The following is a 52304-nucleotide window of genomic DNA, read 5'->3' on the forward strand; positions in this document are numbered from 1 at the left end:
TGCTTTCCACGCTCTGACGAGCAGTACTTGCAGCCTCCGACCCGGAAACCAGGCCGAGTAGTCAACGTTCCACCCATGAGCAACCAGCATCAGACGTTCGCTGATGAACTGGCCCCTGGACTGCCGAAGCAGCCTAGAAGTGCTCCTTAGAAAGGAGGTGATCCAGCCGCACCTTCCGGTACGGCTACCTTGTTACGACTTCGTCCCAATCGCCAGTCCCACCTTCGACAGCTCCCTCCCACAAGGGGTTGGGCCACCGGCTTCGGGTGTTACCGACTTTCGTGACGTGACGGGCGGTGTGTACAAGGCCCGGGAACGTATTCACCGCAGCAATGCTGATCTGCGATTACTAGCGACTCCGACTTCATGGGGTCGAGTTGCAGACCCCAATCCGAACTGAGACCGGCTTTTTGAGATTCGCTCCACCTCGCGGTATCGCAGCTCATTGTACCGGCCATTGTAGCACGTGTGCAGCCCAAGACATAAGGGGCATGATGACTTGACGTCGTCCCCACCTTCCTCCGAGTTGACCCCGGCGGTCTCCCGTGAGTCCCCAACACCCCCGAAGGGGCTTGCTGGCAACACGGGACAAGGGTTGCGCTCGTTGCGGGACTTAACCCAACATCTCACGACACGAGCTGACGACAGCCATGCACCACCTGTACACCGACCACAAGGGGGGCACCATCTCTGATGCTTTCCGGTGTATGTCAAGCCTTGGTAAGGTTCTTCGCGTTGCGTCGAATTAAGCCACATGCTCCGCCGCTTGTGCGGGCCCCCGTCAATTCCTTTGAGTTTTAGCCTTGCGGCCGTACTCCCCAGGCGGGGAACTTAATGCGTTAGCTGCGGCACGGACGACGTGGAATGTCGCCCACACCTAGTTCCCACCGTTTACGGCGTGGACTACCAGGGTATCTAATCCTGTTCGCTCCCCACGCTTTCGCTCCTCAGCGTCAGTATCGGCCCAGAGATCCGCCTTCGCCACCGGTGTTCCTCCTGATATCTGCGCATTTCACCGCTACACCAGGAATTCCGATCTCCCCTACCGAACTCTAGCCTGCCCGTATCGACTGCAGACCCGGGGTTAAGCCCCGGGCTTTCACAACCGACGTGACAAGCCGCCTACGAGCTCTTTACGCCCAATAATTCCGGACAACGCTTGCGCCCTACGTATTACCGCGGCTGCTGGCACGTAGTTAGCCGGCGCTTCTTCTGCAGGTACCGTCACTTTCGCTTCTTCCCTGCTGAAAGAGGTTTACAACCCGAAGGCCGTCATCCCTCACGCGGCGTCGCTGCATCAGGCTTTCGCCCATTGTGCAATATTCCCCACTGCTGCCTCCCGTAGGAGTCTGGGCCGTGTCTCAGTCCCAGTGTGGCCGGTCGCCCTCTCAGGCCGGCTACCCGTCGTCGCCTTGGTGAGCTTCTACCTCACCAACTAGCTGATAGGCCGCGGGCTCATCCTTCACCGCCGGAGCTTTCAACCCTCTCCCATGCGAGAGAGAGTGTTATCCGGTATTAGACCCCGTTTCCAGGGCTTGTCCCAGAGTGAAGGGCAGATTGCCCACGTGTTACTCACCCGTTCGCCACTAATCCACCCCGAAGGGCTTCATCGTTCGACTTGCATGTGTTAAGCACGCCGCCAGCGTTCGTCCTGAGCCAGGATCAAACTCTCCGTGAATGTTTTCCCGTTACCGGGATGAACACCACGAGAGCGGAACCAGGGAGAGGAATAATCCCCCCGGTTCACAGCGTCCTCGCTGTGCTGCCTGCACGGTCATGCCGTACAGGACTTTTTCAAAGGAACCTCAACTCACCGAAGTGAGTCGGGGTATCAACATATCTGGCGTTGACTTTTGGCACGCTGTTGAGTTCTCAAGGAACGGACGCTTCCTTTGTACTCACCCTTGCGGGCTTTCCTCCGGGCGCTTCCCTTCGGTGTTTCTTTTGTTCTTGCTTTTCCGACTCTATCAGACTCTTTCGTGTCCGATTTCCTCGGTGCCTTTCCGGTTCCCGCTCGGCCTTTCGGCTCTCACGTTTCCCTTTCCGGCGGTTCAGACTTTATCAGAAGTTTCTGAGTCCGAATTCCCACCCCGTTCGGATCGGCCCCGGCACGTCTGTGCGCGGCGCTTCCCGGTTGGGCGGAGCCGTAAACTTAACGGAGCGGGGCGCCTCGATGCAAATCGAGGCGCCCCGCTCCGGAGCTACTGCGGTCGGGAGGGTCAGACCTCGACGACCACGGGCAGGATCATCGGGCGCCGGCGGTAGTTGTCCGACACCCACTTGCCCAGCGTGCGGCGGATGAGCTGCTGCAGCTGGTGGGGTTCGACGACGCCGTCCTGGGCCGACTTCTCCAGGACCTCCTGGATCTTCGGGATGACCGTGCCGAACACCCCGTCGTCGATGCCGGAGCCACGGGCCTGGATGTGGGGGCCACCGGTGATCTTGCCGGTGGTGGAGTCCACCACCAGGAAGACCGAGATGATGCCCTCGTCCCCGAGGATCTTCCGGTCCTTCAGCGCGGGCTCGCCCACATCGCCGACCGAGAGGCCGTCGACGTACACGTAACCGGCCTGGACCTTGCCGACGATCTTGGCCTTGCCCTCGACCAGGTCGACGACCACGCCGTCCTCGGCGATCACGATGCGGTCGTGCGGGACGCCGGTGAGGGCGCCGAGCTCGGCGTTGGCGCGCAGGTGGCGCCATTCGCCGTGCACCGGCATCAGGTTCTTGGGCTTGCAGATGTTGTAGAAGTACAGGAGCTCGCCGGCCGACGCGTGGCCGGAGACGTGCACCTTGGCGTTGCCCTTGTGGACGACGTTGGCTCCCCAGCGGGTCAGACCGTTGATCACGCGGTAGACCGCGTTCTCGTTGCCGGGGATGAGCGATGACGCCAGGATCACCGTGTCGCCCTGGACGATGCGGATCTGGTGGTCGCGGTTGGCCATGCGGGACAGCGCGGCCATCGGCTCGCCCTGGGAACCCGTGCAGACCAGGACGACCTCGCTGTCGGGCAGGTCGTCGAGCGTCTTGACGTCGACGACGAGGCCCGGCGGCACCCGGAGATAGCCGAGGTCGCGGGCGATGCCCATGTTCCTGACCATCGAGCGGCCGACGAAGGCGACCCGGCGGCCGTACTCGTGGGCGGCGTCCAGGATCTGCTGGATGCGGTGCACATGGCTGGCGAAGCTCGCGACGATGATGCGCTTCTGGGCGCCGGCGAAGACGCCGCGGATCACGCCCGAGATGTCGCGCTCGGGCGGGACGAAGCCCGGGACCTCGGCGTTCGTGGAGTCCGAGAGCAGGAGGTCGATGCCCTCCTCGCTCAGCCGCGCGAACGCGTGCAGGTCCGTGAGGCGGCCGTCCATCGGGAGCTGGTCCATCTTGAAGTCGCCGGTGGCGACGACCATGCCCGCGGGAGTGCGGATGGCGACGGCCAGGGCGTCCGGGATGGAGTGGTTGACCGCGACGAACTCGCAGTCGAACGGGCCGAGGTGCTCGCGGTCGCCCTCGACGACCTCGAGCGTGTACGGGCGGATGCGATGCTCCTGGAGCTTCGCCTCGATCAGGGCGAGGGTCAGCTTGGAGCCGATCAGCGGAATGTCCGGCTTCTCGCGCAGGAGGTAGGGGACACCGCCGATGTGGTCCTCGTGGCCGTGCGTGAGCACGATGCCCTCGATGTCGTCGAGGCGGTCCCTGATGGACGAGAAGTCCGGCAGGATCAGGTCGATTCCGGGCTGCTCCTCCTCGGGGAAGAGCACTCCGCAGTCGACGATCAGCAGGCGACCGTTGTACTCGAAGACGGTCATGTTGCGGCCGATCTCACCGAGGCCGCCGAGCGGGGTGACCCGCAGGCCGCCCTTCGGGAGCTTCGGCGGGGCACCGAGTTCAGGATGCGGATGACTCAAAAGACTCTCCTCACCACACACGCCACGTGCCTCCGGGGCACGTGGCGCGCGTGACGTTCGTGCGTGAGCAGTTGTTGGATGACCGCGGACTCGGGGCCCGCGGGTGTCGCGTATTCAGTTGTGAAGTCTGTGGTCAGAGCTGTACCCCGCCGGCGGCAAGATCGATCTTGAGCTGTGCCGTCTCCTCGGGCGTCAGCTCCACCATCGGCAGGCGGAGCGGCCCCGCGGGCCGGCCCTGGAGGGCGAGCGCCGCCTTGGTCGTGATCACACCCTGCGTGCGGAACATGCCGGTGAAGACGGGGAGCAGCTTCTGGTGGATCTCCGTGGCCTTCTGCACGTCGCCCGAGAGGTGCGCTTCGAGCATCGCGCGCAGTTCGGGGGTGACGACGTGGCCGACGACCGAGACGAAACCGCACGCGCCGACGGACAGCAGCGGCAGGTTCAGCATGTCGTCGCCGGAGTACCAGGCCAGGTCCGAGCGGGCGATGGCCCAGCTCGCGCGGCCGAGGTCGCCCTTGGCGTCCTTGTTGGCGACGATCCTGGGGTGCTCGGCGAGGCGGACGATCGTCTCGGTGTTGATCGGCACGCCGCTGCGGCCCGGGATGTCGTACAGCATGACCGGCAGCTCGGTGCTGTCGGCGATCGCGGTGAAGTGCCGGAGCAGTCCCTCTTGCGGGGGCTTGTTGTAGTACGGCGTGACGGTCAGGAGACCGTGGGCGCCGGCCCGCTCGGCGGCGCGGGCGAGCTCGATGCTGTGGCGGGTGTCGTTGGTGCCGACGCCCGCGACGATGTGGGCGCGGTCTCCGACCGCCTCCAGCACGGCTCGTACCAGGTCGTCTTTCTCCGCGTCACTGACGGTCGGGGACTCACCGGTGGTGCCGTTGATGACGAGGCCGTCATTGCCTGCGTCCACCAGGTGGGCGGCGAGCTGCTGCGCGCCGTCGAGGTCGAGTGCGCCGTCCGCCTTGAAGGGCGTGACCATGGCGGTGAGGACCCTCCCGAAGGGGGTCTGCGGAGTGGAGGTCGGAGCCATGGGTAACACGCTACTCGCTGCTCAGCGCGGGGTCCCCCCTCGGGGGACGTGAGCGGGCCTGACGGGTGCGGAGCCCGGCACTGCCTGCTCGGGGGTTCAGGCAGTGCCGGGTCCGTTCGATCAGGCTAGGCGAACTTCACGAAGGGCCGCAATCCGGACACTTCGCTCTCGCCGTCCGCACATCAGTGCCTTACGGGGCCACACGGCCGTTCTTGTTGAAGGCCGCATGGGTGAGCGGCATCAGTTCGGCCCAGTGCTGCTCCATCTTCTCGCCGACCATCTCGATCTCCCGCTGCGGGAAGGACGGGACCTTGGCCAGCTCGTGCTGGGTGCGCAGACCGAGGAAATGCATCAGCGAACGGGCGTTGCACGTCGCGTACATCGAGGAGAAGAGGCCGACGGGGAGCACCGCGCGGGCGACCTCGCGGGCCACGCCGGCGGCGAGCATCTCCTGGTACGCCTCGTACGCCTGGCGGTAGGAGTCCTCCATGACGCGGCCGGTGAGCTCCTGCTGGGCCTGGGTGCCCTCGACGAAGACGTACTTGCCGGGGCGTCCCTCCTGGACGAGCTTGCGGGAGGCGTCGGGGACGTAGAAGACCGGCTCCAGCTCCCTGTAGCGACCCGATTCCTCGTTGTACGACCAGCCGACACGGTGGCGCATGAACTCGCGGAAGACGAAGATGGGGGCGCTGATGAAGAACGTCATCGAGTTGTGCTCGAAGGGGCTGCCGTGGCGGTCCCGCATCAGGTAGTTGATCAGGCCCTTCGAGCGCTCCGGGTCCTTCTGGAGCTCGTCGAGGGACTGCTCGCCCGCCGTCGAGACGCGGGCGGCCCACAGGACGTCGGAGTCGGCGGCGGCGTGCTTCACCAGCTCGACGGTGACCTCGCTGCGGAAGCTGGGCTTGAGGTCTTCGGTGGGGGTCTCGCTCACTGGCGGGGGTCCTTCCATGTGCATCACTCGGGCGGCGCCCACTCTATGACCCGGCACCGACAATCGGCCGTTCGGTGACCCGCCACGACATTCTTCGCCTAATTTGCTGAAACAGGGCACCTTTGGGGCGGTTCGAGCGTCTGTCTATGTAAGAGAGAACACTCGAGACCCGTGAGGAGAAGCGCGTCCCATGTTCCGTCGGCGAGAGCCCGTCCCGTTCGCCTTCATCGCCGAAGCCGACAAGTTCCGCAGCAACGTCACTCCCCCGCCCCGTGAGCGTGCCACGGCAAGTCAGATCGTGGGCCGCACGCTCATCGGGCTGACCGTCGTCGCCGGTCTCGTGGGATCCCTGCTCTTCGGGATGCCCGCGATGTCGGCCGACCAGTCACCCGCGCACACCCAGCAGTCCGAGGCCTCGGACGGGCGCTGACCGGGCAAAACGCACCAATCCGGGCGTTGACTCGTCCGGACCCCCAAGGGTGGTGGCAGGGGGCACGGCTCGATAGCCTCACCGGGCACAGCTCATGCGTGGATCAAGTGAGGACCAGCCCGTGCCCCTGCCTTTCCTGACCGCGGACCGCGCGTTCGACGACGCGGCGCACGACACTGCGCTGCCCTTCGACGACCGCGACCAGTGGCGCCGGCCCTACCGTCCCGGTCCGTGGCGCGTGGGCGCCGCCGCACTTCTGCTGCTGCTCGCCTCGTTCGTGCTCTTCGCCGCGGTGATCATCGCGCTCGCGGACTCGTTCGGGGGCGCGGCGGTCTGTGCGGCGCTCGCCGCCATCCTCATCGCGACCTCGCTGCGGCTGCTGCGCATGGGCACCTGGGTGAGCGCGCACGGGGTGCGCCGGGTCGGCTTCCTGTCGACGCGGACCGTGCCGTGGACGCAGATCGCGGCCGTGCGGACCGCGCAGCAGCCGGTGCGCTGGCTGGGCCTGCCCCGCACGGTGCAGGGGCAGGCACTCGTCCTCGTACGACGAGGTGGGGCGGCCGATGGGCAGTCGTTGCTGCTCACCGACAAGAACGCCGACTTCGTCGCCCGGCACGAGGCGTTCAACCGGGCGGCCGACTCCATCGAGGCGTGGGCCGACGAGTACCGCGCCACCGCCTGAGACACCTGACGCCGGGGCCAGGGCCCCCGGCCCCGAGCCCCGAGCCCCGGCCGGACGTGGACCGATCAGACGTTGACCGCTCTGCCCTCGCGCAGGGCGATGGCCCGCTGCATCGCCTTGCGCGCCCGAGGCGTGTCCCGGGCGTCGTGGTAGGCGACGGCGAGGCGGAACCAGCAGCGCCAGTCGTCCGGGGCGTCCTCGGTCTCGGCCTTGCGGCGGGCGAAGACCTCGTCGGCGGAGTCGCGGTCGATGCGGCCCCCCGGAGTGCGCTTCAACTCGTCGACGGGCAGGCCGCCTTCGGCGTCGAGTTCGGCGGCGAGCCGGTTGGCGCGCTGCACGAACCGGGTGTTCTGCCAGAGGAACCAGACGCCGATGACCGGCAGGATCAGCACCGCGACACCGAAGGTGACGGTGAGCAGGGTGCCGTGCCGGATGAGCAGCACGCCGCGGCTGCCGACCAGGACGAAGTAGACGACCAGGACGGCGGCCGTGACGGCGTAGGTGATCTTCGCTCGCATGGAGGCTCGCATGGGTTCCGCTTCCCGGCTCAGCCGATGTCCAGGAAGTGTTCGAGGCCGAAGGTCAGGCCCGGAGTGCTCACCACGCGGCGGGCGCCGAGCAGGATGCCCGGCATGAAGCTGCTGTGGTGCAGCGAGTCGTGCCGGACGGTCAGGGTCTCCCCCTCGCCGCCGAGCAGCACCTCCTGGTGGGCCAGCAGACCGCGAAGGCGCACGGAGTGGACCCGTACGCCGTCGACGTCCGCGCCGCGCGCGCCGTCCAGGGCCGTCGTCGTGGCGTCGGGCTGCGCGGCGCTGCCGGCCTCCCGCCGGGCCTCGGCGATGAGCTGGGCGGTGCGCGCGGCGGTGCCGCTGGGGGCGTCGGCCTTGTTCGGGTGGTGCAGCTCGACGACCTCGACGGACTCGAACCAGGGCGCGGCGATCTGCGCGAACTTCATCGTCAGGACCGCGCCGATGGAGAAGTTCGGGGCGATCAGCACGCCCGTCTCCGGCGACGCGGCGAGGGACGTGCGCAGCCGCGCGAGGCGCTCGTCGGTCCAGCCCGTGGTGCCGACGACGGCGTGGATGCCGTTGCCCACGCAGAAGTCGAGGTTGGCCATCACCGAGTCGGGGGTGGTCAGCTCGACCGCGACCTGGGCGCCGTTGTCCACCAGCGACCGCAGCTCGTCGCCGCGGCCGAGGGCGGCGACCAGTTCCATGTCGTCGGCGGCCTCGACGGCCTTCACGGCCTCGGAGCCGATGCGCCCCTTGGCGCCGATGACCGCAACGCGCAGCTTGCTCATGTCCTTCGTTCCTTAAGTCGAGCCGGTCGGGCCCTAGGGGCCCGGTGGCTTAAGCGACCGCGTCGTGGAGGCGCGCCGCCTGCTTGTCCTTGAGGGGGCCGATGGCCGAGAGGGACGGGCGGTGTCCCAGTACGTCACGGGCCACCTCGCGCACCTCGTCGGGGGTGACCGCCGAGATCCTGGCCAGCATGTCGTCGACCGACATGTGCTCGCCCCAGCAGAGCTCGCTCTTGCCGATACGGTTCATCAGCGCGCCGGTGTCCTCCAGTCCGAGGACGGTGGAGCCCGCGAGCTGGCCGATGGCGCGCGTGATCTCGTCGTCCGTCAGACCGTGCTCCGCGACCTGGTCCAGCTCGTCGCGGCAGATCTTCAGGACGTCGTGCACCTGGCTGGGCCGACAGCCCGCGTAGACCCCGAAGAGACCGGTGTCGGCGAAGCCCGAGGTGTACGAGTACACGCTGTAGGCGAGGCCGCGCTTCTCCCGCACCTCCTGGAAGAGGCGGGACGACATGCCGCCGCCGAGCGCGGTGTTCAGCACGCCGAGGGCCCAGCGGCGCTCGTCGGTGCGGGCCAGGCCCGGCATGCCGAGGATGACGTGGGCCTGCTCGGTCTTGCGGTTGACGACCTCGACGCGACCCGCGGTGCGCAGCGTCCGGGAGCCCTGGCGCGGGATCATCGGGACGGCTTCGGTGTCCCGCAGCGCGCCGGACCGCTCGAAGGCGGCGCGGACCTGGCGTACGACCTTGGCGTGGTCCACGTTGCCCGCGGCGGCGACGACCAGGTGGGTGGGGTCGTAGTGCTTCTTGTAGAAGCGGCGGATGCGGTCGGCGGTGAGGGCGTTGATCGTGTCCTCGGTGCCGAGGACCGGGCGGCCGAGGGGGGTGTCGCCGAGCATCGTGTGCGCGAACAGGTCGTGCACGCAGTCGCCCGGGTCGTCCTCGGTCATCGCGATCTCCTCGAGGATGACGCCGCGCTCGGCGTCGACGTCCTCCTGGCGGATCAGCGAGCCCGTCAGCATGTCGCAGACGACGTCGATGGCGAGCGGCAGGTCGGTGTCGAGCACGCGCGCGTAGTAGCACGTGTACTCCTTCGCCGTGAAGGCGTTCATCTCACCGCCGACCGCGTCGAGCGCGGACGAGATGTCGAGGGCGCTGCGCTTCTTGGTGCCCTTGAAGAGGAGGTGCTCCAGGTAGTGCGTGGCGCCGTTCAGCGACGGGGTCTCGTCGCGCGATCCGACGTTGGCCCAGATGCCGAAGGTCGCCGAGCGCACGGAGGGCAGGGTCTCCGTGACGACGCGCAGGCCGCCGGGGAGGGTCGTCCTGCGGACCGTGCCGATGCCGTGCTCGCCCTTGATGAGGGTTTGGGTACGGGCGACGGCCCGCGCCTCCGAGGAGGTGCGGGCCGTCGTCGTGGTGCTACGCGACGTCACTTGTCGGTGTCGTCCTTCTTGTCGGCGGCCTGCTCGTCGCCCTCTTCGCCCTCGACTACGGGGATGAGGGAGAGCTTGCCGCGGGAGTCGATCTCGGCGATCTCGACCTGGACCTTCTGGCCCACGCCGAGGACGTCCTCGACGTTCTCCACACGCTTGCCGCCGGCGAGCTTGCGGATCTGGGAGATGTGCAGGAGGCCGTCCTTGCCCGGGAGCAGGGAGACGAACGCGCCGAAGGTCGTCGTCTTCACGACGGTGCCCAGGTAGCGCTCGCCGACCTCCGGCATGGTCGGGTTGGCGATGCCGTTGATCGTGGCGCGGGCGGCCTCGGCGGCCGGGCCGTCGGCGGCGCCGATGTAGATGGTGCCGTCGTCCTCGATCGTGATGTCGGCGCCGGTGTCCTCCTGGATCTGGTTGATCATCTTGCCCTTGGGGCCGATGACCTCACCGATCTTGTCCACCGGGATCTTGACGGTGATGATGCGCGGCGCGTTCGGGGACATCTCGTCCGGAACGTCGATCGCCTCGTTCATCACGTCGAGGATGTGCAGACGCGCGTCACGGGCCTGCTTCAGCGCGGCGGCCAGGACCGAGGCGGGGATGCCGTCGAGCTTGGTGTCGAGCTGGAGCGCGGTCACGAACTGCTTCGTGCCGGCGACCTTGAAGTCCATGTCGCCGAAGGCGTCCTCCGCACCGAGGATGTCGGTGAGGGTGACGTAGTGCGTCTCGCCGTCGATCTCCTGGGAGATCAGACCCATGGCGATACCGGCGACGGCGGCCTTCAGCGGCACACCGGCGTTCAGCAGCGACATGGTGGAGGCGCAGACGGAGCCCATGGACGTCGAGCCGTTGGAACCGAGGGCCTCGGACACCTGGCGGATCGCGTAGGGGAACTCCTCACGCGTCGGCAGCACCGGCACGAGGGCGCGCTCGGCGAGGGCGCCGTGGCCGATCTCGCGGCGCTTCGGGGAGCCGACGCGGCCGGTCTCGCCGGTGGAGTACGGCGGGAAGTTGTAGTTGTGCATGTAGCGCTTGCGCGTCACCGGGGACAGCGTGTCGAGCTGCTGCTCCATGCGGAGCATGTTCAGCGTCGTGACGCCCAGGATCTGGGTCTCGCCGCGCTCGAACAGCGCCGAGCCGTGCACGCGCGGGATGGCCTCGACCTCGGCGGCGAGCGTACGGATGTCCGTGACGCCGCGGCCGTCGATGCGCTTCTTCTCCTTGATGACGCGCTCACGGACCAGGGTCTTGGTCAGCGAGCGGTACGCGGCGGAGATCTCCTTCTCGCGGCCCTCGAACTGCGGGAGCAGCTTCTCGCCGGCCAGCGCCTTGACGCGGTCCAGCTCGGACTCGCGCTCCTGCTTGCCGGCGATGGTGAGCGCCTGGGCCAGCTCGGTCTTGACCGCGGCGGTCAGGGCCTCCAGGACGTCGTCCTCGTAGTCCAGGAAGATCGGGAACTCGCCGGTGGGCTTGGCGGCCTTGGCCGCCAGGTCCGACTGGGCCTTGCACAGGGCCTTGATGAAGGGCTTCGCGGCCTCGAGGCCGGCGGCCACGACCTCCTCGGTCGGCGCCTCGGCGCCGCCCTTGACGAGCTCGATGGTCTTCTCGGTGGCCTCGGCCTCGACCATCATGATCGCGACGTCGCCGTCATCGAGGACGCGACCGGCGACGACCATGTCGAAGACGGCGTCCTCGAGCTCGGTGTGCGTCGGGAAGGCGACCCACTGGCCCTTGATGAGCGCCACGCGCGTGCCGCCGATCGGGCCCGAGAAGGGCAGGCCGGCGAGCTGCGTGGAGCAGGAGGCGGCGTTGATCGCGACCACGTCGTACAGGTGGTCGGGGTTGAGAGCCATGATCGTCTCGACGACCTGGATCTCGTTGCGCAGGCCCTTCTTGAAGGAAGGACGCAGCGGGCGGTCGATCAGGCGGCAGGTGAGGATCGCGTCCTCGGAGGGCCGGCCCTCGCGACGGAAGAAGGAACCGGGGATCTTGCCCGCGGCGTACTGCCGCTCCTCGACGTCCACCGTGAGGGGGAAGAAGTCGAGCTGGTCCTTGGGCTTCTTGGACGCGGTGGTGGCCGAGAGGACCATCGTGTCGTCGTCCAGGTAGGCCACCGCGGAGCCGGCGGCCTGACGGGCCAGACGGCCCGTCTCGAAGCGGATGGTGCGGGTACCGAACGTGCCGTTGTCGATGACGGCCTCGGCGTAGTGGGTCTCGTTCTCCACTGTTCTCCTACGTGTCTACGTTTCGTCTTCTCGCCCCTGGTCCCGTGTGGCCCGGGGGCGGCGTCCCATGCGTCCTTCCGTGGACGGGGACTGTGTGGAGAAACGCGCCGTGTGTGCGGGCCGGTCTTCGATCGAAGCTCCCGGGGGTTTCGCCCGGGGGCCACTACCGAGGACCGGCGGCGGCTGGGTGCGCCTCTCCCTCGTGGGGTCGTGCTGGGTGTCCCGGGGGAGCTGGACCGTGATCGGGTCCCTACCCACGGGGACGTGCTTTCGTCACCAGACTACAAAGCCACGGTGACACCGCGCACGTACAGCAAAGGGAGCGGCCCCCTTCGAGTGCTTCGAGTGGGAACCGCTCCCTTCACGGCGTCTTACTTGGCGCCCGCCGCACCGCGACGGATGCCCAGGCGCTCGACCAGCGCGCGGAAGCGCTGGATGTCCTTCTTGGCCAGGTACTGCAGCAGGCGGCGACGCTGGCCGACCAGGATCAGCAGACCACGACGGGAGTGGTGGTCGTGCTTGTGCGTCTTGAGGTGCTCGGTCAGGTCCGAGATACGGCGCGAGAGCAGCGCGACCTGCACCTCGGGGGAGCCGGTGTCGCCCTCCTTCTGGCCGAACTCGGTCATGATCTGCTTCTTCGTAGCGGCGTCGAGCGACACGCGTACTCCTCGTGGTGTTCTGTGTGCCTCCGAGTGCCCCTGGTCTACGTCTCAGGGGGGCTTACGGGACTCGGGGGGCGGGATGAGCCGTCGGGCGGGCCCTCACGGGCCCGGATCCCTGCGTTTCCCGTCCTGATCCTCGCGGGATCCGGGGGTATGCAGACTGACGGTCGTCACACAGGTTACCAGCCGGCGCGCCGGCCCCGGAGCGGAGGTCGACCGCTGGCCTCGAACCCTCTCATCATCACCTGGTGCGGCTCGTCGCCCTTCATCCGTTGGACACGGCGATCCTGACGCCCTGGACCCCTGGGGTGACCTCGTATGTCCACACGGGCTCGCCCGAGCGGGGAGCGATGCGCTGGATCCGGTACTCGGCATCGGCGCCGTTTCCGCACTGCACCAGGGCGAGCAGGTCGCGGCCCCCGGCGAACCCGACCGCATCGCAGGTCGAGGGTTTCGTATCGGCCCAGAACCGCTTGCCGCTGGTCATGTCGTACGCCACAGAGGCGTCGCCCGCGGCTGCGACCACGGCACCCCGCGTCATCGTCACGTTGACGCTCATGACGGAGGCGCCCTCGCCGGGCAGCTTCTTGTCCCAGAGCTTCCTGCCCGTGTCCACGTCGAAGGCCGCTGTCCGGTCGCAGGAAGCCGCCGCGCCCTCGCTCCCGTCAGCCTTCGACGGGCGCGTCAGCTCGTCATGGCCCTGGCCTCGGCGTACACGTCGAAGACCGCGAGCGTCAGCGGCACCAGGGTGAGCAGGACGAAGGACTCGGAGAGCTCCAGGAAGCGCCCCCAGAACGGGGTCACCCCGGCGCGTGAGGCGATCAGGCCGACACTGGTGACCAGGGCCGCCGCCGCCGCGATCCCCGCGACGAGCCAGATGGTCCGCAGGCCGAGTGCCGCGCCGTCACCGGTCGAGCCGGCCGCCAGGTCGAGGCAGAGGCCGATGCCGAGCAGGACGAGGGTCACCAGACCCGCGACCAGGGCGGCGGCGACCTGAGCGGTGTAGCGGAAGAGGTGCGCCCGCATCAGCATCGCGATCCCCGTGGCCAGGGCCAGGACCTGTCCCCACGTATCGGCGGCGAGGGCGAGCACCACCGCGGACCCGATCGCGACGAGCGCGCAACCGCCGACAAGGCCGACGAGCAGTTCCTGACCACGGCGGGCCCGGGCCGCGATGCGCTCGGCGTCGACGGGCTCCTGCGGGACGGGGTCCGCTCCATAACCGCCCCGCGTGCCGTGCGGCGGTTCGTAGCCGATGGGCAGCCGGGCGAAGCGCATGGAGAGGCCGGGCAGAAAGGCCAGGGCCCCCACCGCCGACGGGGCGCACAGGGCAGCGGTCTCGACCGGCTCCAGCTGCCACAGTGCCGCGAGGAACGTGGCGAACAGCCCCACCGCGGAGGCGAAGACGAACGCGACGAACGGTCCGTCGCCCGTTGGTGAGAGCAGCCCGAGGATCACGGATGCCGTCACAACGGCGGCACAGGCCAGCAGGAACTGGAGCCTGCCCACGCCCTGCCCTTCGGTCACCGGGAGCAGCCCGGAGCCCGCCACCGCCACGTTCGGCAGCGCGCCGAGGCCGAAGGCGAGGGCAGCGGCCCTGTCGTCGTACACCCGCGCGCGAACCCCCGCGAGGGTGATCAGCAGGACGCCCGCGACGCCGGCGAGGATGCCCGGCAGCCCATGCACGTCGTGGCGCGGGGCCGCGGTCCAGGCGACGTAGGCGAGGAGGGACGCCAGCACGGTCCCGCCGACGAGTCCGGCGGTGCGGGTCAGGTCGCCGGTCCACAGCACGCGGTCCCGGGTCACCGCGGACGCGACGACCTCGGAAACGTCGTCGAAGACGGCGGGTGGCAGCGATGCGGAGAACGGGCGCAGTGTGAGCAGTTCACCGTCGAGAATGCGCTGGGCCGCGAACGTGCGGGCTCCGTCGAGAACAGTGCCGTCGCGGCGTACGAGGTGGTAGCCGACCGGTGCGCCCTCGGCCGGGGCCTGCCGGGAGAGCCGCAGGACCTCGGGGTAGATGTCGGCGACCGGGACGTCGTCGGGCAGTGCCACGTCGATGCGGCTGTCGGGCGCGACGATGGTGACCCGGCAGAAGCCGTAGGACGTGCCGGTGCCGACGCCGGCCCCACGTCCGGATGAGTTCCCAGGGGGGTTTCCACCGCCGGGCCGTCCGAATCCAGTGGCCGTCATGGAAGCCGTCGTACTCACCTGCTGTTTCCCCTCGATGCTGAGGCCCGTGCCGGTGCCGGTCACGGCCAACTCCGGTGCCCCCCTCTTGCTGATGTTGCGCGCCGCGTTCACGACTGTCTCGTACGGCGCGGCGCGGCCGTGGAAGAACCGGCCCTCCTGGCTGATTCCCGAGCCGCACCCCGGCACGTATCCGGAAAACCCCGCGTCCTTCCGGCAGTTGGCCTCCCCGCCGACTGGTTCGGATCGACCACCGCACGTGTGCGCATCGGGCACCCTATCCGTGTGTGGTGACTATCGGTGTCAGTATGATCACACAGTGATCGCATCGCCCGGACGCCGGGCGGCGAGCGGAAAGCCCGCGTTTACCAGGGAATTGGTGCTCAGTGAGCCACATCGTCGTGAAGCGCCCGCCCCGGAGGCTGCCTTCCCCGGTTCCCACCGACGAGGTCGTGCTGCAGCCCCCGCCCGAGCTGCCGCGCGGGCAGCAGGAGGGCGCGATGATGCAGTTGCTGCCCATGCTCGGCATGGGCGGCTCCGTGGTGTTCTTCTTCATGCCGAGCGCTCACCCGTTCATGAAGGTCATGGGAATGGTCATGGTGGCGTCGACGGTGGCCATGTCCGTGGCGATGCTGATCCGCCACCGCCGTGGCAACCAAGGGCAGTTGGCGGACCTGCGGCGCGACTACCTCGGGTATCTGAAGCAGACCCGGCGTACCGCCGTCGAGACGGCGCGTGCACAGCGCGACGCTCAGTACTACCTCCACCCCTGTCCCGAGCAGTTGTGAGCCCTGGTCGCCGAGGGCAGTCGGGTCTGGGAGCGCCGCACGGGCGACGCGGACTTCGGGCAGGTGCGCATCGGCCTGGGGTCCCAGTCGCTCGCCACGCCGCTCGTACCGCCGCAGACGGCGCCGGTGGACGAGCTCGAGCCGCTCACCGCGGGCGCGATGCAGCGCTTCCTGACCGCGCACAGCACGTGGGAAGACCTGCCCATGGCCATCTCCCTGCGTGCCTTCTACCACGTCACGGTCAGCGGGGACCCCGAGACGGCACGGGGCACGGTGCGGGCGCTCGCCGCCTCCCTCGCCGCGCTGCACTCCCCCCAGGACCTGGTCATCGCCGTCGGGGCGGGCAAGACTGCCGCCCACGCCTGGGAGTGGACCAAATGGTTGCCGCACAGCCAGACGCCCGAGGCCTCGGACGGTGCGGGCAGCCGCCGGCTCATCACCGGCGACGCCATCGAACTGGAGGCCATGCTGACCGCCCGCCTCCACGGACGGCCGCGCTTCCACTCGGAGGGGGCGCCCCTGCCGGACGGACCGCACGTCGTCGTCCTCGACGGCCTGTCACTGCCTCCGACGGTCACGCTCGCGTCACCCGAAGGACTGCAGGGCGTGACGGTCGTGGAGGTCGTACCGGGTGAACTGACGCAGGGACGCGGCGGTCTGTCCCTCGCGGTACACCCGGGAACGCTGCGGATCGAGTCGGACCACGGCCTGGTGTACGAGGGCACGCCGGATGTCCTCTCGTACGAGGGAGCCGAGGCGCTGGCCCGGCAGCTCGCCCCGCTCCGCGTTCCCTCCGGGGGCGACGACGAGCCCTTGCTGGCCAACCTGGAGTTCACCGAGCTGCTCAACCTCGGTGACGCCGACTCGGTCGACACGCGGCGGACGTGGCGTACGCGCTCACTCACGGAAAGGCTGCGGGTTCCCATCGGGGTCGGCGAGGACGGCCGGCCCGTGATGCTGGATCTGAAGGAGGCGGCGCAGGAAGGCATGGGACCGCACGGGCTGTGCGTGGGAGCCACCGGTTCCGGCAAGTCGGAGCTGTTGCGCACGCTGGTGCTCGGCCTCGCGGTGACGCACTCCTCGGAGAGCCTGAACTTCGTCCTCGCGGACTTCAAGGGTGGCGCGACCTTCGCGGGCATGGCGCAGATGCCGCACGTCGCCGCTGTCATCACCAACCTGGCGGACGACCTCACCCTCGTCGACCGCATGGGCGACTCCCTCCGGGGCGAGGTCAACCGCCGTCAGGAACTGCTGCGGGACGCCGGCAACTACGCGAACATCCACGACTACGAGAAGGCCCGGTCGGCGGGCGCCGCGCTCCAGCCGGTCCCGTCCCTGGTCCTGGTCATCGACGAGTTCAGCGAGCTGCTCACCGCGAAGCCGGATTTCATCGACATGTTCGTGCAGATCGGCCGCATCGGCCGGTCGCTCGGCGTCCATCTGCTCCTGGCATCACAGCGCCTGGAGGAGGGCCGGCTGCGAGGCCTGGAGACGTACCTCTCGTACCGCGTCGGCCTTCGCACGTTCTCCGCCGCCGAGTCACGCGCCGCTCTGGGAGTGCCTGACGCGTACCAGCTTCCGAACATGCCCGGTTCCGGCTATCTGAAGTTCGGCACGGACGAGATGGTGCGCTTCAAGGCGGCCTACGTCTCCGGTGTGTACCGGCCCGGATCGGGGCAGGCCGCCGCGCCGGGCGGCCCGCGTCCCGTGGATCGCCGTCCCACGCTGTTCACCGCCGCCGAGGTTCCCGTGCGCTACGCGTCCGAGCGGCGGGCGGCCGCGAGACCGGACCCGGGCAGCGCGGACGGCACTCTCGTCGACACCGTCCTCGACGTGATCGTGCGCCGCCTGGAGGCGCAGGGCCCGGCCGCCCATCAGGTGTGGCTCCCGCCGCTGGACAGCCCGCCGCCCCTGGACGCACTGCTCACCGGGCTCACGGCGGTGGAGGGCCGCGGCCTGACCCAGCCCGGTTACGAAGGCGCGGGACGGCTCGTCATACCACTGGGCCTGGTCGACAAGCCGTACGAACAGCGCCGCGATCCCCTCTGGTGCGACTTCTCCGGGGCGGCCGGACACATGCAGATCGTCGGCGGCCCTCAGTCCGGGAAGTCGACCCTGTTGCGCTCGCTGATGGCGGCGTTCTGCCTCACGCACACTCCCCACGAGGTCCAGCTGTACGGCCTCGACTTCGGCGGCGGCGGGATGGCGTCCGTCGGCGGCCTCCCGCACGTCGGCGGTGTCGCCTCGCGCCTCGACCCCGAGCGGGTACGGCGCACGGTCGCCGAGGTGTACGGCGTTCTGGCCCGGCGCGAGGAGTACTTCCGCACGATGGGGATCGCGTCCATCGTCGACTTCCGTGCGCGCAGGGCCCGTGGCGAGATCTCGGTGACCGACCAACCCTGGGGGGACGTCTTCCTCGTCATCGACGGGTGGGGCAACTTCCGTTCCGAGTACGAGGGGCTGGAACCGGCCGTCCTCGACATCGCGGCGCGAGGCCTCGGTTACGGCATCCATCTGATCCTCACCGCGTCTCGGTCCATGGAGGTTCGCGCGAACCTCAAGGACCACCTCATGAACCGTCTCGAACTGCGGCTCGGTGACACCATGGACTCCGAGATCGACCGGAAGGTCGCCGCCGGCGTCCCCGCCGGAGTGCCCGGTCGCGGACAGACTCCGCAGAAGCAGCACTTCATGGCTGCCGTCCCCCCTATCGACGGGTTGTCCTCGGACACCGACCTCGCCGAGGCCACGGCTGCCCTGGCCGCCGAGGTCTCCCGCCACTGGCCGGCGCCGGGCGCGCCCGCGGTCCGTCTGCTGCCGCGAGAGCTGCCGGCGGACGAGCTGCCCCCGGGGCATGCCTTCCCGGACCGGGGCCTGTCCTTCGCCCTCGACGAGACCAACCTCGAGCCGGTCTTCGTGGACTTCGAGCAGGACCCCTTCTTCCTCGTCTTCGGGGAGAGCGAGTCCGGCAAGTCCAACCTGCTGAGGCTGCTCATCAAACGGCTGACGGAGCGCTACAGCGGCGATGTCTGCAAGCTCTTCGTGGTCGACAACCGCCGCTCGCTCCTCGACGCCGTCCCGGCCACCCACCTGGCCGAGTACATCCCCATGTCCAACGCCATGGGCCACCACATGGCGGCCCTGGCCGACCTGATCCAGCGGCGCACCCCACCCGCGGACGTCACCGCGCGGCAGCTCCGTGAGCTCAGCTGGTGGCAGGGCCCGCCGGTGTACGTGATCGTCGACTACTACGACCTGGTCTCCACTTCCAGTGGCAACCCGCTCGGAAATCTCACCGAGCTCCTCCCGTTCGCCCGCGACGTGGGGGTGCGCTTCATCATCGCCCGGTCGACGGCGGGCGCGGGGCGGGCGTCGTACGAGCCGTTCATGCAGCGAGTGAAAGAGCTCGGAGCCCAGGGCGTGGTCCTGGCGGGCGACCCCGACGAGGGTGACATCCTGGGCGGGGTGCGGCCACGGCCCATGCCGGTGGGCCGGGGGATCTTCGTGTCGCGGAAGCGGGGGAAACCGATGGTGCAGACGGGGCTGGCGGCCGACGAGATCTGAGAGCCGCCGTTCTCCCCAACCTCTGAACAGGGACGGAGCCCACAAGTAGGCTGGCCCCACAGCTCTTTCGTACGTTGTGAAAGGACCCTCCGCCATGACCGATGCACCCGACAAAGAGGCGCAGGAAAAGGCTCGCAAGGAACGCGAGAAGGAGGAGCTCTACGCCCTCGACATCTCCGGCGTCGAGTGGCACAGCGCGCCGGGCACCGAGGAGCACGAGGAGCGGGTCGAGATCGCGTACCTGCCCGAGGGCGCCGTGGCCATGCGGTCGTCACTGGATCCGGAGACCGTGCTGCGGTACACGGCGGCGGAATGGCGGGCGTTCGTCCTGGGCGCGCGGGACGGGGAATTCGACCTGGAGCCTTCTGTGCGCAATGGCGGGGTCGCGGCGGCCGAGTGACGTGACGCCGCGTGCTGGTCACAGCCGCGTACTGGTCACATGAGACGGGGGTGGGCGCCTCCCGCGCGCGTCCACCCCGTTTCGTCTACGCCATGCGCCGGTCCGGGCTCACAGGAAGTAGCTGGCGCCTTTCAGGTCCCCGCCGCGGTAGTCACCGCCGGCCTCTCCGACCTTCTGCCCGATGGTGACGAGTGCGCGATGGATGACCTCGGCGTGCTGGTCCCACTCTTTCTGCTTAGCGACGTAGGACTTGTGCGCCTCGCCCTCCCAGCCTTCGGCCACCTTGGCCACGGCCCGCTTGATGTCCGCGAGGTCGGCCTCCAACTGCCTGGCCTGGATGCCGAGTTCCGTGGCGATCGCGTCGAGGCCGCCGTACTTGACCGCGAGTTCGTTCAAGTGGACGTTTGCCATGCCCTGCCCCATTTCTCGGTGGATGTGTGCGAGCGGATGTGTGTGAGCGGGTGTGTGTCAGCAGATGTGTGTGAGCGGGTGTATGTGAGCGGTTCGCCGGTCAGTAACTGCTGATGGCCGATTGCTTGCCGCCGTACTCCACGTCGATGCCGCTCATCGTCGCCCTGATCTGGTCCTCGAGCCCGTCGGTGAGCTTCTCGTTGCCACTGATTCCGTCGAGGAAGTCCACCAGGATGCTGCCGATCGCCCTCATGCGCTCATTGATCTCCGTCTGCTTCCCGTCGAAGGGTGCGCCCCGATCCCCCTCCAATTGGCCTCCATCATGTCCAGCGTTCCCTGGAGACGCTTGAGCTGCTTCTGGACCGAGTCGTACTTGCCCACGATCTCCTTCTTCAGAAGCGCCACTTGCTCGTTGTTCAACTTCCGGCCGTCCGTCACGGATGGCTCCCTTCGTGAACTGTCGCTGGGATGGATCGGATGGATGAGGCGAGTAGCCGTGCCGCACAGAACTCAGGCGCGACGGCGAGCGCGCATCGCGGCGAAGACACCGCCGCCGATCACCACGACTGCGGTGAGGCCGCCCAGGACGGACCACAGCAGGTTGCTGCCGCCATCGTTCGAGGCCTCCGCGGCAGTGGTCTCCTTGCCGCCCGAGGTGGCTCCCTCGTCAGGTCGTGAAGGCGTCGAAGTGGGAGAGGTCGAGTCACCACTGCCAGAACCACCGCCTCCACCTGCGGTCTTCTCGTTGGTGATGGGATCGGTGTCGGCGGGCCCGGGCTCCCCCTCACCCTTCACGACATTGCGGGCCGGCCGGATCAACCCGTAGCCGAGGTAGTCGCTGGGCTCGCCCTTCGGCCAGTCGCGACCCGCGGTGTCGATGAGGACGCGGAGGACCTGGTTGGCGGTCCAGTAGGGGTGCTTGGACCAGACGAGGGCGGCAGAGGCGGAAGCGATGGCGGTGGCGGCGCTGGTACCGCCGCCTTCGTCGCAGTAGGAGCGGAAGGTCTCGTCGCACCAGCGGGGGATGTCTAGGCCGGGGGCGGCGAGGTCGACGTATTCTCCGTACTCGGAGAACTTGGCTACCTTGCCGGATCGGTCGGCTGCGGAGACCCCCACAACCTCCGGGTAGGCGGCGGGATATCCCACGAAGTTCTTTGTCTGCGCATCGTTGCCGACGCCGGCAAATAGCAGCTTGCCTCTCCCGGCCGCGTACTTCACCGCAGCCCTTTCAGCCTGGGACATGAAGTCGCTACCGAACGACATATTGATGATCCGCGCGTCGCTATCAGCTGCGGCTCGGATGGCAGCGGGGGTGTCGCCCAGTTTCTTGCCCGGCTCCTTTCCCGTTGTGGTGCGAATGGGAACGATCTCGGCGCCCGGAGCCAATCCTTTCAGCCCAGATGTATGCGTTGAGTTCGTCCCGCCGTGATGCCATGCGTGTCCGCTTCTCCCCGTGAGCGACCTGGGTGGCTGCTGCTCCCCCGTTACGGTTGCGAGTCGTACCCTCGCGCTCCGTGATCGGGCCGGGCCCTACTATGCCTGTTGAGTAATCGGACGTGCGGGCTGGGTGACGTTTTCGGGGACCAAACACCTTGCCCTTGACGGTGGTTCGGGGAAACTATGGGGGTTGGCTGATGGCCTCAGCGCCACGCAGGCGGGCGGGGAGACGTACAGGGCCCGCCACTCGGACGCCGCCGGTGAGGGGTGACTCGCCGGGCACGATGGTGCCGCCCGTGGGCGGGGCCGTTCGTCTCCGCGCGGTCTCCCGGCGGTTGGGCTCCTTTCGTTTGCTCCGACTCGTCCTGCTGCAAGCCGCTGCCGCCGTGCTCGTCGCAGGTTGGGTCGTCGGTCCCCTGGCTTTCGCTCCGGCCTCGGTGGCCGCCGCGGTGATGGTCGTGTTCGCCGTGGTACGCCGTCGTGGCCGCCCTTTGCATGAATGGCTGGACACCGCATGGGCGTTGCGATCCCGCCGACGCAGCGCGGCGGGGCAGCCGCTACCTCCGGCTACCAACCCGGCTTTCGCCCCAGCGGTCGAGTGCGACCCGGCTCTGCGCACGTACGCCTACAGCGGCCGGGATCGTCGTCAGGTCGGAATGGTCGGCGACGGGACGTTCATGACGGCGGTGCTGCAGGTCGAATCGGACGTGACGGCGCTGCGGGCGGATCGCGGACGGAAGCCGTTGCCGGTGAAGCTGGTGCGCGACGCACTGGAAGTGGACGGCATCCGGCTCGAGTCCGCTCAGATCGTGCTGCACACCCGGCCCGCGCCCGCACTGCACCTGCCGCAGCAGTCGCTGGCCGCCACCAATTACGCGCCGCTGCAGGCCCTCACGGGCACGCCCGCCGTGCGGATCACCTGGATCGCCCTCAAGCTCGACCCGGAGCTCTCCCCCGAAGCCGTGGCAGCGCGCGGAGGCGGCCTGCTCGGGGCCCAGAAGTGCGTGGTGCGGGCCGCGGACCAACTCGCGAGCCGACTCACAGGGGCGGGTTTCCACGTGACCGTCCTGAATGAGGAGGAGGTGGCCACCGCCATCGCGACCTCCGCCTGCGCGAACCCCCTGGTGACGGCTCAGGCCGACCTGGCCGCGGTCCCGGAGCGCAGAACGGAGGAATCCCCGCGTGCATGGCGGTGCGACAACAGGCGTCACACCACCTACTGGGTGAAGCGCTGGCCACAGCTGGGCGGATCCGGAGGTCCCGCGCTGCCGCAGCTCGTGGCTCTCCTCACCGCTGTTCCAGCGCTGACCACGACCTTCAGCCTCACGCTCGGGCGCGGCGCACAGGGTGGCATCACCGTCCGGGGCCACCTGCGGGTGACCGGGCGCGGTGATGCCGAACTCTCTGCCGCACGGCGGTCCTTGGAGCAGGCGGCACGTCAGGCAGGGACAGGGCTGATGCGGCTGGATCGCGAACAGTTGCCAGGGATGCTGGCCACCATGCCGCTCGGAGGTACTCGCTGATGGCCACCACGATTCCTCCCCTCGCGGGCTTCCCGGGTGAACCCACTAGGGGCGCGTTCGCAACGGCCGCGCGAGGGGGGTTCGGGCTGATCGGCCCCCGACACGGGAGGCATGCCCTCCCCGCCGACCAGGTGGACGCGCTCACCCTGCCGATCGGTGACGACGGGGTCGTGATCGGCGTGGATGCGGAGGGCCGGCCCGCGACGCTCGGCGTCAGTCGTCCCACGCCGTACGACATCCTCTTCATCGGCGGCCTGTGGACGGCTCAGGTCATCGCGTTGCGGGCCGCTGCGACCGGGGCGCGGGTGACTGTGGAGACCGGGCGGGCCCGTGCGTGGGCGCAGTTGGTGCAGGCGCTCGGGGTCGGGCAGAGCGGGATGGCCGTGTACGACGTGGGGCGGGTGCCGCCGCAGGGGGCGTCGGCAGGGAGCCCCGTGCTCGTGGTGCGGGACTGTGGGATGCGGCCGCCGCGGGGGCGGGTCGTGGCGGGGGCCTGGCAGTCGGTGCTGACGGTGTTGCCCTACCTCAGTCCTGTCGCGCCCCGGCTGGTTCGGCAGGCCCGGCTGGTGGGCGTGCAGCGGGTGTCGCCGGATGAGGCGGTGCGGCTCGGGCCGTTGCTGGGGCTGCCGGGTGGGGACGTGGAGTCGCTGCCCACGCTGGCCGATGGCGTGACGTTGTGGTGTGCCGATCACGACCGGCAGTACGTGATGACGCGGGCCACCGATGCCGAGACCGGATTGCTGGGTGCCGCCCGGCGGATGGACTGAGGCGCCCGGCGGATGGACTGGGGCGCGCGGGGGCGGAGTTCAGGAGGTTCATGGGGGCTTCGCAGTACTCCATGCCTCGTTGAGGGGTTTGTCCTTCGCTGTTTGGTGTACGCGGATCGTTCCTGAGCGAGGCGTGACGCAATGGACGGCATTGGTGGGGCGGACTGCCCTGCCGTGCTCCTGGTTTTGGTGATTAGGCTGGGACAAGGCGCGACACAAGAACCCACGTGTGGGTCGTGCGCGTCCTCAACGGGGAGAGCCAGGCGGATCGGACGACATGAACGGTCGCCCCCCACCACGGCACGAGGGTGCTCGACCACATCAGGAGGCATTGTGAACAGCGATCGGGACGAGATCCGCGGGGGCTGGGACTCACCCGTCGATGATCAGTCCGACGCGGAGTCCGCTGCCGAGACGACGGGCGAGTTCACCATCGACTACGCGCCGCCAGCCTGGTACACGCAGAACGCTTCGGGCAGCGCCGGGGAGACGTCTTCGACTCCGCCGGTCTCCACGCCGCCGGTCTCCCAGCCGTCCGCCTCCGCTGAACCGCCCGCCTCCACTCCGTTCGCTCCGCCCTCGGCTGAGCCGGTCGCCGAGCCCGCTCCCGCGCCGGAGCCGGCTCCCCTGCCGTCGTTCGCCATGCCGCCCGCTCCGTTGGCTCCGCCCACCGGGCCGGTTCCGCCGGTCGGCGCGGAGCCCGTCGGAACGGAGGCCGTCGGTGCGGAGGCCGTTGCCTCTGACGCTGCCGCCGATGTGGCGGCGGAGCCGGAGCCCTCCGTCGCGCCTGCTTCGGAGGGGCTTGTCGGCGCTGTGCCGAAGCTTCCCGTGGGGAGCGGGTTCCAGCCTGCGGCCCAGGATGTTGCCGGTGAGGAGGACGATGCGGCTGCGGCTTCTGGTGGCGGCGCCACTGACTGGAGTTCGGCCGTGGCCGGGCCCGCCGCCTCCGTGCACGTGACCGGTGTCGTGCCGAAGGACGACATTGACGCCCTCGCCAATGCTTCTTCCACTTCCACTTCCACTTCCACTGCCACTGCCGCTTCGACTGCCGGGGCTGAGACCGGGGCCGGCGAGGCGGGGAGTGGAGGGGCCGAGCTTTCTGGTGGCGATGAAGGGGCTGCCTCCCTTGTCCCTGAGCCCGCTTCCGAAGCTGAGCCCGCGGCCGGAGCCGAGCCCGCGGCCGGAGCTGGTCCCGGAACCGGGCCGCGCTCCGAGCCCGCGCCTGCTGCCGCTTCTGAGCCGCAGTCGGAGTCCGAGACTGTTGCCACGCCCGTCGCGGAGGGCCCGGGAAGTGGTGACCTTGAGAGTGGCGCCACGATGCGGTTCTCCGCGCGTGCGCTGAAGCGGGAGATCGAGGAGCGTTCCGCCGCCGAAGCGAAGGCCGCTGCCGCGCCCGCCCAGACCGTCGAGCCCGCCCAGCCTGCCGAGCCCGACCAGAACACCGGGTCCGCACAGACCGCCGGGTCCGCCCAGTCCGTTCAGCCTGCCGAGTCCGGCGAGACTCAGGCTGCCGGAGCCGTTGCTTCTGGGCTTGCCGTGCCTGCCACGGCCGGTGACTCCCATGACAGCGGTCGTGACGGTGACAGCGACAGCGGCGTCCAGGACTCCGCGCCTGCCTCTTGGACTCCGCCGCCCCTCGCCCCGCAAGGCGGGCTTCCGCCTCTGCCTCCCACCTATCAGCCCGCCGCTCCGACCGCCGCGCCGCAGTGGCCCGCGCCGCCGGTTCAGGCCGCGCCGCCGGTTCAGGCCGCTCCCCCGGTCGCCCCCCAGCCCGTGCAGGCACAGACGCCTCCCGCGCCTACGCCGGAACAGGCTCCCCAGGCCCCGGCCCCCGCCCCTGCCCCGGCTGCACCCCCGCAGGCCCAGCCCTTGCCGCAGCCGCCCGTGCAGCCCCAGGCCCCGCAGCCCCAGGCCCCGCAGCCCCAGGCCCCGCAGCCGCCGGCGCCCGGCGGGTGGCACACGCCCCAGGACCAGGTACCGCAGGGTTACGGGTTTCCGCAGGCCGGGACCGCCGCGCCTGCCCCCGCGCCTTCGCCGCAGGCCGGTTACGGGTTCCCGCAGCAGCCGGGCGCCGGCGACGCCCCCGTACAGGCCGGCGGTTACGGGTTCCCCCAGCAGCCCCCGGCCCCGCAGGCACAGCAGCAGCCCCACACCCAGCAGCCCCAAACCCCCCAGGCCCCCCAGGCCCAGGCCCAGCCACCCGTCCAAGGCCAGCCGCAGCCCCCCGCTCAGGGACAGCCGCAAGGCCAGCCCCAGCCTCCCGCCCAGGCCCAGGCCCAGCCGCAGAGCCAGCCACAACCCCCCGCCCAAGGACACCCCCCCATCGACCCCCGCACCGGCGCCGCCTGGCCGCAGGCCGTGCAGCACGATCAGCGGGAGCGGACCAACCCGGGGGCTCCGCTCGGGTACACCGCGGCCGTCGAGCTGTCCTCCGACCGGCTGCTGCGCAACACCAAGCCGAAGGCGAAGAGCAGCCGCTCGGGGGGCGGTCGTTTCAAGCTCGGCGGCAAGAAGGAAGAGGCCGAGCGGCAGCGGAAGCTGGAGCTGATCCGGACGCCGGTGCTGTCCTGCTACCGCATCGCCGTCATCAGCCTCAAGGGCGGCGTCGGCAAGACGACCACCACCACCGCGCTGGGGTCCACCCTCGCCACCGAGCGGCAGGACAAGATCCTCGCGATCGACGCCAACCCGGACGCCGGCACGCTCGGGCGTCGCGTGCGCCGCGAGACCGGGGCCACCATTCGTGACCTGGTGCAGGCGATCCCGTACCTCAACTCGTACATGGACATCCGGCGCTTCACCTCGCAGGCCTCCTCCGGGCTGGAGATCATCGCCAATGATGTGGACCCCGCCGTGTCGACCACGTTCAACGACGAGGACTACCGGCGCGCCATCGACGTGCTCGGGAAGCAGTACCCGATCATCCTGACCGACTCGGGTACGGGACTGCTGTACAGCGCCATGCGCGGGGTCCTCGACCTCGCCGACCAGTTGATCATCATCTCCACTCCTTCGGTCGACGGGGCGAGCAGTGCCTCCACGACGCTGGACTGGCTGTCCGCGCACGGGTACGCGGATCTCGTCTCGCGGTCCATCACCGTCATCTCCGGGGTGCGCGAGACCGGCAAGATGATCAAGGTCGATGACATCGTGTCGCACTTCGAGACGCGGTGCCGGGGGGTCGTCGTCGTCCCCTTCGACGAGCACCTGGCCGCCGGCGCCGAGGTCGATCTCGACATGATGCGGCCGAAGGTGCGGGAGGCGTACTTCAACCTCTCGGCGATGGTCGCCGAGGACTTCGTGCGGGCCCAGCAGCAGCAGGGACTCTGGACCTCGGACGGCAACCCGCCGCCCCGGGTGGCTCCGCCGCTGCCCGGCCAGGGGCAGCCGCCGCAACACGCCGGCGCGCCCTACCCGGGCCAGCCGCAACCGTATGCCCCGCAGCAGCCCCAGCCCCAGCCTCAGCAGCCCCATCCCCAGCACCCCCAGCCCACCATCCCCCCGCAGGCCTACCCCCAGCAGTCGCAAGGCTGGCAAGCCCCGCCGCCCGCGCAGCAGCCTGCGGCTCCCTACCAGCAGCCGCCGCAGCCCCCGCAGCAGTAGTCGCCGCCTCTCTCCCGTCAGCGGGCCCGTGCCGTTCCCCGGCGCGGGCCCGCCGTGCGTTTCGCCCGTCCGGCCGTACCCCGAGGACGCAGTTCCGCCCGAAGCCGCCCACCTGCTGCTCCCCCAGCCGCCACCCCCTCACCAGCCCTGCGTCAGAGGTCTTGACCAATGCGGGTGAAGTTGCCGTCAAGTCGTTATTTCCGCAGGCCACATGGGGTTCACCTGCCGTTGACGTGTGCTGACCAGCGCTGGTAAACACACAGCAACCAGCTGACGTTCCTTGATCAACCAGCGTTCAACCAGTTCAACCAGATATCCCTGCGCGAGCGATGACGCGAGGTCACCGACCCATGGACACACAAGATCAGCACGGCAGAACAGCAGTGACGGAAGCGACTCCACACGCACCCCGGCCCCGTGGACGGCTGAGGCTCGTGCTCGCCGGGGGCGCCGCCGCGTTCACCCTTACGGCCGGTCTCGCCACGCCCCTCAATCTCGCCCCGCAGCAGGCCGAGGCCAAGGCGGACGACGGCAAGAAGGTCCTCACCGTCGCCGTGGCGCAGAGCGTCGACTCGCTCAGCCCGTTCCTCGCCCAGCGGCTGCTCAGCACCAGCCTGCACCGCCTCACCTACGAGTACCTGACGAACTACGACGCGAAGAACAACCGTGCGATCGATGGTTTCGCCACGGACTGGAAGCCCTCCGCCGACAAGCTGACCTGGACGTACACCATCCGGGACAACTCCACGTGGTCGGACGGCAAGCCCGCCACCGCAAAGGACGCGGCGTGGACGTTCAACAAGGTGATGTCCAAGGAGGGCACCGCCACCGCGAACTCCAACTTCGTCACCAACTTCAGGAAGGTGACCGCGCCCAGCCCCACCAAGCTGGTCATCGAGCTGAAGAAGCCGCAGGCCACCATGGCCGCGCTGGATGTGCCGATCGTTCCCAAGCACGTCTGGGAGAAGGTCGACGACATCTCGAAGTTCAACAACGACAAGGACTTCCCGGTCGTCGGCAACGGGCCGTTCATCCTGACGGACTACAAGGTCGACCAGTACGTGCGGCTGAAGGCCAACAAGGACTTCTGGCGCGGCGCGCCCAAGTTCGACGAGCTGGTCTTCAAGACGTACAAGGACCAGGACGCGGCCGTCTCCGCCCTCCGCAAGGGCGAGGTGTCGTTCGTGGCCGGGCAGCCCGCGCTCACGCCCGCGCAGGCCGACTCGCTCAAGAACGAGGAGAACATCAAGGTCAACGAGGGTCCTGGCCGGCGTTTCTTCGCCCTGGCGACCAACCCGGGGGCAAAGACGCGCGACGGCGAGAAGTTCGGTGACGGGCATCCGGCCCTCCTGGACAAGAAGGTGCGCCAGGCGCTGTTCCTCTCCGTGGACCGCGAGGCCATCGTCGACAAGGTGTTCCAGGGCCACGCCGTCGAGGGCGCCGGATACATCCCGCCGCGCTTCTCCGAGTACGCCTGGCAGCCGAGCGCCGACCAGCGGATGTCGTACGACCCGAAGAAGGCCGCGCGGCTGCTGGACGAGGCGGGCTACAAGAAGAACGGTGACGGCAAGCGCGTCGGCAAGGACGGCAGGCCGCTGGACTTCCGCATCCTCTGCCACGCCACCGACCCCAACGACAAGGCCGTGGGGAAGTACCTGAAGGAGTGGTGGGGCGACCTCGGGATCGGGCTGAAGGTCGAGTGCCTCGACGACGTGTCCGTGCCCTGGTACGCGGGTGAGTACGACCTCGCCTTCGACGGGTGGTCCGTCAACCCCGACCCCGACTTCGTGCTCGGCATCCACACCTGCGCCGCGCTGCCGGTGAAGGCCAAGGAGAGCGCCGCCACGGACAACTTCATCTGCGACAAGAAGTTCGACGACCTGTACGACAAGCAGCTCGCCGAGTACGACCAGGGCAAGCGCGCCGACATCGTCAAGCAGATGCAGTCGTGGCTGTACGACTCCGGGTACATGAACGTCCTCGCGTACCCGAACGCCGTCGAGGCCTACCGCACCGACCAGATCAAGTCCATCACCACCATGCCGACGGCCGCGGGCAACATCTACGGCCAGGACGGATATTGGAGCTGGTGGTCCGCCGTGCCCGCGGATGGGAAGAGTTCCTCCAAGGACGGCGGCTCGACCGGTGTCATCATCGGTATCGCCGCCGCCGCGGTGGTGCTCGTGGGCGGCGGAGCCCTGTTCGCCCTGCGCCGCCGTTCGACCGCAGAGGACCGCGAGTAACGCATGACCGCTGACAGCAATCCCGCACTGCTCGACACCGAGGGCCCTGGCGGCCCCGGGGCCGACGCCGACCCGGCTCGGGCCGGGGCGGCGTCGGCCCGCGGGCCCCGGACCCGCGACACCCGCGCCTACCTCCTCTATGTGGCGGGCAAGATCGGCGGTGCGGCGGTGTCGCTGTTCGCCGTGCTCGTCACCAGCTTCTTCCTGTTCCGGCTGATCCCCGGCGACCCCGTCAAACAGATGACGGGCGGCAAGCGCGTCTCGGCCGAGCAGCTCGCCGCGATGCGCAGGGAATTCGGTCTCGACAAGCCGGTCATGACCCAGTTCTTCGACTACACCGGCAACGTCCTGACCGGCGACTTCGGCACGTCGTACCAGTTCCACGCCCCCGTGATGGACAAGATCACCGAGGCGCTGCCCGCGACGCTGCTGCTCACCGGAACGGCGTACGTCCTCTACACCCTCATCGGCATCTGGCTCGGCACCCGCACCGCCTGGCGCAACGGCAGGCTCGGCGACCGCTTCAACACCGGGCTCGCCCTGACGCTGTACTCGGTGCCCTCCTTCTGGCTCGGGCTGCTGCTGATCATCACCTTCGCGGTGGGGATCGGGCCGATTCCCGGGATGTTCCCGACCGGCGGCCTGGAGTCGGGCGGCGAGACCGGCTTCGCGTACGTCATCGACGTCGCGCACCACATGGTGCTGCCCGTGATCACCCTGGTGGCCGTCGGATACGCGCAGACCCTGCTCGTCATGCGCTCCTCGCTGCTCGACGAGATGGGCAGCGACTATCTGACGACCGCGCGCGCCAAGGGGCTCCGCGACGATCTCGTACGCCGCCGGCACGCCGTGCCGAACGCGATGCTGCCGACCGTCACCCTGATGTTCGTCAACCTCGGCACGGTGGTGGCGGGCGCGATCCTCGTCGAGACCGTCTTCTCCTGGCCGGGCCTCGGCGGGCTGTTCTATTCGGCGTTGAGCGTGCCCGACCTGCCGCTCGTGCAGGGCCTCTTCTTCGTCTTCTCCACCGCGGTCATCCTCATGAACACCCTGGCCGACGTGATCTATCCGCTGCTCGACCCCCGGGTGGGCCGATGACGACCGAATCCGCCGAAACCCCTTCGACCGCCCCGGCGCCCGTCGCGCCCGCCGCCCCGGGCAAGAGCGCTCGCTCCCTGGCGCGGGCCCGCAGGCGGCACTCCGTGACCCGTTTCTGGCGGGAGTACCGCACCCACAAGGCGGGGCTCTTCGGCCTGGCCGCGCTGGTCCTGATCGCCCTGGCCGCCGTCTTCGCGCCGCTGCTCGTCGGCTCGGACGCGCAGAGCGTGACCGACGCCCCCGGCAGGCCGATGGAGTCGCCGAGCGGGGCGTACCCACTGGGCACCGACCAGTTCGGGCGCGATCTGCTCGGCCTGCTCGTGTGGGGCGCCCGCATCTCGCTCGCCGTGGGGCTGCTCGCCGCGGTCCTCTCGGTGGCCATCGGCACCCTGGTGGGGATCACCGCGGGGCACTTCAAGGGCTGGTACGCCACCGTCATCATGCGCGTCACCGACTGGTTCCTCGTGATGCCGACGCTGGTGCTCGCCATCGCTCTCGCCTCGGTGATGTCCCGCTCCCTGTGGACGATCATCCTGGCGATCGGCGTGACGACCTGGCCGACCACGGCACGCCTGGTCAGGGCGCAGACGCTCGCCGTGGAGTCGCGGCCCTACATCGAGCGCGCGCAGGCCCTCGGCGGCGGGCACGGCCACATCATGGCCCGGCACGTGCTGCCCAACGTCATGCCGCTCGTCCTCGCGCAGACCACGCTGGTCATCTCCGGCGCCATCCTCACCGAAGCCACGCTCGCCTTCCTCGGCCTCGGCGATCCGACGAGCGTCTCGTGGGGCGGCCTGCTCCAGGACGCGCGCGAGGCGGGCGCGGTCAGCGCCGGGCACTGGTGGTACCTCGCCCCGCCCGGCCTCGCCATCGCCGTCGTCGCGCTGGCGTTCACGCTGTGCGGCCGTGCCGTGGAATCCGTGCTCAACCCCAGGCTGGGGGCCACCCGTTGAACGACGTACAGAAAACCGATGGGCCCCGGCTCCTCGACGTGCGCGACCTCGAAGTGACGTACGCGAACGGCGCCGCCGCCGTCCGTGGCGTGAACCTCCACGTCGACGCGGGGCAGAAGCTCGGCGTGGCCGGCGAGTCGGGGTGCGGCAAGTCCACGCTCGCCCTCGCCCTGCTGCGGCTGCTCCCCGCGGGCGCCAAGGTGTCCGGGCAGATCCTGCTCGACGGCGAGGACGTCCTCACGATGAAGTGGGGGCGGGTCCGCGCGGTGCGCTGGGCCGGGGCCTCGATCGTCTTCCAGGGCGCGATGCACTCGCTGAACGCCGTGCACCGCATCGGTGACCAGATCGCCGAGCCGATCCTGCTGCACCGGAAGGCGACCCAGGCGGGCGCGGAGAAGAAGGTCGGCGAGCTGCTCGAACACGTGGGGCTGCCCGCCGCGCGCGCGGCGGCGTATCCGCACGAGCTGTCCGGTGGCCAGCGGCAGCGCGTGATGATCGCGATGGCGCTGGCCTGCGACCCCCGGCTGATCATCGCGGACGAGCCGACCACCGCCCTCGACGTGATGATCCAGGCGCAGATCCTGCGGCTGATCGAACAGCTGGTGGCCGAGCAGGACCTCGGCCTGATGATGATCAGTCATGACCTCGCCGTGCTCTCCGACACCTGCGACCGGCTCGCGGTGATGTACGCGGGCCGCGTCGTCGAGGAGGGCCCGGCCACCGAGGTCTACGAGCGCGCCCGGCACCCCTACGGCAAGGCGCTGTCGGCGACCTTCCCTCGGATCGGCGACCCGGCGTCGCGGTTCGCGCCGCGCGGGCTGCCCGGCGATCCGCCCGACCCCTCCGCGCTCCCCACGGGCTGCACCTTCCACCCGCGCTGCCCGGTCGCCCTGGAGTCCTGCTCCACGGAGGACCAGGCATTGCGGGAGGCGGGCCCGCACCACCGCGCGGCCTGCGTGCACGCGGGCGCCCCGCTCCCGGCGCAGCCCACGGCGGCGCCCGCGACGGCGGAGCGCACACCGTGACCGAGGAGAACCGTGAAGAGGACCCGCGCATGACCACCGCTCAGGAGCCGGGCGGCACGCTGCTCTCGGCCGCCGACCTGCACATCGCCTTCCCCGGCCGCCGGGGCGCGCCGACCGCGCGTGCGGTGGACGGCGTCGACCTCGACATCCGGGCCGGCGAGATCGTCGCCCTGGTCGGCGAGTCGGGCTGCGGCAAGACGACGCTGGCGCGCTCGCTGCTGGGCCTCGTGCCGCCGACGTCGGGCAGGGTGACGTTCGCCGGGGAGCCGCTGGACTACGCGGGGCGCGCCCTCAAGGCGTACCGCAAGCGCGTCCAGCTCGTCCTCCAGGACCCCAGCGGCTCGCTCAACCCCCGGCACACCGTGTACGACGCCGTGGCCGAGGGGCTGCGCATCCACGGGTACGCGGGGGACGAGCGGGCCGCGGTCGCGGAGGCGCTCTCCCGGGCGGGGCTCCGGCCCCCGGAGCGGTTCTTCCTGCGCTATCCGCACGAGCTGTCGGGCGGTCAGCGCCAGCGGGTCGTCATCGCGGGCGCGCTGGTCCTGGAGCCCGAACTGATCGTCGCCGATGAGCCCGTGGCCTCGCTCGACGCCTCGGTACGCGGGGAGATCCTCGCCCTGCTGCTGCGTCTGCGCGAGGAGCTGGGACTGTCCGCCCTGGTGGTGACGCACGACCTGGGGCTCGCGTGGAACATCGCGGACCGGGTGGCGGTGATGTACCTGGGCCGCATCGTCGAGACAGGCACGGTGGAGGAGGTCCTGACCTCGCCCCGGCATCCGTACACGCAGGCGCTGCTGTCGGTGCTGCCCGAAGCCCCCGGCGACCCGGTGGTCCTCTCCGGTGAGCCGCCGGACCCGTCCCGCATCCCCGGCGGGTGCCGGTTCCATGTGCGGTGCCAGGTGCTCGCCTCCGGCGAGGCCCAGCGGGCGGGCGTGGCGGATCACTGCCGGAAGGTGGACCTCCCGCTGCTCTCCGGGGGCGGTGAGACGCAGGTGGCCTGTCACTGGGCGGTCGCCGGCGGGACGCCTTGAGGGTGCGTTCTCTGCCTTCCGCCGGTGGGGGCTCGTCGCGCGGTTCTCCGCGCCCCTGACGGGGCTTCGCCGAGCGCCCCAGGAGGGGTCGGCGGGAACCGCGCGAGCGACCACGGCGCGCCCGCGGTCGCGCGCGAACCCGTTGCGCCTACGGCGACTGGACGCGCCCGGCGGCCTCGACGAGCTCCCGGGACCTCTTCACGTCATCCGCCATGGCGACGAGCAACGCTTCCACGGAGTCGAACTTCGCCTGCCCCCGCACGAAGGCCAGGAAGTCCACGGCCACGTGCAACCCGTACAGGTCGAGCCCGACGCGGTCGATCGCGTACGCCTCGACCGTCCGCTCGGTCCCGTCGAACTGCGGGTTCGTCCCGACGGAGATCGCGGCCGGCATCGCCTCGCCCTGGGCGTGCAGCCAGCCGGCGTAGACGCCGTCGGCGGGGATGGCGGTGTGCGGCAGCGTCTCCACGTTGGCGGTGGGGAAGCCGAGCTCCCGGCCGCGCTGGGCGCCGCGCACGACGACGCCCTCGACGCGGTGCGGCCGGCCGAGGATCTCCGCGGCGCCCGTGACGTCGCCCTCGGCGACCAGGCGCCGGGTCAGCGTGGAGGAGAAGGGCCGGCCGCCGCCCGCGGCGCCGCTGACGTACAGGTCGACGAGATCGACCTCGTAGTCGTACGTACGGCCGAGCTCGGCGAGGAAGTCGACATTGCCCGCGGCCTTGTGGCCGAAGCGGAAGTTGGGGCCCTCGACCACCACGCGCGCGTGCAGCTTGTCGACGAGGACCTTCACCACGAAGTCGGCGGGCGCCAGCTTCGAGAACTCGGTGGTGAAGGGGAGGATCAGCAGCGCGTCCACGCCGAGCTCGGCCATCAGCTCCGCGCGCCGGTGGTGCGGGGCGAGCAGCGGCGGGTGGCTGCCGGGGCGCACGACCTCGCTGGGGTGCGGGTCGAAGGTGACGACCACGGCGGGCACGCCCAGCTCCCGGGCGCGCTCCACGGCCCGGCCGATGATGAGCTGGTGCCCGCGGTGCACGCCGTCGTAGGAACCAATGGTGACGACGCTGCGCCCCCAGTCCTGGGGGATGTCCTCCAAGCCACGCCAGCGCTGCACTTCTTTGCTCCTCGCCGAACCTGTGTACGTCCGTGACGTCTGTACGTTCCCATTGCCGATTACGCAGGTCTAAGACTGCCATGCCGCGGGGCCCCGGCTCGCATCGGCGTCTGTTCATCCGGGGTGGCGGGGGTCACTCGCCGCCCCGGACGCGGGGCTTCAGGCGGGTACCCGCACGCCGCCCGCGAGGTTCTCGATCGTCCGGCAGGTGCTCGGGCCGACCAGGGTGGCCCACTCCTCGGGGACGCCGTGGAGCCAGCGGGTCACGAGGGCGGCGAAGCCCGGCTCGGAGCGGGCCAGTTCGACCAGGCAGCGGTCGAAGCGGGACGCACCCTCCGGCGTACGCACGAGCAGCCGCGCCGCCCGGCGCAGGCGCTCGCGGGTCCGCTCCTCACCACACGCGGCGGCGGCACGGGCCACGCCCCGCACGACGCTCTCCAGGACCACGGGGTCCCGCTCCCGCTCCAGCAGCACGCCGAGCAGCTCACCCCGCAGATCACCGGCAGCCGCACCACCCGAGGCGTCGACGCCGGGGGCCCCGGCGCCGGAAGCCCCGGCCCCCGCACCGCCCGGCCCCGCGAGCACGGGCGCGAACGCGGCCCTGACCGACGGCTCCGGACCGTGCAGCACCGCCGCCACCAGGGGGAACAGCACGTCACGTACGCCGGGCCCCTCGTCGAGCCGCCGGCCGACATACGCCGCGGCGGCCTCACCGGCCTCGGGCCTCGCCGCGAGGAGGTCCCGCACCAGGGCGGCGACCTGCTCGGCGAGCGCGGGCGTGGTCACGTCGACGAGGCCGCCCAGCACGTCTGCGGCGACGGGCCCCGGCGCGTGCCACCGCGCCCGGAAGGCGGCGAGCACCGCCTCGGGGTGGGAGGGCAGGGCCGCGGCCACCGCACTCACCGGCATCCGCGCGTCCCCCTCGGAGAAGAGCCGCAGGGCACGCCCGAGATACCGCGCGCGCGTCGCCGGATCGCGGACCAGCAGCGCGAGCGCGGCCCCGTGCAGGGCCTCACCGCCGGGGGCCGCGAGCAGGGAGAGCGCGGTGTAGCGCAGCAGCTCGCGGTCGGCCTCCGCGGTGGTGTGCGCGGCGGCGCGCAGACCGTGGGCGGCGGCCGCGGCGCGCCGTCCGGGCCGCTCGTCCTGCGCCCAGCGGTCGACGGCCCGGCAGACGGCGGCGGGCTCCTCCTCGGCGAGCGCGGCGAGCAGTTCGTCGGCGCGGGCGTGGCCGCTGTCGACGAGGGCGTCGGCGAGGCCGTCGAGGGCGCGGTGCCGGTGGGTGTACAGGAGCGCCTGCGCGGCGGAGGCCACGGTGGCGTCGGGCGCCGCGTCCAGCGGGCGCTCGTCGGTGAACCAGCGGACGAGCCGCGGCTGCGCGCTCGCCGGGTCGGCGGCCAGCAGCTCGGCGACGGCGTCCAGGCAGCGGCCGGGGGCGCCCGGCGGTCCGTCGCGCACGACGAGGCGCCGCAGCAGCCCGAACCGCTCGCCCTCCGCCAGCGGCAGCCGCAGCCAGAAGTCCGTCTCGAACTCCCCGCGGTCGGCGAGGACTTCGAGGACCGGGAGATACGGGGTCGCGTCCGGTACGCGGGACAGGACACCCCGCAGCAGCTGTCTCCCCCACCACACGGCGTCGCTGTCCGCCGCGCCGAGCGCGGCGTCCGCCAGGTCGCGCAGGCGCGGCGCCAATGCGGCAGGGCCGCGCTGGCGGCCGAGCGACAGCAGGGCCTGGAGGACCGGGCCGATCCGGTGGCGGGGCACCGGCAGCGGACGCCCGGATGCCGGGTTCCGCTGCCCGGGGACGGCCGGCTCCTGGGGGCGGCGCCGGTGGACCAGGGCGTCCAGGGCGACGTCCACGTCCAGGTGCGTGCCCTGGAGCCAGTCGGCGAGCTCCTCGTGCGCGAAGCGGTACCCCGCCCCCGCGGGCACGAGCAGCCCCTCGGTGAGGACCGCCGACGCCCACCCCGTGCAGCCGTGGAACCGTGCGCCGGGCGTCGCTCCCCACGGGAACACCGCCTCGAAGGAGGCGCGGTCCAGCTCGCCGTGGCCGGGGCCGAGGCAGCGCCGGGCCGCCGCGTGGACCTGCCCCGACACCTTCGCGGCGAGACGGCGCACGGCGGTTCCCCGCAGTCCGTTCGACGCGGCGAGGCGCACCGCGATCCGCAGGCAGAGCAGGTCCAGATAGGCGGCGAAGATCTCCTCCCTGGCCGGGGTGCCCGGCGGTGGCGCCTCGGGCAGGGCCGCCCGGACCTCACCCAGCAGCCGCAGGGCCAGGGGATGCCGCGCGTCGGCGTCGGCGAGCGCCCCCTCCGGGATGCCGTACCGCTCGCGGGCCCCGCGCGCCTGCGGCTCCGGCAGGCCGCCGAGGTGGACGCGGGCCGGGAGGCCGGTGCCCTCGTCCGTTCCGTACAGCGTCCCGGGGGCGAAGTGCGCCCCCGCCTGCTCCCAGTACTCCGCGCGGCACGCGACCACGAGCCGCGTGCCGGTCCCCCGCAGCCACGCGGCGGTGCCCGCGCTCCACTCGGCCAGGCGGTGCGCCGCCGCGGGCGGCATCTCCTCGGGCCCGTCGAGCAGCAGGAGCAACGGCCGCCCCGCGTCCCGCACGAGCCGTGCCACGCGCCCCGCCGAGATGTCGCCGAGGCCCGGGCCCGCCGGGGTGTCCCGCGCGGCGGCGAGGATGCGCCCGGCCCTGCCGAGCGCGCGCTCCACGGCGTCGGCCACGGAGGCGTCCGTGCCCCGCAGGTCGGCGCCGCGCAGCCAGAGCGTCGGCTGGGGCGCGGCGCCCCTGGCCCGCCGGGCGGCCAGCCCGGCGAGCTCCGTCGTACGGCCCGTGCCGGGGTCCCCGACCAGGGCGAGCACCGCGGCGGGGCCTGCGGTGAAGGCGTCGAACTCCGCCGTCGTCCCCGGCCTCGCGACCGGTTCGAGCAGTTCGGGGCGCGGGCCGTCGGAACCCGCCGACGTCGCCGTCAGGTGCAGGGCGCCCGCGAGGTTGAGGTCGGGCCCGTAGGCGGGGACGGTCGCTGCGTTGCGGGCGAGCACGTCCCCGAGCGGCCCGGCTCCCGGGGGCCGCACGGCTCGCGGCAGCGGCCCCGCTGTCCGCAGTGGCAGGGCGAAGCCCGAGGGCCGGTGCGTCAGGGGCGGCTCTCCGGCCGGGCCCGCTTCGGCGGTACGCGGCAGCAGCGCGGTCCCGAGGACGCCGAGCACCGCGCCGGACGAGGCGTCCACGACCGGTCCGCCGGCCGCCCCGCCGCCGAGCCGCAGGGCGTCGGCGCCCGAGGTGCCGATGGCCAGCTCCAGGGCGGACGCCAGCGGGTGACCGCCGTCCCGCGCGGTGTAGGTCACCGGGGAGGAGCCGAGCAGCCGGGCCTCGCGCCAGCCGCAGGCGGCGATGCGCACATAGGCGCCGGGCGTCACGGAGTCCCGTACGGCGAGCGGCAGCGGGCGCAGGCCGAGGCCCTCGGCGCGCACCAGGGCGAGGCCCATGTCGGGCAGTGCCACCACGGCATCGGCGGGGACCACGCAGACGCGCTCGCCCGGCCCGCGCAGGACGAGGCCCGCCAGGCCGTCCACCACCTCGTGGGCGGTGATCACCGTGCCGATGTCGTCGGCCGCGAAGCCCGTGCCCCTGGGGCGTCCCGCGGGATCGCACACCCGCACCAAGGACATGTCGAGGGCCTCGTGGGCGTCCCGCTCCCCTGTGCCCGGGGTGTCCCCTGCCCCCGGACCTTGTCCCGCCATGCTCGAACCTCCCGGCCGTCGCCCCTGCCCACGACCGTAGGTCGGCGGTGATCAGCGGGACAGGAGGCCGGGCGAACGCGCCCCCTTCCGCTCCCCTGGTTCACTCCGAGCGCCCGCCCGAAGGGGTGAATCGAGGCGCCGTTCCGGACACATTCCAGAGGGGGGCGGTGGAGCGGCGGACCGAGGTCCGCCGCTCCACGACGAGAAGGGCCGTCCGAGGCGGGTGTCAGGCGAAGACGGCGAGGCTCTTGGCCTTGCCGCGCGACTCCTCCGCGAGGACGAGGAAGCGGCCGTCGGGTCCGAAGACGGCGACGGCGCCGACGCCCGCGTACTCCTCGGGCATGTCGATCCGCACGCCGTTGAGCAGCAGCCTGCCGCGCTTGTCGTCCACGTCCCAGCGCGGGAAGGCGCGGCCCGCGGCCTCGGCCACCGGCATCACCGTCAGCTCCTCCTGGAGCTTGTCGAGGGTCTTGGCCGCGTCGAGCTTGTAGGGGCCGACGCGGGTGCGCCGCAGGGCGGTCAGATGGCCGCCGACGCCGAGCCCCGCGCCGAGGTCACGGGCGAGGGCCCGGATGTACGTGCCCGAGGAGCAGACCACCGAGACGACCAGGTCGAGTACGGGGGTGCCGTCCTCGGCGACGGCGTCGCGGACGTCGTACACCGTGAAGGCGGAGACCGTCACCGGACGGGCCGGGATCTCGAAGTCCTCGCCCTTGCGGGCGCGCGCGTAGGACCGCTTGCCGTCGATCTTGATGGCGCTGACCTTCGACGGCACCTGCATGATGTCGCCGGAGAGCTTGGCGATGCCCGCGTCGATCATCGCTCGGGTGATCTTCGAGGCGTCCGCCGACGAGGTGATCTCGCCCTCGGCGTCGTCGGTGACCGTGTCCTGCCCGAGGCGGATGGTCCCCAGATACTCCTTCTCGGTCAGCGCCAGATGGCCGAGGAGCTTGGTGGCGCGCTCCACGCCGAGCACGAGGACGCCGGTGGCCATGGGGTCGAGGGTGCCCGCGTGGCCGACGCGGCGGGTCCTCGCGATCCCGCGCATCTTGGCCACCACGTCGTGCGAAGTGAAGCCGGACGGCTTGTCGACGATGACAAGGCCGTCCGGCGTGGTGCTGCTGTCGCTCATGCGGGGGCGTCGCCGTCCGTTTCTTCGTCGGACTCGTCCTCGGGCTTGCGGTACGGGTCGGCGCCGCCCGCGAACTCGGCGCCCGCCGAGACCTCGCGCACCTTGGCGTCCGAGAGCCGTGCCTTGTCGAGCAGGTCCTCGATGGCCCGCGCGTTGTCCGGCAGGGCGTCCGCCACGAAGGCCAGGGTCGGCGTGAACTTCACGCCCGCCGCCTGGCCGACCGCCGACCTGAGCACGCCCTTGGCGCTCTCCAGGCCCGCCGCAGCGGCGGCACGGTCCTCGTCGTCGCCGTAGACCGTGTAGAAGACGGTCGCCTCTCGCAGGTCACCCGTCACGCGGGTGTCCGTGATCGTCACGTGTGATCCGAGCCGCGGGTCCTTGATCCCGCGCTGCAGCTTCTGGGCAACCACCTCTCGGATGAGGTCCGCCAGCCTTTTCGCCCGCGCGTTGTCGGCCACTGCTCCGTCTCCCTTTTCCCCGGGGTTCGTCTCCTGGGGCTTGTCTTGCCTTGTTCAGTCATCATCCCCGTGCAGCCGCCGCCGGACCGACAGCAGCTCCACTTCGGGCCGGGCGGCGACGAGGCGCTCGCACCGGTCCAGCACGTCCGTGAGATGGCCCCAGTCGCCGGACACCGCCGCCAGGCCGATCTCGGCCCTGCGATGCAGGTTCTGGCCGCCCACCTCCGCCGCGCTCACCTGGTACTTGCGCTGGAGCTCGGCGACGATCGGGCGGACGACGGAGCGTTTCTCCTTGAGCGAATGTACGTCGCCGAGGAGCAGATCGAAGGACAGAGTCCCCACATACATGTGTGTCCGGATGTCCCGCCGGTACGGGTTCGGGGCCCCGCCGGCACTTGGCAGGGACACAAGAACCGTACACGGAACGGCCGGAGCCGATCGACGGGATTTATCCCCGCCGACCGGCCCCGACGCTGACCGCGCAGATCGGACTGCTGTGAGGCAGCCGATCAGCCGCGCGGCTTCTCGCGCATCTCGTACGTCGCGATGACGTCGTCGATCTTGATGTCGTTGAAGTTGCCGAGGTTGATACCGCCCTCGAACCCTTCGCGGATCTCGGTGACGTCGTCCTTGAAGCGGCGCAGACCCTCGATGTTGAGGTTCTCCGCGATGACCTTGCCGTCGCGGAGCAGTCGGGCCTTGGTGTTGCGCTTGACCTCGCCGGAGCGGATGAGCACACCCGCGATGTTGCCGAGCTTGGACGAGCGGAAGACCTCGCGGATCTCCGCGGTGCCGAGCTCGACCTCCTCGTACTCCGGCTTGAGCATGCCCTTGAGGGCCGCCTCGATCTCCTCGATGGCCTGGTAGATCACCGAGTAGTAGCGCACGTCGACGCCCTCGCGCTCCGCCATCTGCGCGGCACGGCCGGCCGCACGGACGTTGAAGCCGATGACGATGGCGTCGGAGCCCATCGCCAGGTCGATGTCCGACTCCGTGACCGCACCCACACCGCGGTGCAGGACGCGGATGTCGACCTCTTCGCCGACGTCGAGCTGGAGCAGCGAGGACTCGAGAGCCTCCACCGAACCGGACGCGTCACCCTTGATGATGATGTTGAGGTCCTGGACCAGACCCGCCTTGAGCACCTGGTCGAGGTCCTCCAGGGACACCCGGCGGGTGCGCTTGGCGAACGCCGCGTTGCGCTCACGGGCGGCACGCTTCTCGGCAATCTGCCGGGCCGTGCGGTCCTCGTCGACGACCAGGAAGTTGTCGCCGGCGCCCGGGACGTTGGTGAGACCGAGCACGAGGACCGGAGTCGACGGGGTCGCCTCCTCCACGTTCTCGCCCTTGTCGTCGAGCATCGCGCGGACTCGGCCGTAGGCGTCACCGGCGACCATCGTGTCGCCGACGCGGAGGGTACCGCGCTGGACGAGGACGGTCGCGACGGCGCCGCGGCCCTTGTCGAGGTGGGCCTCGATCGCGATGCCCTGCGCGTCCTGCTCCGGGTTGGCCCGCAGGTCGAGCGAGGCGTCCGCGGTCAGGACCACGGCCTCGAGCAGCTGCTCGATGTTCTGGCCCTGGCGCGCGGAGATGTCGACGAACATCGTGTCGCCGCCGTACTCCTCGGCCACCAGACCGAACTCGGTGAGCTGACCGCGCACCTTGGTCGGGTCGGCGCCCTCGACGTCGATCTTGTTGACCGCGACCACGATCGGCACGTCGGCCGCCTTGGCGTGGTTCAGCGCCTCGATCGTCTGCGGCATCACACCGTCGTTGGCCGCGACCACGAGGATCGCGATGTCGGTGGACTTCGCACCACGGGCACGCATGGCGGTGAACGCCTCGTGACCGGGGGTGTCGATGAAGGTGATGGCGCGCTCTTCGCCGTTGACCTCGGTCGCGACCTGGTAGGCGCCGATGTGCTGGGTGATGCCACCGGCCTCGCCCGCGACGACGTTCGTCTTGCGAATGGCGTCGAGGAGCCGGGTCTTACCGTGGTCGACGTGACCCATGACGGTCACTACCGGCGGACGGGAGACGAGCATCTCCTCGCCGCCCTCGTCCTCGCCGAACTCGATGGAGAACGACTCCAGGAGCTCGCGGTCCTCCTCCTCCGGGCTGACGATCTCCAGGACGAAGTTCATCTCGTCCGCGAGGAGCTTCAGCGTCTCGTCGGAGACGGACTGCGTGGCGGTGACCATCTCGCCGAGGTTCATCATGACGCCGACGAGCGACGCCGGGTTCGCGTTGATCTTCTCCGCGAAGTCGGTCAGCGAGGCGCCGCGCGACAGGCGGACGGTCTGTCCGTTGCCGCGAGGCAGCATGACGCCGCCCACCGACGGGGCCTGCATGGCCTCGTACTCCTGGCGCCTCTGCCGCTTCGACTTGCGGCCACGACGGGCGGGCCCGCCGGGACGGCCGAACGCGCCCTGCGTGCCACCACGGGCACCGGGACCACCGGGACGGCCACCGAAGCCGGGACGGCCGCCGAAGCCGCCACCGCCGCCGGGACGACCTGCGCCGCCGCCACCCGGACCACCGGGACGGCCGGCGAAGCCGCCGCCACCGCCGCCGGGACGGCCCGCGAAGCCACCGCCACCACCGGGACGGCCACCGCCGCCGCCGGGACGGCCACCGGCCGGACCGCGACCGCCGCCGCCGGGGCCACCGCCGGGACGCGGGCCCGCGGCGGGACGCTGCGGCATCATGCCGGGGTTCGGACGGTTGCCGGCGGGACCGCCGCCGGGACGCGGAGCGCCGCCCTGCGGGCGAGGCATGCCGCCCGGGGTCGGACGGGCGCCGCCCGGACCCTGCGGACGGGGAGCGCCACCGGGGCCGCCCTGGCCCTGCGGACGCGGGGCGCCGCCGGGGCCGCCCTGGCCGCCGGGGCGCGGGGCGCCGCCGGGACGGGGCGCCTGCGGGCGCGCCATACCGGTGGAGCCACCGGAGGTGAAGGGGTTGTTGCCCGGACGCGGGCCCGAGGGACGGGCGCCGCCGGAACGCGGGGCGCCCTGGCCGCCGGGGCGCGGGGCGCCCTGACGGTCGCCGCGGTCGTTGCGGTCGCGACCGCCCTGACCCTGACCACCCTGCTGACCGGGGGCCGGACGGCCACCGGGCTTCGGGGCACCCGGGCGAGCGCCCGGACGGGGGGCCTGCGGCGCCGCGGGGGCGGCGGGCGCGGCCGGCGGAGCGGTGAACTCCGGGGCGGCCGGAGCCGGCGAGGCCGGCGCGGGCTTGGGGGCCGGCGGCTTCGGACCCGGCGTCGGGCGCGGGCCCGGGGTCGCCGGAGAGGCCGCGGGCTTCTCGGCCGCGGCGGGCTTGGGCGCCGGCGGCTTCGGCGCGGCCGGACCCGGACGGGCGGCCTGCGCGGGAGAGGGCGCCGACGGCGACGCCGGCTTGGGGGCGGCCTGCTTGCGCGGCGCGCCGGGCTTGGCGGCGGACTTGCCGTTGCCGCCGCCCTGGAATGCGTCAGTCAGTTTGCGTACCACGGGCGCCTCGATCGTCGAGGACGCCGAACGTACGAATTCACCGAGATCTTGGAGCTTGGCCATGACGACCTTGCTCTCTACTCCGAACTCCTTGGCGAGTTCGTATACCCGGACCTTAGCCACTTCGCTCCTTTTAGGTCCGGGTTACGCCGGACCGTCGCTACTTCATGGGCGTACTCATCGCGTGCTCATCGAGTGCTCATCGCAATCTCGACCTACTTCCAACTCGCGGGGTACCAGGGCCGCACGGGGTTCCGTGCGACCTTCCTTACGGTGTTGCCTGCTGGGCAACTGCCTCGACCGCTCGGCGCAACGCCTCGGTGTCGAGCGGCCCCCGGACACGAAAGGCCCGGGGAAACGCCCGGCGGCGGACCGCCAGGTCCAGACAGACCAGGGCGGGGTGCACATAGGCACCCCGGCCGGGCAGCGTACCGCTCGGATCGGGGACGCAGGCGCCCTCTCTCTCCGCGATGCGCAGAAGCTCACTCTGGGCCGCTCGCTCCCGGCACCCCACACAGGTGCGCTCAGGGCGTGCGCGGGTATGCGTCCGGCCAGACACGCTTAAGTCTACCTCCCCGCACCGACCCCACCCCTTTGGGGCAAGAATCGAACGGCTACTCGCCACATACTGTCGTGTTCCAAGCGGTGATCGCCCGGGATTATTCCCGCGGCCGCCCCCGGAACACCTCCGGAGGCGGCCGCGGGAAGGCTGCGCTACTGGTCGGCGGGCTGCTCGGTGTCCGGCCTGATGTCGATGCGCCAGCCCGTGAGCCGCGCGGCCAGACGGGCGTTCTGCCCCTCCTTGCCGATGGCCAGCGAGAGCTGGTAGTCCGGCACCGTGACGCGGGCCGAGCGCGCGCCGAGGTCGACGATCTCGACCTTGCTGACGCGGGCCGGGGAGAGCGCGTGCGCGACCATGTCCGCCGGATCGTCCGACCAGTCGACGATGTCGATCTTCTCGCCGTTGAGCTCGGCCATGACGTTGCGCACACGGCTGCCCATCGGGCCGATGCAGGCGCCCTTGGCGTTCAGCCCCGAGCGGGTCGACCGCACGGCGATCTTGGTGCGGTGGCCCGCCTCACGGGCGATGGCCGAGATCTCGACGGAACCGTCGGCGATCTCGGGCACCTCCAGCGCGAAGAGCTTCTTCACCAGGTTCGGGTGGGTGCGCGACAGCGTCACGGACGGGCCGCGGACGCCCTTGGCCACCCGGACGACGTAGCTGCGCAGGCGCAGCCCGTGGGGGTACTCCTCGCCGGGGACCTGCTCCTGCACCGGCAGGATGGCCTCCAGCTTGCCGATGTCGACCAGGACGTTCTTCGGGTCGCGGCCCTGCTGGACCACGCCGGTGACGATGTCGCCCTCACGCCCGGCGTACTCACCGAGCGTCGCGTCGTCCTCGGCGTCGCGCAGACGCTGGAGGATGACCTGCTTGGCGGTCGTCGCGGCGATGCGGCCGAAGTCGGAGGGGGTGTCGTCGAACTCCTTGGGCTCCTGGCCCTCTTCGAGGTCCGCCGGGTCCTCCGTCGCCCACACCGTCACATGGCCGGTCTCGCGGTCCAGCTTCACGCGTGCGCGGCGGAAGCTTCCCTCGGTGCGGTGGTAGGCGATGAGGAGGGCCGACTCGATCGCTCCGACGAGGAGGTCGAAGGAGATCTCCTTCTCCCGGACCAGACCCCGCAGGGCACTCATGTCGATGTCCACGGCTACGCCTCCTCTTCCTTCTTGTCCTTGCGGTTGAACTCGACCTGCACACGCGCCTTGTCGATCTCGGCGAAGGCGATCCTGCGGGCGGTGGGCTTGCGCCCCTTCACGCCCGGCACCTCGCAGTCGATGCCGTCGTCGTCCACGGTGAGGATGCGGGCGGTCAGCTCGCCCCCCTCGGTGAGCTGGAACTTCACCAGTCGGTCCACCGCGCGCAGATAGTGGCGGCGCTCGGTCAGCGCACGCTCGGCGCCGGGGGAACCGACCTCCAGGTCGTACTCCCCCTCGCCCATGGCGTCGGTCTCGTCGAGCTTCGCGGAGAGCAGGCGGCTCACGTCCGCGATCTGGTCCAGGTCCACACCGTCGTCGGAGTCGATGACGACTCTCAGCACCCGCTTGCGTCCGACGGAGGCCACTTCGATCTCTTCGAGATCCAGTTCCTGCGAGGTGACGAGCGGTTCCAGTAGTTGCCGCAGCCTCTCGCTCTGGGTGGTGCTCATCCGGGTGACTCCTCGGCCGCGTGTGCTGTTGTGGGGATCGTCGCGTGTCTGGTCAAAGGGTATCCGGTCCCGGGCGGTGTCACCGCCAAGCCGGGGTCGCGTGACGCTTCCCCCCGAGCCGCTCGCGTGTGCGGAGACCGGCCGAAGGTACGGTGATCACCGGGCCCGCGCCCACTTCCTTCCTTCTCGCTCGCGCCTTATGGCCTTCCTTGCCGAGGATGTCTGCCGTGCCGTCGTATTCCACCGCCCCACGGTCCCGACCGGGCCCGCGTCGAAGAAGCCTGCTCACCGGGGCCGCAGGGGTCGCCTCGGCGGCGCTGGTCACGGGCTGTTCGAACAGCGCGGACCCCGAGGCCGCCGCGCGCCGGTCCGCCGTACGCCGCCTGCGCGCGCGGGCCGCCGAGGAGAGCGCGGAGCTGCTGCGGCGTTACGACGCCGTCCTCGCCGCCCACCCCTCGCTGGCCGAACGCCTCGACCCCCTGCGGTCCGAGGTGCGGCGGCACGCCGAGGCCTTCCGCGACGGCCGCACCCCCGCTCCCCCGGCCTCCGCGTCGTCCACCGCGACCGCCCCCGGCGTCGCCGGCCCCTCGCCCTCGGCCCCCGACGTGCCCAAGGACCCTGGGGACGCGGTGCGCGCTCTCGCCGAGGCCGAGCGGGAGCTGGCCGACCGGCGGGGCAAGGCCCTGCTCGACGCCCCGGACGAACAGGCGAGGCTGCTCGCCTCGGTCGCCGCCGCCGGAGCGGCCCACGCGTATCTGCTGACGGAGGGCGACAAGTGAGCGGCACTCAGGACAGGGCGAGACCCACGGCGTCAGCGGCGAAGGACGAGGAGCTCAAGGCCCTGCAGGCCGCCCTGGGCGCGGAGCACGCGGCGGTGTACGGGTACGGGGTCGTCGGCGGCCGGATCGGCGACAAGCGCAGGTCCCAGGCGCGTACGGGATACGACGCGCATCGCGCGCGGCGGGACGCCCTGCAGCGTGCCGTACGCGACCGCGGCGGCAAGCCGCGGCCGGCCGACGCGGCCTACGCGCTGCCGTTCCCCGTGCCGGACTCCGCGGCGGCCGAGAAGCTCGCCGTCGAGCTGGAGGACCGGGTCGCCGGGGTCTACTCCGATCTTGTACGCGCTTCGTCCGGCGCCCTGCGGAGCACCGCCGCCGAGGCGCTGCGGGAGGCGGCGGTCCGGGCGGCGCGGTGGCGGGGCGGGAGCGTAGCCTTCCCTGGGCTCGCCGAGCGGTCCTCGGACGGCGGCTCATCGGCACCGGCGACGCCCAAGGCGTAGCCCCCTCTGTGGAAGGAAACGACTCGCGCATGGCTTTCGAACCGCCGCAGCGTCTGGTCACCGCACTCGGCGAGACGGCGCGGGACGGCGACGACTGGCTGGAGAAGCTGCCGGGGGCGGCGGACCGGGCCGCGGCCGCACGCGAGTTGACCGTCGAGCGCGTCCACGTGCCGGGCGGGCGCAGCAGCCTCGTCCTGCTGGTGCGGCGGGCCGACGGCACCCCGGCCGTGCTCAAGCTGGTGCCGCCCAGATCGCGGCCCGAGAGCGAGCGGGCGGCCCTGGCGAGCTGGGGCGGTCTCGGCGCCGCGAAGCTCCTCGACCCCGAGTGCGCGGACGGGGCGCTGCTCCTCGAGCGGCTGCACCGTGACGTGTCCGTGCGGACGCTGCCCGAGGCCAAGGCGCTCCTCGAAGCCGCGGGCACGCTGCGGCGGCTGTGGGTGGCGCCGCCCGCGGGGCACCGCTTCGAGACGGTCGCCGAGCGGACGGGGCGGCAGGCCGAGGCCATGCGGGGCACCGCCGACGCGGAGGCGGACGTCCTGCCGCTGGTCGACGCCGCGCTCACCGCGCGGGAGGAGCTGCTGGCCGCGGAGCCGGAGGCCCGGCTGCTGCACGGCACCTTCCGGCAGAGCAAGGTCCTCGCCGGTGACCGGGTGCCGTGGCTGGCCGTGGGTCCCGACCCGGTGGTCGGTGAGCCCGCCTTCGACCTGGCGCGGCTCGTGCGCGACCGGGTGGAGGACCTGATCGCCTCGCCGTCCGGCGCCTCGATCACGCGGCGGCGGGTGAAGAAGCTGGCCGAGTCCCTTGAGGTGGACCAGGAGCGGCTGCGCGGGTGGACGCTGTTCCGGGCCGTGGAGTCCGGGCTCCGTGCGCTGCGGGTGGGCCGCGGGCAGGACGCGGAGCTGCTCCTGGAGTTCGCCGGGTGGCTCTGACCGCCGCACCCGGCATGCGGCTCTCACCGGTGCGCCCGGCGGGCGCGGGGAGCGCGGACCGCAGAGGTGGTCACACGGCTCCCCGTGCCCTCGCGGGCGCCGGGGTGCTCAGGCGGACAGGCGGGCGATCGCCTCGTCGACGGTGAGCTCCTCGCGCTCGCCCGTGCGGCGGTCCTTCAGCTCCAGGACGCCTTCGGCGGAGCGGCGGCCGGCGACCAGGATCTGCGGGACGCCGATCAGCTCCGCGTCGGTGAACTTCACGCCCGGCGAGACCCCGGCCCGGTCGTCCACCAGGACGCGGACGCCGGCGGCGCCCAGCTTCTCGGCGACGTCGAGGGCCAGCTCCGTCTGGAGCGCCTTGCCCGCGGCGACCAGGTGGACGTCGGCGGGGGCGACCTCCTTGGGCCAGCACAGGCCCTTGTCGTCGGCGGTCTGCTCGGCGAGCGCCGCCACCGCGCGGGAGACGCCGATGCCGTACGAGCCCATGGTCACGCGGACCGGCTTGCCCTCCTTGCCGAGGACGTCGAGCTGGAAGGTGTCGGCGTACTTCCGGCCGAGCTGGAAGATGTGGCCGATCTCGATGGCGCGGTCCAGGCGCAGGCCGGTGCCGCAGGCGGGGCACGGGTCGCCCTCCTCGACCACGACGACGTCGAGGTACTGGTCGACCTCGAAGTCACGGCCGCAGACGACGTTCTTCGCGTGCTTGTCCTGCTTGTTGGCGCCCGTGATCCAGGCCGTGCCGGGGGCGACGCGCGGGTCGGCGATGTAGCGGACCTTCTCCAGGCCCTGCGGGCCGACGTATCCGCGGACGAGGTCGTCGCGGCCCTCGAAGTCCTCGGCCGTGACCAGCTCGACCTCGGCCGGCGCCAGGTGCTCGCCGAGCTTGCCGAGGTCGACCTCGCGGTCGCCGGGGACGCCGACGGCCACGATCTCGCCGTCGACCTTGACCAGCAGGTTCTTCAGGGTCGCGGAGGCCGGGACGCCGAGGTGCTCGGCGAGCGTCTCGATGGTCGGGGTGTCGGGGGTGTCCAGCTCCTCGACCGGGCCGTGCGCGGAGCCGTCGACCGGGGCGAGCGCGAACGTCACGGCCTCGGTGTTGGCGGCGTAGTCGCAGGCGGGGCAGTCCGCGAAGGTGTCCTCGCCGGCCGGGGCGGGGGCCAGGAACTCCTCGGACGCCGAGCCGCCCATGGCGCCGGAGATCGCGGAGACGATGCGGTAGTCGAGGCCGAGGCGCTCGAAGATCCGCTGGTACGCCCCGCGGTGCAGCGCGTACGCCTCGGCGAGGCCCTCGTCCGTGGTGTCGAAGGAGTACGAGTCCTTCATCTGGAACTCACGGCCGCGCAGCACACCGGCGCGCGGGCGGGCCTCGTCGCGGTACTTCGTCTGGATCTGGTAGAGGATCACCGGCAGGTCCTTGTAGGACGAGCACTGGTCCTTGACGACCTGGGTGAAGATCTCCTCGTGGGTGGGGCCGAGGAGGTAGTCGGCGCCCTTGCGGTCCTTGAGGCGGAACAGCAGGTCGCCGTACTCCTCGTAGCGGCCGGACTCCTCGTAGGGCTCCTTGGGCAGGAGCGCCGGGAGCAGCACCTCCTGGCCGCCGATGGCGTCCATCTCCTCGCGCACGACGCGGGCGATGTTCTCGTAGACCTTCTTGCCCAGCGGCAGCCAGGTCCAGATGCCGGCGGCGGTACGGCGGACGTAGCCCGCCCGGACGAGCAGCTTGTGGTTGAGCGTCTCGGCGTCCGCAGGGTCGTCGCGCAGTGTCTTGACCATCAACCGGGACATGCGCTGGACCTGGGCCATGATTCTTGTCTCCTGCTACAGGGGGTCTCCGGCTCGAACGGAGCCGCGAGCGCGGGGGAGGGTGGTGCCTAGGAGATTAGCCGGGGCGTGGGCGCGGGCGGAAATCGATTCTCGTCCGCCGGACGGCTCAGGGACGCCTCGGCAGGGGCAGCGGGGCGCCCATCACGGCGTACGGCATGGGGGCGCTGGGGAACAGCACGCGGCGCGCGAGGTCCACGTACCCCAGGGAGCGGTAGAGGCCGCGGGCGGGGCTCTCGACGTCGATCGCGGAGAGGATCGAGCGGGGCTCGGGGACGCCTTCCGTGATGGTGGTGATCAGCGCGCGGCCGATGCCGCGGTTCTGGTGGCCGGGGTGGACGTGCAGTTCGGTGATGACGAACGAGTCGTCGAGCCAGTCGTCGGCGCCCTGGCCGCGCAGGTACGGCTCGACGACCGTCGACCACCAGTGGCGGCGGCTGTTGGGCATGCCGTAGACGAAGCCGACGAGGCGGTCGTCGGGGGTGGTCGCGGCGAACGAGCGGGCGCCGGTGTAGGTCAGGTGGCGCAGCACGATCTGCCGGCGTACGGCCACCTCGTCGTCGCTCAGGCCGAAGGCCTGGGCCTGGACGCGCAGGGCCTCGTCCACTCGCGCGGCGAGGTCGACGGGACCGATCACGACGTCGTCAGTCATGCAGCGACCCTACTGGGCGGTGCCGCGCTTCTGAACAGGGCGCTCGGGGTGCTTCTGGCTCTCCGCCCGGGGACGCCGCCCGTGCGTCCGGCGCTCAGAACAGGACGCTCATGAAGGCGCCGACTTCCTTGAAGCCGACGCGGCGGTACGCGGCCCTGGCCGCCGTGTTGAAGTCGTTCACGTAGAGGCTGACGACGGGGGCCACGTCGGCCAGCGCGTACCGCAGGACGGCGGCCATGCCGGGGGCCGCGAGGCCCCGGCCCCGGTACTCGGGGGCCACCCAGACGCCCTGCACCTGGCAGGCCTGGGAGGTGGCGGCGCCGATCTCCGCCTTGAAGACGACCTTGCCGTCCTCGTCGAGGCGGGCGAAGGACCGGCCCGCGCCGACCAGTTCGGCGACCCGTGCCTGGTACAGCAGGCCGCCGTCGCCGGCCAGCGGCGAGACGCCGACCTCCTCGGTGAACATCGCCACGCACGCCGGCATGATCGTCTCCATCTCGTCCTTGCGGACGCGACGGACGTACGGGTCGGGGACGATGTCGTCCGGCAGCCGGTCGGTGACCATCAGCGGCTGCTGGGAACGGATCTCGCGGGCGGGGCCCCAGGACGGTTCGAGGAGCCGCCACAGCTGGGCCGTGGAGGTGGCGGGGCCCACGATCGAGGAGCAGCGGCGGCCCGCCCTGCGGGCGCGGTCGGCGAAGCCGCGTACGGCTCGCGGGGTCGCGCAGATCGGCACGAGGTTCGCCCCCGCGTAGCAGAGGGACGCCAGCATGCCGTCCTCGTACCAGCCCCACATCTCGCCGCCGAGGCGCCAGGGGTCGAGGCCCGCCACCTGGACGCGGGCGGTCACGAAGGCGTTCGCGACCGGCTCGCGGTCGAGCACGGCGAGCGCGGCGTCGAGGTCACTCGGTTCGAGGACCCGGGTGGTGGTCTGAGTCAACACGTGCGGGGGCCTCATCTAGGGTTGTGCTGTCTCCGCACTGTACCTGGCGGGGGAGCCTTGTGCGGGGGGTGCTTTTTGTCCGTGCGGGGGGTCTCGGCGGCTTCCCCCGGGTGGGGGCGGATGTTCCTCCACCGCTGCGCGGCGTGGTCCCCCGCCCGTTCACCCGGCGTGTGCCGCGGCGCCGGGGCGGCGGTGCTGGGCCGCGTGCCGAGCGGGCGGGCCGGTGGAGATGGTTCATGCGGGGCACAGCCCCCGGGTGCCCCGTCGCGCCGCGCGCATGCGCGGACGCACGCGTGCCCCGGCGGCTCAGCGGCGCCGGGGCACTGCGGGATGGAGCGGGGATCAGCCCGCCACGGAGATCGTCGGTTCGCCCGAGGCCACGCCGTCCTTCTCCATCTGCTCGGCGATCTTCATCGCCTCGTCGATCAGCGTCTCCACGATCTTCGACTCCGGGACGGTCTTGATGACCTCGCCCTTCACGAAGATCTGCCCCTTGCCGTTGCCCGACGCCACACCGAGGTCGGCCTCGCGGGCCTCGCCGGGGCCGTTCACCACACAGCCCATGACCGCGACCCGCAGCGGGACCTCCATGCCCTCAAGACCCGCCGTGACCTCCTCGGCCAGCTTGTAGACGTCCACCTGGGCCCGCCCGCACGAGGGGCAGGAGACGATCTCCAGGCGGCGCTGGCGCAGGTTCAGCGACTCCAGGATCTGGATGCCGACCTTGATCTCCTCCGCCGGCGGCGCGGAGAGCGAGACGCGGATCGTGTCGCCGATGCCCTCGCTCAGCAGCGCGCCGAAGGCGACCGCCGACTTGATCGTGCCCTGGAAGGCGGGGCCCGCCTCCGTCACGCCCAGGTGGAGGGGGTAGTCGCAGGCCGCCGCCAGCTGGCGGTAGGCGTTCACCATGACGACCGGGTCG

At 71.0% G+C, this 52304-nt stretch carries 40 protein-coding genes, 1 rRNA gene and 2 pseudogenes; 15 read left to right on the forward strand and 28 right to left on the reverse strand.

Translation table 11 applies throughout. The features are described 5' to 3' along the window. Positions 1 to 150: 150 nt before the first annotated feature. The 4 genes from DCW30_RS00505 to thyX all read right to left on the reverse strand — a co-directional run bounded on the left by DCW30_RS00505 (position 151) and on the right by thyX (position 5869). Positions 151 to 1678 (reverse strand): 16S ribosomal RNA (locus tag DCW30_RS00505). Between the two features lie 541 nt (positions 1679 to 2219). Next, positions 2220 to 3905, reverse strand: coding sequence for a ribonuclease J (locus DCW30_RS00515; RefSeq protein ID WP_062781315.1), 1686 nt, complete (start codon positions 3903 to 3905; stop codon positions 2220 to 2222). 133 nt (positions 3906 to 4038) lie between these two features. After that, the gene (dapA, locus tag DCW30_RS00520; protein WP_076684233.1) at positions 4039 to 4938 is read right to left on the reverse strand and encodes a 4-hydroxy-tetrahydrodipicolinate synthase; all 900 of its coding nucleotides are present in this window, start codon (positions 4936 to 4938) and stop codon (positions 4039 to 4041) included. Positions 4939 to 5128: 190 nt separating this feature from the next. Beyond that, positions 5129 to 5869 carry an FAD-dependent thymidylate synthase gene (gene thyX / locus DCW30_RS00525; RefSeq protein ID WP_062781319.1) on the reverse strand — a complete coding sequence of 247 codons (741 nt, stop codon included), beginning with the start codon at positions 5867 to 5869 and terminating at the stop codon, positions 5129 to 5131. 190 nt (positions 5870 to 6059) lie between these two features. Here thyX and DCW30_RS00530 point away from each other — a divergent pair, with 190 nt between their 5' ends. Then, positions 6060 to 6299 carry a hypothetical protein gene (locus DCW30_RS00530; RefSeq protein ID WP_062781321.1) on the forward strand — a complete coding sequence of 80 codons (240 nt, stop codon included), beginning with the start codon at positions 6060 to 6062 and terminating at the stop codon, positions 6297 to 6299. 121 nt (positions 6300 to 6420) lie between these two features. Beyond that, a complete protein-coding gene (locus DCW30_RS00535) occupies positions 6421 to 6981 on the forward strand; it encodes a PH domain-containing protein (RefSeq protein ID WP_076684234.1) in 561 nt (186 codons plus the stop codon). A 65-nt stretch (positions 6982 to 7046) separates the two neighbouring features. Here the strand turns inward: DCW30_RS00535 and DCW30_RS00540 are convergent, their stop codons facing one another. From DCW30_RS00540 to eccD, 7 genes are all read right to left on the reverse strand, one after another. Continuing rightward, complete coding sequence (locus tag DCW30_RS00540; RefSeq protein WP_062781353.1) at positions 7047 to 7499, reverse strand: tetratricopeptide repeat protein; 453 nt, start codon at positions 7497 to 7499, stop codon at positions 7047 to 7049. A gap of 29 nt (positions 7500 to 7528) precedes the next feature. After that, positions 7529 to 8281 carry a 4-hydroxy-tetrahydrodipicolinate reductase gene (gene dapB / locus DCW30_RS00545; protein WP_076684235.1) on the reverse strand — a complete coding sequence of 251 codons (753 nt, stop codon included), beginning with the start codon at positions 8279 to 8281 and terminating at the stop codon, positions 7529 to 7531. Positions 8282 to 8330: 49 nt separating this feature from the next. Further along, positions 8331 to 9710, reverse strand: a complete 1380-nt coding sequence (locus DCW30_RS00550) for a M16 family metallopeptidase (protein WP_076684236.1) — start codon at positions 9708 to 9710, stop codon at positions 8331 to 8333. Beyond that, on the reverse strand, positions 9707 to 11935 hold the full coding sequence (locus tag DCW30_RS00555; protein ID WP_062781331.1) for a polyribonucleotide nucleotidyltransferase: 2229 nt from the start codon (positions 11933 to 11935) through the stop codon (positions 9707 to 9709). The genes DCW30_RS00550 and DCW30_RS00555 overlap by 4 nt, the downstream gene beginning before the upstream one ends. A 371-nt stretch (positions 11936 to 12306) precedes the next feature. After that, complete coding sequence (rpsO, locus tag DCW30_RS00560; RefSeq protein WP_055568703.1) at positions 12307 to 12594, reverse strand: 30S ribosomal protein S15; 288 nt, start codon at positions 12592 to 12594, stop codon at positions 12307 to 12309. Positions 12595 to 12862: 268 nt separating this feature from the next. Then, entirely contained in the window at positions 12863 to 13213 is a 351-nt protein-coding gene (locus DCW30_RS00565) for an outer membrane protein assembly factor BamB family protein (RefSeq protein WP_076684237.1), read from the reverse strand. Positions 13214 to 13281: 68 nt separating this feature from the next. Then, positions 13282 to 14790: a type VII secretion integral membrane protein EccD gene (eccD, locus tag DCW30_RS00570; protein ID WP_076688840.1), complete on the reverse strand. Its 1509-nt coding sequence runs from the start codon at positions 14788 to 14790 to the stop codon at positions 13282 to 13284. A 383-nt stretch (positions 14791 to 15173) separates the two neighbouring features. Between eccD and eccCa the strand changes: the two are divergent. Beyond that, a pseudogene (eccCa, locus tag DCW30_RS00575) lies at positions 15174 to 19139 on the forward strand (type VII secretion protein EccCa). Between the two features lie 94 nt (positions 19140 to 19233). Further along, on the forward strand, positions 19234 to 19539 hold the full coding sequence (locus DCW30_RS00580) for a DUF397 domain-containing protein (protein WP_076684238.1): 306 nt from the start codon (positions 19234 to 19236) through the stop codon (positions 19537 to 19539). Between the two features lie 108 nt (positions 19540 to 19647). Here DCW30_RS00580 and DCW30_RS00585 read toward each other — a convergent pair whose 3' ends face one another. The 4 genes and pseudogenes from DCW30_RS00585 to DCW30_RS00595 all read right to left on the reverse strand — a co-directional run. Continuing rightward, entirely contained in the window at positions 19648 to 19950 is a 303-nt protein-coding gene (locus DCW30_RS00585; protein ID WP_076684239.1) for a WXG100 family type VII secretion target, read from the reverse strand. A gap of 100 nt (positions 19951 to 20050) precedes the next feature. Further along, positions 20051 to 20203, reverse strand: a complete 153-nt coding sequence (locus tag DCW30_RS37155) for a hypothetical protein (protein ID WP_237283381.1) — start codon at positions 20201 to 20203, stop codon at positions 20051 to 20053. Next, positions 20200 to 20388 carry a hypothetical protein gene (locus tag DCW30_RS37160; RefSeq protein ID WP_237283382.1) on the reverse strand — a complete coding sequence of 63 codons (189 nt, stop codon included), beginning with the start codon at positions 20386 to 20388 and terminating at the stop codon, positions 20200 to 20202. Before DCW30_RS37160 ends, DCW30_RS37155 begins: the two co-directional genes overlap by 4 nt. 72 nt (positions 20389 to 20460) lie before the next feature. Next, a pseudogene (locus DCW30_RS00595) lies at positions 20461 to 21435 on the reverse strand (S8 family serine peptidase); the annotation flags it as partial. Positions 21436 to 21737: 302 nt separating this feature from the next. Here DCW30_RS00595 and eccE point away from each other — a divergent pair. The 8 genes from eccE to DCW30_RS00635 all read left to right on the forward strand — a co-directional run bounded on the left by eccE (position 21738) and on the right by DCW30_RS00635 (position 33630). Further along, the gene (gene eccE, locus DCW30_RS00600) at positions 21738 to 22910 is read left to right on the forward strand and encodes a type VII secretion protein EccE (RefSeq protein ID WP_076688842.1); all 1173 of its coding nucleotides are present in this window, start codon (positions 21738 to 21740) and stop codon (positions 22908 to 22910) included. Then, positions 22910 to 23677 carry a hypothetical protein gene (locus DCW30_RS00605; protein WP_237283383.1) on the forward strand — a complete coding sequence of 256 codons (768 nt, stop codon included), beginning with the start codon at positions 22910 to 22912 and terminating at the stop codon, positions 23675 to 23677. Before eccE ends, DCW30_RS00605 begins: the two co-directional genes overlap by 1 nt. A 333-nt stretch (positions 23678 to 24010) precedes the next feature. After that, positions 24011 to 27280 carry an SCO5717 family growth-regulating ATPase gene (locus DCW30_RS38165; RefSeq protein WP_103557404.1) on the forward strand — a complete coding sequence of 1090 codons (3270 nt, stop codon included), beginning with the start codon at positions 24011 to 24013 and terminating at the stop codon, positions 27278 to 27280. A 350-nt stretch (positions 27281 to 27630) separates the two neighbouring features. Beyond that, the gene (locus DCW30_RS00615; protein ID WP_079249981.1) at positions 27631 to 29523 is read left to right on the forward strand and encodes an ABC transporter substrate-binding protein; all 1893 of its coding nucleotides are present in this window, start codon (positions 27631 to 27633) and stop codon (positions 29521 to 29523) included. Positions 29524 to 29526: 3 nt separating this feature from the next. After that, a complete protein-coding gene (locus DCW30_RS00620; RefSeq protein WP_076684243.1) occupies positions 29527 to 30621 on the forward strand; it encodes an ABC transporter permease in 1095 nt (364 codons plus the stop codon). Continuing rightward, the gene (locus DCW30_RS00625; protein WP_076684244.1) at positions 30618 to 31574 is read left to right on the forward strand and encodes an ABC transporter permease; all 957 of its coding nucleotides are present in this window, start codon (positions 30618 to 30620) and stop codon (positions 31572 to 31574) included. Before DCW30_RS00620 ends, DCW30_RS00625 begins: the two co-directional genes overlap by 4 nt. Further along, positions 31463 to 32599 carry an ABC transporter ATP-binding protein gene (locus DCW30_RS00630; protein WP_205576588.1) on the forward strand — a complete coding sequence of 379 codons (1137 nt, stop codon included), beginning with the start codon at positions 31463 to 31465 and terminating at the stop codon, positions 32597 to 32599. The genes DCW30_RS00625 and DCW30_RS00630 overlap by 112 nt, the downstream gene beginning before the upstream one ends. Positions 32600 to 32628: 29 nt before the next feature. Then, entirely contained in the window at positions 32629 to 33630 is a 1002-nt protein-coding gene (locus DCW30_RS00635; protein WP_076688848.1) for an ABC transporter ATP-binding protein, read from the forward strand. A gap of 148 nt (positions 33631 to 33778) precedes the next feature. Here DCW30_RS00635 and DCW30_RS00640 read toward each other — a convergent pair whose 3' ends face one another. From DCW30_RS00640 to rimP, 9 genes are all read right to left on the reverse strand, one after another. Continuing rightward, on the reverse strand, positions 33779 to 34741 hold the full coding sequence (locus DCW30_RS00640; protein ID WP_076684246.1) for a bifunctional riboflavin kinase/FAD synthetase: 963 nt from the start codon (positions 34739 to 34741) through the stop codon (positions 33779 to 33781). A gap of 159 nt (positions 34742 to 34900) precedes the next feature. Beyond that, on the reverse strand, positions 34901 to 38476 hold the full coding sequence (locus DCW30_RS00645) for a trypsin-like peptidase domain-containing protein (RefSeq protein ID WP_076684247.1): 3576 nt from the start codon (positions 38474 to 38476) through the stop codon (positions 34901 to 34903). A 226-nt stretch (positions 38477 to 38702) separates the two neighbouring features. Next, positions 38703 to 39608 (reverse strand): tRNA pseudouridine(55) synthase TruB, encoded by a 906-nt coding sequence (gene truB, locus DCW30_RS00650; RefSeq protein ID WP_076684248.1) that lies wholly within the window; start codon positions 39606 to 39608, stop codon positions 38703 to 38705. Next, positions 39605 to 40066 carry a 30S ribosome-binding factor RbfA gene (gene rbfA / locus DCW30_RS00655; RefSeq protein WP_062782827.1) on the reverse strand — a complete coding sequence of 154 codons (462 nt, stop codon included), beginning with the start codon at positions 40064 to 40066 and terminating at the stop codon, positions 39605 to 39607. Before rbfA ends, truB begins: the two co-directional genes overlap by 4 nt. Positions 40067 to 40120: 54 nt before the next feature. Continuing rightward, entirely contained in the window at positions 40121 to 40414 is a 294-nt protein-coding gene (locus DCW30_RS00660) for a DUF503 domain-containing protein (RefSeq protein WP_076684249.1), read from the reverse strand. A gap of 161 nt (positions 40415 to 40575) precedes the next feature. Then, positions 40576 to 43677: a translation initiation factor IF-2 gene (infB, locus tag DCW30_RS00665; protein WP_076684250.1), complete on the reverse strand. Its 3102-nt coding sequence runs from the start codon at positions 43675 to 43677 to the stop codon at positions 40576 to 40578. A gap of 145 nt (positions 43678 to 43822) precedes the next feature. Beyond that, the gene (locus DCW30_RS00670) at positions 43823 to 44113 is read right to left on the reverse strand and encodes a YlxR family protein (protein WP_076684251.1); all 291 of its coding nucleotides are present in this window, start codon (positions 44111 to 44113) and stop codon (positions 43823 to 43825) included. Positions 44114 to 44268: 155 nt separating this feature from the next. Then, positions 44269 to 45258: a transcription termination factor NusA gene (nusA, locus tag DCW30_RS00675; RefSeq protein ID WP_062782815.1), complete on the reverse strand. Its 990-nt coding sequence runs from the start codon at positions 45256 to 45258 to the stop codon at positions 44269 to 44271. A gap of 2 nt (positions 45259 to 45260) precedes the next feature. Next, entirely contained in the window at positions 45261 to 45758 is a 498-nt protein-coding gene (rimP, locus tag DCW30_RS00680; protein WP_076684252.1) for a ribosome maturation factor RimP, read from the reverse strand. 218 nt (positions 45759 to 45976) lie between these two features. Between rimP and DCW30_RS00685 the strand changes: the two genes are divergently transcribed. Genes DCW30_RS00685 through DCW30_RS00695 form a run of 3 tightly spaced genes read left to right on the forward strand, consistent with a single transcriptional unit; the run spans position 45977 to position 47966 of the window. Further along, positions 45977 to 46537, forward strand: coding sequence for a hypothetical protein (locus tag DCW30_RS00685; protein WP_076684253.1), 561 nt, complete (start codon positions 45977 to 45979; stop codon positions 46535 to 46537). Continuing rightward, a complete protein-coding gene (locus DCW30_RS00690) occupies positions 46534 to 47037 on the forward strand; it encodes a ferritin-like domain-containing protein (protein ID WP_062782801.1) in 504 nt (167 codons plus the stop codon). The genes DCW30_RS00685 and DCW30_RS00690 overlap by 4 nt, the downstream gene beginning before the upstream one ends. Positions 47038 to 47066: 29 nt before the next feature. Beyond that, positions 47067 to 47966 (forward strand): aminoglycoside phosphotransferase family protein, encoded by a 900-nt coding sequence (locus tag DCW30_RS00695; protein ID WP_076684254.1) that lies wholly within the window; start codon positions 47067 to 47069, stop codon positions 47964 to 47966. 108 nt (positions 47967 to 48074) lie between these two features. On the opposite strand, the gene DCW30_RS00700 is transcribed toward DCW30_RS00695, so the two are convergent. The 4 genes from DCW30_RS00700 to DCW30_RS00715 all read right to left on the reverse strand — a co-directional run. Further along, positions 48075 to 49769, reverse strand: coding sequence for a proline--tRNA ligase (locus tag DCW30_RS00700; RefSeq protein WP_062782794.1), 1695 nt, complete (start codon positions 49767 to 49769; stop codon positions 48075 to 48077). Positions 49770 to 49896: 127 nt separating this feature from the next. After that, positions 49897 to 50439 (reverse strand): GNAT family N-acetyltransferase, encoded by a 543-nt coding sequence (locus DCW30_RS00705; RefSeq protein ID WP_062782791.1) that lies wholly within the window; start codon positions 50437 to 50439, stop codon positions 49897 to 49899. 94 nt (positions 50440 to 50533) lie between these two features. Continuing rightward, entirely contained in the window at positions 50534 to 51382 is an 849-nt protein-coding gene (locus DCW30_RS00710; protein WP_062782788.1) for a GNAT family N-acetyltransferase, read from the reverse strand. A gap of 342 nt (positions 51383 to 51724) precedes the next feature. Continuing rightward, on the reverse strand, positions 51725 to 52304 hold a 580-nt coding region (locus tag DCW30_RS00715; RefSeq protein WP_164992592.1), incomplete at its 5' end, for a flavodoxin-dependent (E)-4-hydroxy-3-methylbut-2-enyl-diphosphate synthase.

Origin of the sequence: Streptomyces alfalfae, from assembly GCF_004127445.1 — a bacterium.
Taxonomy (GTDB): Bacteria; Actinomycetota; Actinomycetes; order Streptomycetales; family Streptomycetaceae; genus Streptomyces; species Streptomyces alfalfae.

Bases quoted from the DNA above. Each gene is read 5' to 3' on its own strand.
- dapA (WP_076684233.1), bottom strand. From the start codon at position 4,938: ATGGCTCCGACCTCCACTCCGCAGACCCCCTTCGGGAGGGTCCTCACC.
- DCW30_RS00620 (WP_076684243.1), top strand. From the start codon at position 29,527: ATGACCGCTGACAGCAATCCCGCACTGCTCGACACCGAGGGCCCTGGC.
- DCW30_RS00605 (WP_237283383.1), top strand. From the start codon at position 22,910: ATGGCCACCACGATTCCTCCCCTCGCGGGCTTCCCGGGTGAACCCACT.
- rimP (WP_076684252.1), bottom strand. From the start codon at position 45,758: ATGAGCACCACCCAGAGCGAGAGGCTGCGGCAACTACTGGAACCGCTC.
- DCW30_RS00645 (WP_076684247.1), bottom strand. From the start codon at position 38,476: ATGGCGGGACAAGGTCCGGGGGCAGGGGACACCCCGGGCACAGGGGAG.
- truB (WP_076684248.1), bottom strand. From the start codon at position 39,608: ATGAGCGACAGCAGCACCACGCCGGACGGCCTTGTCATCGTCGACAAG.
- DCW30_RS00625 (WP_076684244.1), top strand. From the start codon at position 30,618: ATGACGACCGAATCCGCCGAAACCCCTTCGACCGCCCCGGCGCCCGTC.
- dapB (WP_076684235.1), bottom strand. From the start codon at position 8,281: ATGAGCAAGCTGCGCGTTGCGGTCATCGGCGCCAAGGGGCGCATCGGC.
- DCW30_RS00580 (WP_076684238.1), top strand. From the start codon at position 19,234: ATGACCGATGCACCCGACAAAGAGGCGCAGGAAAAGGCTCGCAAGGAA.
- DCW30_RS00700 (WP_062782794.1), bottom strand. From the start codon at position 49,769: ATGGCCCAGGTCCAGCGCATGTCCCGGTTGATGGTCAAGACACTGCGC.
- DCW30_RS00635 (WP_076688848.1), top strand. From the start codon at position 32,629: ATGACCACCGCTCAGGAGCCGGGCGGCACGCTGCTCTCGGCCGCCGAC.
- DCW30_RS37155 (WP_237283381.1), bottom strand. From the start codon at position 20,203: ATGAGGGCGATCGGCAGCATCCTGGTGGACTTCCTCGACGGAATCAGT.
- DCW30_RS00705 (WP_062782791.1), bottom strand. From the start codon at position 50,439: ATGACTGACGACGTCGTGATCGGTCCCGTCGACCTCGCCGCGCGAGTG.
- DCW30_RS00615 (WP_079249981.1), top strand. From the start codon at position 27,631: ATGGACACACAAGATCAGCACGGCAGAACAGCAGTGACGGAAGCGACT.
- DCW30_RS00685 (WP_076684253.1), top strand. From the start codon at position 45,977: ATGTCTGCCGTGCCGTCGTATTCCACCGCCCCACGGTCCCGACCGGGC.
- DCW30_RS00530 (WP_062781321.1), top strand. From the start codon at position 6,060: ATGTTCCGTCGGCGAGAGCCCGTCCCGTTCGCCTTCATCGCCGAAGCC.
- DCW30_RS00695 (WP_076684254.1), top strand. From the start codon at position 47,067: ATGGCTTTCGAACCGCCGCAGCGTCTGGTCACCGCACTCGGCGAGACG.
- eccD (WP_076688840.1), bottom strand. From the start codon at position 14,790: ATGACGGCCACTGGATTCGGACGGCCCGGCGGTGGAAACCCCCCTGGG.
- DCW30_RS00660 (WP_076684249.1), bottom strand. From the start codon at position 40,414: ATGTATGTGGGGACTCTGTCCTTCGATCTGCTCCTCGGCGACGTACAT.
- DCW30_RS00540 (WP_062781353.1), bottom strand. From the start codon at position 7,499: ATGCGAGCGAAGATCACCTACGCCGTCACGGCCGCCGTCCTGGTCGTC.
- DCW30_RS00585 (WP_076684239.1), bottom strand. From the start codon at position 19,950: ATGGCAAACGTCCACTTGAACGAACTCGCGGTCAAGTACGGCGGCCTC.